Genomic DNA, 43,416 nt, shown 5'->3' on the forward strand with positions numbered 1-43,416 from the left:
GATTCATTCATCCGGCATCTATCGACCAAGCATTCTCGGCTAGTTGCATGAGGAGTCCATACACGAAATGTTAGGCCTATCGTTCGCGCTTGATGGCCGAAACAATGAACCAACACCAGTAGCGTACCCCAAAAGAAGTCGATGATACGGCGGTGCCAAATATGCCAGCCAACGGGCGCCACCCGTGAGCGGCTAGCCGATACCCAAATACGGCAAAAGTGATACTGACTATTGGGAGAAGGATGAAAAATAGTATTGCTCCGATGTACATGCCCTTCATGCAAACTTCGCCGGGCGTACAAGGAAACATGACTCTAATGAGGAACTGTTCGAGCAAGAGGCTGACTATCGCGCCGACACAAAGTCCACCCAAAGCTGCCGCGATTCTCAGCGAGACCTTGATGACGCAGAGAAGAGCTTTAGGTATTCGTTCCATGGTGGCCTAACGCTAAGTAGACCCCGAAAGTGAGGTGTTGCGCCGAGTATGCGAGCCAGCCACGAGCTTGCACAAGCGGCATGTATTTCTTTCGGATCAGTCTCTTGTGCTGCCGCACCACGCTCCAGCCAGGCAACACGATGCCGTTGTTATCCGGGACTTTTGAGGGTGTATGAGTTAGCCGGTGAAATCGCAGGTGTAACGGGAGCTTCTGCGAGGCGCGACGGAATCCGATGCCTGGCTTGCTGCTTATGCGGCAACAACGCGTCAGAAACGAAATACAGCTCACCCCGCTCGCGGCCAGTTGAGCTCCACGCTGTGCTCCACCCCATCATCGACCAGTGCAATGCAGCCATCCGCTTGCACCACACCATCCAGCCACACGGTGCTCAATGTGCCCGCCTCGCTCTGGCGCAGGTTGATCCGGTACGGCGTGTCGCGGTGGCGATAGTCCAGCGAGAAGCCGTCCCACTCGGCGGGCAGCACCGGCGCGAAGCGCAGTTTGCCGGCTTCCAGCCGCAGACCAAGCAGCGATTCGACGATCAGCCGGTACATCCAGCCGGCGGAGCCGGTGTACCAGCTCCAGCCGCCGCGGCCGATGTGGGGCTCGACGGCGTAGACGTCGGCGCTGACCACGTAGGGCTCGACCTTGTAGACGTCCATTTCGATGGCGTCGCTGCCGTGGCTGACCGGGTTGATCATGCGCAGCAGTTCCCATGCGCGGGCGCTGTCGCCGAGTTCGGCGAAGGCCATCGTGGCCCAGATCGCGGCGTGCGTGTACTGGCCGCCGTTCTCGCGCACGCCGGGCACGTAGCCCTTGATGTAGCCGGGGTCGAGCGGCGACTTGTCGAAGGGCGGATCGAGCAGTTGCACCAGGCCGGCGTCGCAACGCACCAGGTGCTGGTCGAGTGAAGTCATTGCCTGCTGCTGGCGTTCGGGCGTGGCGATGCCGGATAGCACGGACCAGCTCTGCGCGATCGAGTCGATACGGCACTCGTCGTTGCTGCTGGAGCCGAGCGGGGTGCCGTCGTCGAAATACGCGCGGCGATACCAGGCGCCGTCCCACGCATGCTGTTCCAGCGCGACGCGCAGCAAGCTGACCTCGCTTTCGCAGCGCAGCGCGAACGCTTCGTCGTCGTGCAGCCGGGCCACTTCGGCGAAGCGGGTCAGCACGTCGCAGGAGAAGAAGCCCAGCCATACGCTTTCGCCGCGACCGGCTTCGCCGACGCGGTTCATGCCGTCGTTCCAGTCGCCGCTGCCGATCAGCGGCAGGCCGTGCACGCCGCGCGGCAGGCTGTGTTCGATCGCGCGCACGCAATGCCGGTACAGCGTTTCGCGCAGGCCCGACGGTTGCGGCAGGTCGTAGTAGGACTCTTCGCCGTGATGCAGCGGGCGGCCTTCGATATAGCCGACCGGTTGATCCAGCACGCCGGTGTCGGCGCTGGCCAGCACGTAGCGGCTGGTGGCCAGCGGCAGCCACAGGTAGTCGTCGGAGCAGGCGGTGCGCACACCGCGGTCCAGCGGTGGATGCCACCAGTGCTGCACGTCGCCTTCGGGGAACTGGTGCGCGGCGCACAGCAACAGTTGCGCGCGCGACAGTTCGGGCGCCGCGTGCAGCAGCGCCATCGAATCCTGCAGCTGGTCGCGGAAGCCGAACGCGCCGCCGGACTGGTAGTAGCCGCTGCGCGCCCACATGCGGCAGGCGATGGTCTGGTACAGCAGCCAGCCGTTGGCCAGCACGTCGAGCGCCGGCTCCGGTGTCTTGATCTGCACGGCGCCGAGCGTGCGCGACCAGTGCGCGCGCACTTTCGCCAGCGCATCGGCGGCGCTGCCGGTGCCGCGGAAGCGTTGCACCAGTGCGCCGGCGTCGGCCGCGTCGCGACCGAGGCCAAGCCGGAAGATCAGCTGACGCTGCTCGCCAGCGTCCAGTGTCACGCTGACCTGCAGCGCCGCGCACGGATCGAAGCCCGCGCCGAGCCGGCCGGACAGCTGGGTGCGCCCCAGCCCGGCCGGTGCCGCGGTGCTGCCGTTGCGGCCGAGGAATTCGCCGCGGTCGCCGTCGATGCCGCGGGCGGGGTCGTCGACGTCGAAGAACGCGACCCGGTTCGGGAACTCGGTGTTGTACGCATTGCGGGCGAACAGCGCGCCGCTGGCCGGATCCGATTCGGTGACCACGTGCATCGCCGTGCGCTCGCGCAAGTCGCCGAGCAGCCATTCGACATAGCCAGTAACACTGAGCTTGCGTGGCTGGCCGGAATCGTTGCGCAGCTTCAGCACCGAGAATTTCACCGAGGCATCCAGCGCCACGTAGATCCACAGCTCGGAGTGGATGCCGTCCTCGACATGCTCGAACACGCTGTAGCCGAAGCCGTGGCGGGTGATGTAGTCGCCGTTGCCGCGTGCGGGCAATGGCGTGGGCGACCAGACCTGGCCGGTCTCCTCGTCGCGCAGGTACAGCGCTTCGCCGCTGGCGTCGCCGACCGGGTCGTTGTGCCACGGCGTGAGACGGAATTCGTGCGCGTTCTCGCCCCAGGTATACGCGCTGCCGCTCTCGGAGATCACCGTGCCGAAGTGCGGGTTGGCCAGCACGTTGGACCACGGCGCCGGGGTGGCATCGCCTGCGCCCAGCGTGATCACATACTCGCGGCCGTCCGCGCTGAAGCCGCCGTGCGGATTGGTCAGCTGCAGCGGGAGAGCAGCGGGTGCGAGTGCGCTGGACGAGATGCGTCGCGGCTTGCTCGGTTCGAAGCGCGGCGCGTGCGTTTCCGCCCGACGCCGGCTGATCTGTTCGGTCAGGCTGCCGCGGTTGTCGGCCAGGATGATCCGTGCGCTGGCCAGCATCAGCATGCGGTCCTCGCCGGACAGCTGCTGCGCCGGACGCACGAAGATGCCGCCGGGATGATCGAGCAGGCTGGCCTCGCTGCCGGAGGCGATCAGACCCATGATCAGGTCCTGCAGCTCCTGCCGGTAGCCGGCGCGATCCTCGTTCCAGATCACCAGATCCACCGCCAGTCCTTTCTGGCGCCAGTACGCATGCGCCTGCACCAGCTGGCGCACCAGTTCGATCCGCGCCGGATCGGCGATCTGCAGCAGCACGATCGGCAGGTCGCCGGAGATCGCCTGTCCCCACAGCCCGGACTGGCCGCGCCGGTTGCCACGCAGCAGCGCCGGCTCGGCGCGCAAGTTCGCGTTCGGGTAGATGATCGAGGTGGCCATGTGCTCGTACAGCTGCGCATCGGCGAGGCTGGCGTTGAGCTGGCGCAGCAGCACCTGGCTGTGCGTCCACGCCAGGTCGAACACGCGGTCGGCCAGATGGCGGTCGCGGTATTTGCCGATCAGTTGCAGGCAGCCGGCGCGCTGGTCGGCGATGCCGGTGACGAAGTCGATGGTGGCCGACTGCTCCGGCTCCAGCGTGATGCGGCAGCGGATCGCCACGATCGGATCGAGCACCGAGCCGGCACTGTTGGACAGCTGCGCCTGTTCGCGATCCAGCACCTGTGGCTGCGCCGTGCTGCGACCGCGGCCGATGAAGCGTGCGCGGTCGGTCTCGTAGGAAATCTGATCGATGTCGGCATCGTGCACGGCCAGCAGGTGGCACATCCACGGCACGTGCTCGTCGTGCGCGCGTGGTCGGCGCGTGCACACGATCGCCTGCAGCTCCGGGACCAGCTCGGTCTGCACGAACAGCTTGCTGAAGGCCGGATGCAGCGCGTCGGCGAGCGGCGGCGCCAGCACCACTTCGGCGTAGCTGGTCAGCTCGATCGTGCGCCGCGTGCGGCTGCGGTTGGTGATGCGCGTGCGGCGAAGCTCGATGTCGTCCTCGGGCGACACCACGATCTCGGTGTGCGCGTCGAACTCGCGTTCGCGCACGCGGAACTCAGCGCGCGCGTCGGAGAAGATCGCCTCGAACAGTTCGGTCTTCTTCAGCGTCGGCTGGTACGCGGTGGACCAGTACTCGCCGCTGGCGACGTCGCGCAGGTAGCAGAACATGCCCCAGTGATCGCGCGTGATGTCCTCGCGCCAGCGCGTCAGCGCCAGTTCGCCGCGCCGGCTGTAGCCGCCGCCGGCACTGCTGATCATCGCGTGGTAGTGGCCGTTCGACAGCAGCTGCACGGCCGGTCGCTGCCGGTCCGGGTCGGCGAACACGCGCAGTCGCGCTTCGGCGGCGCGCGAATTGCCGTCCTGTTCGGGGAAGCCGGAAGCATGCAGGTATTCCGCGGCCGTCCGCGGCACGCGTTCCTGCAGCAGCAGGCTGGTCGCCTGGAACTGCGGATCGGATTCGAAGCGCCGCTGCATCGGCCGCCCCAGCATCGCGTAGGCCAGCGCCAGCAGGCTCATGCCCTGGTGATGCGCCATGAACGATTGCACCAGCGCCGAGCTCTGCCCCAGCGGCAATCGGGCCGGGGTGTAGTCGATCGCCTCGTACAGGCCGAAGCGACCGGCCGCGCCGGCGTCGGCCAGTCGCTGCAGATTTCGGGTCGCCGCGGCCGGCGCCACCACCATCGCCAGCACGGTGGCATACGGCGCGATCACCACGTCATCGCCGAGCCCGCGCTTGAGGCCGAGGCCGGGCACGCCGAACGCGCGGTACTGGTAGGTGAAGTGCGCGTCCAGCGTGTTGTAGCCCGATTCGGACACGCCCCACGGCACGCCCAGCTGGTTGCCGTATTCGATCTGTCGCGCCACCGCGGCACGACAGGTCTGGTCGAGCAGGGTGCCTTCGTAGCTCGGCATTACCAGCGTCGGCATCAGGTATTCGAACATCGAGCCGGTCCACGACAGCAGCACCGGTTCGCCGCCGCTGGTGGTCAGCAGCCGGCCCAGCGAGAACCAGTTGTCCTGCGGCAGCTGGCCCTGCGCGATCGCCACGAAACTGGCCAACCGCGCTTCCGAAGCGAGCAGGTCGTAGTAGCTCGCGTCGAGCCGGCGCTCGTCGACGTTGTAACCGATCGCCAGCAGGTCGCGCGCGCTGTCGTACAGGAAGCGGTAGTCCATCAGCGCCAGCTCGCCGGCCTGCTGTGCGAGCTTCTCGATCGCGGCGATGCGTTCGCGCGCATGTTCGCGGATGGCCTCGGCATCGGCGTCGGCGGCCCAGCACAGCGGCTCGATCCGGGCGAGCTGGCGCAACGTGGGAATACCGTTGAAGCCGCCGTCGTCGTCGTGCGGCGGATCGAGCTTGAACAAGGCGGCCTCGTCGCACAGGTCGCTGGATTGTTCGAGCAGGGCCGCGAGCCAGAATTCCGCCTCGCTGCCGGGTTCGACGCGCAGCGTCTGCGCCAGCGCGTGGGCGTGATCGAGCTGCTGTTGGAGTAGTGCCGTGACTGCACTGGTGACGTTTGGCGGCGTGAGCAGCGCGGCCTGCAGTTCGCGCTGCAGCGGAGCCAGCAGGGCGGCGCCGCTGCTGTCGAGCGTGTCGTGCAAGACGTTCAACGTATCGAGCAGACCTTGCAGCACACGCGGCTGGAATACCGGTTCGTCGAGCAGTGCCAGCAGGCCCGGCCGCAGGGTCAGCAGGTGGCCGGCGAGGTTGCCGCTGTCCACCGCCGAGATGTACAGCGGCGCCAGCGGCCGCAGGCTCAGCGTGTCGTACCAGTTGTAGAAGTGGCCGCGATGGCGCGGCAGTGCCTGCATCGTGGCCAGCGTCTGGCGCGTGCGTTCGAGCAGGCGGCCGCTGCTGAGGAAACCGAAATCGAAGCCGGCCAGGTTCGCCAGCAGCGCCATGCCGATATTCGTCGGCGAGGTGCGATGGGCGATCACCGGTCCGGGCTGCTCCTGCAGGTTGTCCGGCGGCAGCCAGTGGTCGGCCGGGCCGACGTGGGTATCGAAGAACGCCCACGTGCGCCGTGCCAGCACGCGCAGGAAGCGCAGCTGCGCCGGGCTCGGCGCGAACGCGTCGGGTTTGCGCGCCTGGCTGATCCACCATGCCAGCGACGGCGACAGCAGCCACAGCAGCAGCAACGGTGCCGCCAGCAGCAGGACCATCGGCCGCTGAAGCGCCAGCGTCACGGTCAGCACCAGCGCGAGCAGCGGGCCGATCCACATCACCCGCCACAACGCCGCCGGCGCGTTGTTGCTGTGGCGTTCGACGTCGCTGGAGGTCTGCCACTGCAGCAGGTTCCGGTGGCTGATCGCCATCCGCCACAGCGTGCGCACGATCGCGTCGAGCTGGTACAGCACCTCATGCGGCAACCATGCCAGCCCCAGCGCGATCCGCGCGAAATGCTGCATGCCGGCCTGGAAACCGGCGCGCAGATGCTGGTCCAGCTGCACCTCGCGCGGCTTCTGCACCAGCTCCAGCAGGGCCGACAGCAGCGGCGGCACCAGCACCATCGCCAGCACCGCCAGCGTCCACGACAGCACCGGCGACAGCAGCAACCAGCCGGTGACCAGCAGCACCAGCAGCGAGGTCGGCACCAGGCTGCGGCGCAGGTTGTCGAGAATCTTCCAGCGTGACAGCGCGGTCAGCGCGTTGCGGCGCCAGCCGTCATGCGCGCTCGGTGCCCACGGCAACAGCCACGGCAGCAGCTGCCAGTCGCCGCGAATCCAGCGATGGCGGCGCTTCACGTCGGCGCCGTAGCGGGCCGGGTATTCCTCGAACAGTTGCACATCGCTGAGCAGGCCCGCGCGTGCGTGGCAGCCCTCGACCAGGTCGTGGCTGAGGATGCGGTTTTCCGGGAAGCGTCCTTCCAGGCTGCGCTCGAACGCATCGATCGCGTAGATGCCCTTGCCGATGAACGAGCCTTCGCGGAACACGTCCTGATAGACGTCCGAGACCATCTGCGTATACGGGTCGATGCCGGCATCGCTGCCGTACAGCTGCGCGTAGCGCGAGCGTGCGGTGCTGGGCAGGCTGATCCCCACGCGCGGCTGCAGGATCGCGTAGCCGGAGACCACGCGCCGCTGTACCGGGTCATACACCGCGCGGTTGAGTGGATGGTCGATGGTGCCGACGAAGGCCTGCGCCGCATCGCGCGGCAGTTCGGTGTCGGTGTCCAGCGTGATCACGTACTGCACCGGCGGCAGTCTCGTGATGTCGCCGACGACCAGCATGAAGCGGTCGTGCGCATTGCCGCGCAGCGGCAATGCCAGATCGGTTTGCTGGCCGCGCAGCAGCGCGTTGAGATCGGCCAGTTTGCCGCGCTTGCGCTCGTGGCCCATCCAGCAGCGCTCGGCCGCGTTCCAGCGGCGCGGTCGGTGGAACAGGAAGAAGCGATCGGCATCGCTGCCGGCGTAGTGCTCGTTGAGCGCCTCGATGCGTCGCCGCGCCAGTCGCAGCAAGGCTTCATCGCCGGGCAAGGTCTCGCTGTCCGCGTCGGCGAAATCGGTGAGCAGGGCGAAGTGCAGGTGCTCGTCGCGGTTGCCGAGGAAGCGCACTTCCAGCGCCTCGACCAGATCCTCGACGTCCTGCGCGCTGGCGAACAGGCTGGGGATCGCCACCAGTGTGCGCGCACTGGCCGGGATGCCATCCGAATAATCCATCCGCGGCAACTGCTGCGGTGCCACCGTCAGCGTGGCCATCCAGTTGAGCAGGCTCAGCCCCAGTTGGCTGGCCAGGATGGTGGCCGGCACCGCGAGCGCGATCAGCGCCCACAGCGGCAGCCGGTCGTGCGCGGCGGCAGCGACCAGCGGCTGCGCGAACGCAAACGTCAGCAAGGCCAGCAGGCCCAGGTAGATCGGCAACGGCGCACGGTCGAAAGCGCGACGCAGTGTCGTGCTCAGTCGGGGCCGGATGCCGAGGTGTTGTTCCAGCGTGCGGCGGCCGCGATCGATCAGGTAGAAGCCGACGTGCTGCGGCAGCGAGGCGGTGCTGTCGGTCGGTGCGTCGGCCTGGCACAGCGCGATCGCCGCCTCGGCCACCTCCAGTTCGGTCACCCGATGATGGCGCGCGAGCGCTTCCACCACGTGGCGATAACGGTCGCGGGTAGCGAAATCCATCGCCGCGTAGACGCCGACCGGATCCTCGCGCAGCCGTTGTTCGACCAGGCTGCTGTGCTCGACGAAGTCGCGCCAGTCGATCGCCGACAGCGCCCGCAGGCTGCCGATGCTGTTGCTGATCGAGACCTGGTTGGCCGCCTGCTGCTGCGCTTCGAGCTGCACCAGATGCTCGATGCTCTGGCCCGACGCGGACAGGCGCTGCTCGATCCAGCTCAGCGGCAGTGCCAGTGCCGGGCTCTGACCCTGCAGCCGGCGCGCCATTTCGGCGACGAACGAGCCGTTCATCGGCGGGTTCGAGCGCGCCATGTCGGCGACCACCAGCACCACCGAGTTCGGATCGCGCTCGGCGGTGGCGGTCATCGTGTCGGCCCAGCGCGCGGCCTTGCCGCGATGGCGCCAGTCCGCCATCACCCGCGCGGCGACCCGGCGCAGGTTCTCGAGCAGCGCCAGCCGCAGCATGATCGGGATCGCCCACAGCTCGCCCAGCTTCAGCGGGGTCACGCTCTGGTAGGCGTTGATGAAGCGGTGCACGCTGTTGGTGTCGACGCGGCCGTCGCCGTGCGAAATGATTTCCAGCGCGATGTCGTACACCCGCGGCAGGCCGGCCGACGGGCCGTTGTCCAGTCGCGGCAGTTCGCGGCTGTAGCCTTTCGGCAAATGCCGGCGGGCGATCCGGACCTGTTCCTCGAGCAGGTAGAAGTTGTCGAGCAGCCACTCGCCGGCCGGGGTCACGCGCCATTTGCGCCGGGTCGCGTCGGTCAGCCGCTCGCAGGTATGCGCCAGCACCGCTTCGTTGTCGGCCAGCCGGGCCAGCAGCAAGTCCGCACTCGAGCGCGTACTCAAGCGGTGCTGGCTGGCCAGCGCCGCGCCATGCCGCTCCATCTGCTCGGCGCTGAACAGTTCCGAACGCAGTGCCGGTTCCTGTTCCGGCCGGGTCCGCGCTGCCGCACGACGGCGCCGGAACGCGCGCAGGCGGCGCAGCTTGAGCAGGTCGAGGAGGTTGCCGATGTTCAAATCCGATGTTCCTTGAGGTTCATGCCAGCTCGGCTGTGCGGCGTCCGTCCGGAGGACGGTCTGGCCTGGCGACGCTCTGGCGGATATCCGCTACGGCTTGCGGCTACCGCTCGGACCCTACGCGCCGGCGTGTGAAGATGGCGCACGCTACGATGGGCGCTTGTTTCTCACCGGAGTCATGCCGTGTCGTTGTCGATTCGCGCCGCCGCCCTCACCGATCTCGCCGAACTCGTCGCCTGGAATGCGGCGATGGCGTGGGAAACCGAACACAAGCAGCTCGATCCCGCGACCCTTGAGCGCGGCATCCGCGGCGTGTTCGAGCAGCCGCGTCGCGGCTTCTACCTGATCGCCGAATGTGATGGCGTGGCGGTCGGCAGCCTGCTGGTGACGTATGAATGGAGCGACTGGCGCTGCGGCGATTTCTGGTGGATCCAGAGCGTGTATGTCACACCTGAAGCGCGGCGCGGTGGCGTGTTCCGCGCGCTGTACGCCGCGGTCGAGCAGCGTGCGGCGGCGGCCGGTGCGGTCGGCCTGCGCCTGTATGTGGAAACCGAGAACCAGCGCGCGCAGGCAACCTACGCCGACCTCGGCATGCAGCGCTGCCACTATTGGATGTACGAGGCGCTGCTGGGCGCCGCGGACGGCAAATCCGATTGAGCCGGCTCAGGCGGGTTCGATCAGCCGCTGCTGGAATTCCGCCGCGGGCATCGGCGCACCGAACAGGAAACCCTGCAGCTGCGTGCAGCCGGCGTGGCGCAGGAACGCACCCTGCTCGCGGGTTTCCACGCCTTCGGCGATCACCGTCTTGTTGAGGCTGCGCGCCATCGCGATGATCGCGCTGGTGATCGTGGCGGTGTCGCGATCGCTGATCAGGTCGTGCACGAACACGCGGTCGATCTTCAGCGCATCGATCGGGAAGTGCTTCAGGTACGACAGGCTGCAATAGCCGGTGCCGAAATCGTCCAGCGACAGCCGCACGCCGCGTTGCTTGATCCGGCGCAGCAAGCCCGTGGTGGCGTCGCCGCCGGACATCACCATGCGCTCGGTCAGTTCCAGTTCGAGCAGGTCGGCATCGAGCCCGGTTTCGTTCAGCACGTCGTCCAGCCAGCTGTAGAAGTCGGCGTGCTGGAACTGCAGCGGCGAAACATTCACCGAGACCGGAATGGAGTGGCCGCGCAACCGCCACAACTGTGCCTGCTTGCACGCCTGACGCAGCACCCAGGCGCCGATCGGCAGGATCAGTCCGCTGTCTTCGGCGACCGGGATGAACTGGTCCGGCTTGTACAGCTCGCGGCCGTTCGCATGCCAGCGCAGCAGTGCTTCGGCGCCGACGACGCGGCCACTCTGCGCGTCCACCTTGGGCTGGTAGTGCAGGCTCAGCTCGTGCTGGGGCAGCGCCTGGCGCAATGCAGCCTCGATCCGCCGGCGCGCCTGCGCGCGCTCGTTCATCGAGGCGGTGAAGAAGCGGTAACCGTGCTGGCCTTGCGCCTTCACCGCGACCAGCGCGGTTTCCGCGTGCTGCAGCAGGTCTTCCGCTTCGGTGGCGTCGTCCGGATAGACGCTGATGCCGATGCTGATGCGCAGCCCCACCTCGGCCAAGCCGTCGACATGGATCTGCTCGCACTGGTTGATCAGGATCTGGCACAGGCTGGCCGCCTCGCCCACGCTTTCCAGGTGCGGCAGCACCACCACGAATTCGTCGCCGCCATAACGGCTCAGCAATTCGTCGCCGGGCAGGCAGCGGTGCAACTGTTCGGCGAAGGCGCGCAGCACGCGGTCGCCGGTGCTGTGGCCATGCAGTTCGTTGGTCTGCTTGAAATTGTCGATGTCGATGAAGAGCAGCGCGGCGCGTTGCTGGCGACGGTTGGCGGTGGCCAGCGCCTGGGCGAGGTGTCCGTTCAGCTGGCTGCGGTTGGGCAGCCCGGTGAGCGTGTCGTGCTGGGTCAGATGGATCATCTTCAGCGCCAGCGCACGGGTCTCGCTGATGTCGTGGAACACCAGCACGCCGCCGATCACGTTGCCGGCGTGGTCGTGGATCGGCGCGGAGGAATCCTCCACCGGCGTGTCGAAACCATGCCGATGGCGCAGCAGGGTCTTGCCGGCCAGATCGACGATGGTGTTGTGCTCGATCGCCGCCCGCAGCGGGTTGGCGATGCGGTGGCCATGCTGGGCGTCGAACAGCTGGAAGATTTCCTCGATCGGCCGGCCCTGCGCCTCGTCGCTGGTCCAGCCGGTCATCGCCTCGGCGATCGGATTGAGCGAGGTGATGCACAGCTGCGGATCGGTGGTGATCACCGCGTCGCCGATCGAGCGCAGGGTCACCTCGGCCAGCTCACGTTCGCGATGCAGCGCCTCCTCGAACGCCTTGCGCTGGCTGATGTCCTGCACCTGCGAGACGAAATACAGCGGGTTACCATGCTCGTCGCGCACCAGTGACACGCTGAGCTGGATGTAGACGACGCGGCCGTCCTTGTGGAAGTTGCGCTTCTCCATCTGATACGACTCGCGCCGGCCTGCCAGCAGCTGGGCCATCAACTCCGTGTCGGCGGCCATGTCGTCCGGATAGGTGATCGCGGTGATGTCCAGCGCCAGCAACTCTTCCTCGCAATAGCCAAGCATCTGGCATACCGCCGCATTGACGCGCAGGAAGTGGCCGTCCGGATGGGTCAGCGCCATGCCGATCGCGGCATGCTGGAACGCACCGAAGAAACGTTGCTCGCTTTCGTACAGCTGCAATTGCAGCGTGTGCCGTTCGGTGATGTCGACCAGCGCGGTGAATACGCCGCGCACGTGGCCGTTGGTGTCGAAATCGGGTTGGAAATTGCCGTGCGCATAGCGCCGCTCGTTGCCGTTGTACAACTCGCCCTCGAAGCTGGCCATCTGGCCACCGTAGGCTTTCTCCAGCGCGGGCGCGGCACTCTGGTAGTTGCGCTGGCCGACCACATCGATCAGGCGCAGGCCGAGCACCGCCTGGGGGTCGAGGCCAAGCCAGCTGCGATGGGTTTCATTGGCGTAGCCAAAACGCTGGTCGGCATCGAGATAGGCCAGCAATACCGGAGCGCCGCGCAAGATTCGCTCGGGCCAGTCTGGCTCGTGAAGTAGCGATGGCAATACCTCGGCAGACTCGTGCGGCCGCATGGTCATTCCGTCAGCTGGAGCGCGCCCCCTGTCGGCGCCCCTGCATCATGCGCCGAGTTTCGGCCGCGATACAAATGCCGCGGTCGGCCACGCTGCCGGACTCAATGCGGGGCCGGACTCAATGCAGGGCAGTCACCGGCGCGCTCAGCTGGCCACGGTCGTCCAGCATGACGCGGCCCAGCGCATGCAGTTCGGCGGCGATGCCATAGCGATCGGCCAGTCGTGCCAACAAGGGCCCGAGCGCCTGCGGTTGCAGCGGATAGCCATGCGCCAGTGCCCGGGCGGTGCCGCCTTCCCCGCGTTGCGCCACGGTGATCGCGACCACGCCGAGACCGGGTGCCTCGTGCGCGAACAGTGCCGGCGGCTCGTAGCCGGGCGCAACTGCGGCCACAGTCTCCAGCAGATAGCCGGCTTCGGCCTCGGTCTGTGCCGCGGACTGCAGCCGCAACGGCAGCTGATGCGCGTCGAGCAGCGCGGCGTACTGGCGCAGCTCGAACACGATGCCGGCGAATGCATGCGCGCGCTGCGTGACATCACCCGTCTGCGCGGCCAGCCATTGTGCCGGCGATTGCGTCAGCACCTTGCCGTCGGCGTAGTGCAGGCTCAGCCCGCGCGCGCTCATGCTCGATTCGGCGCGCTGCGGGGCCAGCAGCGCCGCTTCCAGCAGGGTCCACAACGGCGCCAGGTTGACGTGCTCGTACTGCACGCAGGTCAGCGCCAGCAGGTCGTTGCGGCTGAGGTAACGCACATGCTCCAGACGGATGCCAAGCGTGCGCATCAGCCAGTCGGCGGTCAGCGTGCCGGCTTCACCGCGGCCGACCAGATGGATTTCCAGCAATTCGGACAGTTCTTCGGCCAGCGCCGCGGGCGCCAGCAGGCTCAGTGGCAGCAAGCGCATCGGGCCGTCGGCAAAGATCGGCGACGGCTCCAATGGTTGCGCCGGCATGTGGCCGTCGTGACTGCCGAACGCCACCACGTTGTCCAGCTGGCCGCGCGGCACGCGCCGGGCCAGCTCATCCAGCGTGGCCCAGACCGGAAAGCCCGGTCGCAGCAGTTCGACCTGGTCGAACAGTGCGCCGGCCAGCGCCAGCCGGGCTTCGCTGACCTGCGGCACCAGCGTGTGCAGGTCGACCGCAATCAGCTCCGCCAGCTCGGCGGCCTCGTCGCGACTGAGGGTCATGCGTGCCGGCGCCTCGCCAGCGACCGGTTCCAGGGCCAGCACGATGGGCAGGGCGAGCAGCGTCTGTGCTTCCACGTGACTGACATCCGAACGACAAAGAGAACGGATTCTACCATTCAGCGTTTTGGGCTTTCGCCGCGCGGCAGCGCGGGTTAGCCTTGGCTGACTTGAGTGGTGGACAGTTTCGAGCATGGAAAACACGCTAACGCGCGTCGGGGTGGTCGGTGGTGTACGCATCCCGTTCTGCCGCAACAACACCGCGTATGCCGACGTCGGCAACTTCGGCATGTCGGTGAAGGTGCTCGGCGCGCTGGTCGAACGGTTCGGACTGCACGGTGTGGAGTTGGGTGAAGTGGCGATGGGTGCGGTGATCAAGCATTCGTCGGACTGGAACCTGGCACGCGAGGCGCTGCTCAGTTCCGGGCTGGCGCCGACCACACCGGGCATCACCACCGCACGTGCCTGCGGCACCTCGCTGGACAACGCGATCATCATCGCCAACAAGATCGCCGTGGGGCAGATCACGGCGGGCATCGCCGGCGGCTCGGACACCACCAGCGACGTGCCGATCGTCTACGGCACACGCTTGCGCAAGCGGCTGCTGGCGATGAACCGCGCGAAGACGCCGCTGGACAAGTTGAAGGTGGCGCTGCGCGGCTTCTCCTTGCGCGAGCTGAAGCCCTCGTTCCCTGGCGTGGCCGAACCGCGCACCGGCAAGTCGATGGGCGACCACTGCGAGCAGATGGCGAAGGAATGGCAGATCACGCGCGAGGCGCAGGATCAGCTATCGGTGGACAGCCACCACAAGCTGGCCGCCGCGTATGCCGACGGCTTCTTCGACGAACTGCTGGTGCCGTTCCGCGGCCTCAAGCGCGACGGCTTCCTGCGCCCGGATTCGACGATGCAGAAGCTGGCCACGTTGAAGCCGGCGTTCGACAAGAGTTCCGGCCGCGGCACGCTGACCGCGGGCAATTCCACCGGCCTGTCCGACGGTGCGGCCGCCGTCCTGCTGGCCAGCGACGCGTGGGCCGCGCAGCGCGGTTTGAAAATCCAGGCGTATCTGCGCGACGCCGAAGTGGCCGCAGTGGACTTCGTCCACGGCGAAGGCCTGCTGATGGCACCGACCATCGCGGTGCCGCGCATGCTGGCGCGCCAGGGTCTGACTCTGCAGGACTTCGACTACTACGAGATCCACGAGGCGTTCGCGGCGCAGGTGCTGTGCACGCTGCGTGCGTGGGAGTCGGCCGAGTACTGCAAGAACCGGCTCGGTCTGGATGCTCCGCTAGGTTCGATCGATCCGGCCAAGCTCAACGTGCACGGCTCCAGCCTCGCGGTCGGTCATCCGTTTGCCGCCACCGGTGCGCGGATCATCGCCACCCTGGCGAAGATGCTGGAACAGAAAGGCTCCGGCCGTGGCCTGATCTCGATCTGCACCGCCGGTGGCATGGGCGTCACCGCGATCCTCGAGCGGCCGTAATACCGGCATGCTGCGTCTACGCACCACCACCACCCTGAGCGTACTGGCGCTGGCGATCGGCATCGCCGGTACCGGCTGGCTCAGCACGTTGACCGTCGGCTGGCGCGGGCCGGCACCACGGCTCGCGGCGACGCGGCATGCAGCGTACGTGCAGCGGCATGCCGCGCCTTCGCTGCGGCAGCGGCAACGTCCGGCCAGCGTGGTGCAGGCGTCTCGTGCAAAAGAAAATCCCGTCATCGGCGACAGCGGCGAAGCGCAGGCCGCCGTGGTTGCCCGGCCACCGGCACTGGTGCCGCTGGCGATGCCCGCTGACACCTCGCAGCCGTGGGACGAACTGCGTGGCCATCTGGACGGTCGCGTGGTCGTGCACGTCGGCATCGACGGCAACGGTCGGGTCCAGGCGGCCAGCCTGGTCGAGTCCAGCGGTGATTCGGTACTCGACGAGCATGCCTTGCGCAGCGTGCGCGGCTGGCGCTTCGCGGTGCCGGGCGATCATCCGGAGGGGATCAGCGGCGAGCTGCCGATGCGTTTCTCCGCGCAGGGTGAGCGCCTCGCGCAGTCGCCGTAGATCTCAGAGCACGCCTTTCGCGCCGACCCCGAACGCGGTGAACAGCCGCGTGATGATCAGTTTCGGCGACAGCGCCACGTCGGGGAAATCGCCGACCGGCTGATAGCAGGCGTAGAAGCCCGGATCGCTGGCGCGCATTGGCTGGCAGTCGGGGTTGAGGTCGTAACTGGTGGCATAGCGGAACGGCCACAGATCGAACAGCGGCAAGCTTTCGGAGATGCTGCCAATCGCGTCGCTGATGTCGGAGAGCACCGGTACCGTCGACTGCCGCGGTGCGATCGTCCACGCGTTTTCCGGTTGGGTGTCGCGCATGATGCTGTGGCGCAGCTGGTCGGCAAACGTGGGGTCGTAGATGATCACCCCGGCTTCGGTGTTGTAGTGGTCCGAACGCGGATCGAAGTTGTGCGAGCCGACCATCGCAAACGCATCGTCGATCACGATCGACTTCGCATGCAGGCCGAAACGGCGGCCCTCGCTGAGCAACGGCGCCGGCCGGTTGTTGCTGCCGCGGCTGCCGAGCAGGTGGAAACGCGCCTGTTTGGCACTGGCCGGGCTGGCGGTTTCCGCCGGCAGCACGGTCGTGTCCACGCCGAGATTGGCCAGCTCGTTGTCCACCGCCGGGCCTGGCGCATGCGGTTTCAATTCGTGGATCTCGAAGCCGAAGGTCTTCAGGTAACGCTTGCGGTGCTTGTACGACATCGCATACACGGCGAATGCGTCAGTCGAGGCCAGCGAGTTGGTCGAGACGATCACCCGCGGCGGCTCGGCGCGCTTGTGCAGCCGCTTGAAGATGCGCTGGGCCTTCTTGCTCATCACCAGATACGGCGTCTGCAACAGCACCTCGCGTTTGGCGTCGCCGATCATGCGCATGATGTGCTGGGTGAAATCCAGCGCGCGCTGCTTGTCCGGCTTGTCGGTCTTCGAGGGCAGGTCGCTGAAGTAGTCGACCTTGCCGGCCTGCAGCGAAGGATCGACCAGCCACGCCCGCAGCCACAACGGATCTTCGGCGGCCTGCTGCACCTGTGCGACCCGCAGCGGGCGGCGGTAGTGTGGCGCTGGCCAGGCCGACGTCGCGTTGTCGTCCAGGATGCGCTGATTGACGTCGCGCAGGTGGGTCAGCGGCACCGCGCGCTTGTGCTTCCAGAACAGCTCGAAACTGGCCGCCATCTGCTTCGCGGCGGGACCACCGACCATCACGTCGCGATCGACGTAGTCGAAGTCATCGTCCCAGTTGAAGTAGCGATCCTCGTAGTTGCGTCCACCGGTGATGCCGATGCTGTCGTCCACCAGCAGCAGTTTGTTGTGCATGCGCTGGTTGAACTGCATGAAGCAGCACAGGATGCCGGCGGCGAATTCCAGCGGCTGGGTACGGGCCTTGTGGAAGGTCGGGTTGTACAGCCGCACCTGCAGGTTCGCATTGACTCGCGCCAGCCGGTCGAGCAGATCCGGGTCGTTGAACGAGAACAGCTGGTCGGCCAGGATGCGCACCTGCACGCCGCGCCGCGCCGCCTGCACCAGTTCATCCAACACCAGCTGGCCGGTGTCATCCTGGTCCCAGATATAGGTTTGCACGTCGATCGACTGCCGTGCGGCGCGGATCAGGTTGATGCGTGCCGCCAGCGCCGGTTCGCTGTCGTCGAGCAGGGTCACCACGTGCACCGGTTGTTCCGGCGTCGATGCGGCCAGCGCCCGGGTTGCCTCGGCCAGCAGTGGCGACGGCACCGCGCAATGGTCGGCTTGCGCGCAGTTCACGCTGCGGTCGGTGGTGCTGGCGACGATCGCGTCGGCGCGACGGATCTGCGCCTGCGACAGCGTGCAGCCCTGCAACAGCAGGATCGCAAGCAAGAGCGGCAGGCTGAATCGACGCAGGAAACCAAGCATGCACGAATGATACGGAGGATGTGTGCCGCAACGGTGAGAGCGTGCCATGCGGGCGTCGTTCAACCGCGCTGAAGCGTCAGCGCGATCGGCGAACGTGGGGTGATGCGTCGCGTCAGGGCGACCAGAACGCGTCCAGTCGGGCATTGCCCGGTTCCAGCGAACCATTCAGGTGCAGCACGGCCAGCGCACCGGGCGGCATGCCGCGGAATTCGTCGGAGCGGCCTTCGACCAACAACGCCACCAGCCGCTCGATGCCGGGATTGTGACCCACCAGCATGACGGTGCGGGCGTCGCCGTGCTGGTCGAGCAAGGCCAGCAGTTCGCCGGGCGAGGCGTCGTAGATTTCGCTGGCCAGTTGCGGCACCGGCGCGGAGTCGATCGCGGCCAGCGCCAGGCGGGTGGTCTCGTCGGTGCGCCGGGTCGGCGAACACAACACGCGATCGGGTCGGATGCCGTGCGAGGCCAGCCACAATCCGGCCGCCTGCGCCTCCTTTTCGCCGCGTGCGCTGAGCGGACGCTGCTGGTCATCGCCCGCGGTTTCTATCGGGACGGCTTCGGCATGGCGCAACAAAATCAGTTCTTGCATGGAGGACTCCGGGGTGTGGTCGCGCGTGGCGCGATGGCTGCATCAAGAGGGGCTCGCTTCAATGTTGACGCTTGATCCAGCGCAGCAGCGCCTTCCAGTCCTGCTGGTGGTTGCGCACCTGCTCGGACTGGTAATCGAAGATGCCCTTGCCCAGTGCACCCAGCAGCACATAGGCTTGGCTGTCGCGCAGTTGCGCCACGATCGGAAACGGGGATTGTTCGGCGAGCTGGGCGATCGCGTCCTGGCTGGCGTGAGTCCAAGGCTTCAGGCGGTTGGCGACCAGCCCCACCGGCAGCTTGCCGCGCTTGATGCGGTTGATCGACTGCAGCTCCTCGATGAAGTGGAGGGTGGCGTGCAGGTCGAACGAGGACGGCAGCACCGGCACCAGCAGCACGTCGGCCTGTTCCAGATACGGTTCCAGTTCGCGCTCGCCGGAGCCGGCCGGCGTGTCGATCAGCAGTTGCTGGGTATCCGGCGGCAATTTCTGCAGGGATTTTCGGCCGCCTTCGAGCGCCAGCACGCCGGGAACGTTGTCCGGTCGCAGGCTGGCCCAGCGGTAGCTGGAGCCTTGCCGGTCGGCGTCGATGATGGCGGTGTGCTGCCCTGCCTGTGCCCAGTGCGAGGCCAGCTGGGTCACCAGCGTGCTCTTGCCGCATCCGCCCTTGCTGCTTGCCACCAGCGTCGTAAGCATCGACTCACCCTTGTCGCGGAAGGTGACCCAAGCCTACACGGCTGCGGATGCGGCGCAAAGCGCGCGTTGCGATGAACTCAACCCGGCTGGTGCGGCTGCCAGTCGGCGGGTGCTTCGGCCGGAATGCTGTTGTCGCGCAAGGCCGCCAGCAACAGACTCATCTCGGTGCCGCCGTTGCGCGCTAGTGCCAGCAGATGCTGGGCCAGCGCCGGTTCGTTCTGCGCCCGGGCCAGCAGCTGGCCGAAGCTCTGTACTTGCCAGATCAGGTTGCGGCGGGCGTTCTTCGCTTCTTGCTGCTGCTCCGGATCGTCCGCCAGCACTTCGCGCAGATGCAGGCCGAGCGAACGCGACAGCGGACTGGAGCCCCACTCGAGCAGCTGGCCCAGCTTCAGGCAGTCGGCCTTGGTCGAGGCATCGCCGCTGGCGTTCTCGCACAGCTTGGCGACGAGTTGCAGCCCCGGTTGCGGCTGCGTGCCGGCGATGCCGTAGACCAGCATGGTCTGCATGCCCACCGCGCCGGCCTTCGAGGCCGGATCGAAGGTATCGGCCGGTGGCGGCAGCACGCCGATCGAACTGGCCAGCGCCTTCAGGCTGGCGCCGGTGTAGTCGTCATACAGCTTGCTGGCGGCGGCCTTGCCCAGATCCTCGCGGGCAGCGTCGTGCTTCAGGTCGTGCGCGTCTGCGCCGAGCTTGAGCAGCCATACCGCGGCATTGTCCGGTGCCTGGGTCAGCAGCTGGTCCAGCGCGGCGGTATTCGGGCAGGCATCGGCCTTGGCGTCGCAATCGGCCAGCCGCGCCCAGCTGACTGCCGCATCGGCGCCTTCAGCCATGGCGGCTCGTCCGATCAGGGTGTGGAAGCTGTTGACATCCGGCTGGTTGAACAGTGGCCGGGCCAGCAAGGCCGCAGCCAGCAGCGGCAGGGCATCGGCGCGCGGCGCCAGCACGCTGACCAGATCGCGCTGGAAGGCCAGCTGGGCCTTGTCGCGAGCCGTGGCGGCCTTGCTCGGTGCATGCCGGGTTTTGTTGCTGGCGGTTGTGCCGGCGAAGACCGGCGTGGCCAGTAGTGACAAGGCGCAAGTCAGGGCGAGGTAGCGCAATCCACGCGTCATTGGGCTTGGGTCCGCAATAAAGCGTTCAGCATAGCTCGTGCAGATTAAGCGCGGCTGATCCGCCGGTCCGTGCAACGGGGTGGCCCGATCAGGTTTGCCAGGATCACCAGTTTCGGCGCAAGGGCGCGCCCTCATGCTTCGGGAGACGCGTAGTGGATCATTTGTCGACATTCGCCGGTGGCGCCCCGTGGTTCGTCGGCTGGGGCACGCTGGCGCTGATCAACGCGGCGCTGGCACAGGGCAAGAACCGCAGCGGGCTGCTGTGGTTCCTGTTGTCGTTGTTGTGCGGCCCCTTCGCCACGCTGCTGCTGGTGCTGTTGCCGAAGGTGCGCAGCAAGATGTTCTAGGCGTGCCGCGCTTACTCGCCGAGCGCTTCGCGCATGAATTCCGGCTGAGCCAGCGCGCCCTTGTGGATATCAGCGTTGTAGTAACGGGTCGGGAAGTTCTTGCCGAGCGCGCCGCGCTCGCGGAAGCCGGACAGGTCGCCGCCCTTGCGCGCCATCGTGCAGCTCCACCAGCCGGTCGGGTAGCACGGCTGCGGGAACGGCAGCGTCTTCACCGCGCTGAAGCCGGAGGTGCGCATCGCCGAGCGCATCGACTTGATCAGGTCCAGGTGCGCCAGCGGCGATTCGCTCTGCTGCACCAGCAGGCCGCCGTGACGCAGCGCCTTGTGGCAGCTGGCGTAGAACGCGGCGTTGAACAGGCCTTCGGCCGGGCCGACCGGATCGGTCGAGTCGACGATCACCAGGTCCAGCGACTCCGGCTCGCATTCGGCCATGTACTTGATGCCGTCGATGAACAGCAGTTCGGCGCGCGGATCATGGTTCGAATCGCACAGCTCGGGAAAATACTCCTCGGCCAGTCGCGTGACGCGCTCGTCGATCTCGACCTGCACCGCCGACTCCACTTCCTCGTGCTTGAGCACTTCGCGCAGCGTGCCGCAGTCGCCGCCGCCGATCACCACCACGCGCTTGGCGCGCGCATGGGTGAACAGCGCCGGGTGGGTCATCATCTCGTGATAGAAGAAGTTGTCGCGGGTGGTCAGCATCACGCAGCCATCGATCACCATCAGGTTGCCCCAGTCGGTGGTCTTGTAGATCTCGATGGTCTGGAACGGGGTCTTCTCCGCGTGCAGCAGTTGCTCGGTGCGAAAACCGATGGAGGAGCCGGAAGCTTGGTGGGCTTCGGTGAACCAGCTGATCTGCTGCGACATGGCGGGGTGTTCCTGGCGAACCGGATGGAAGGATAAAGACTGCCAATTGTAGCGATAACGGCGGTGAACGTCCCGGCACGGGGACGGGGCGTCATGCGCCAATTGTCACAGCGGACCATTACAATGGCGCCCTGGCATCGCCGGCGCAGCGCGTCTGGTGGCCGACAAGCCCGATCGACCCCGCGGCGTGCGAGGCTTCCGGTCGCTCGGGCTTCGTGCTCCTTCGTCGAGCAACACCGTCAAGGCTCGCCGCTGCGACGACATCATCCGTTGGTAAAAGGAGCTTCGCTGATGTCGAACCATTGGAATACTGACTCTGCCCGCCACACCTACGCCGTGCCGCATTGGGGTGATGGCTATGTGGACGTGAGCGCGGCCGGCGAGATCGTGATGCGCCCACGCGGCGCCAGCGGCCCCGCCCTGTCGCTGCCGCAGATCGTCGAGCGTGCCCGCGCCGATGGCCTGCGCCTGCCCTTGCTGGTGCGCTTTCCCGACATCCTGGCCGATCGCCTCGCGCGGTTGCAGGGCGCCTTTGCGCGAGCAATTGCCGACAGCGCCTATGCGGGCGGCTATACGGCGATCTACCCGATCAAGGTGAACCAGCAGCGCGGCGTCGCCGGCGAGCTGGTCGCCGCCGGCACGCATGGCTTCGGCCTCGAGGCCGGCTCGAAACCCGAGCTGATGGCGGTGCTGGCGATGGCGCGGCCCGGCTCGATCGTGATCTGCAACGGCTACAAGGATCGCGAATACATCCACCTCGCGCTGATCGGCCTGAAGCTGGGCCTGCGCGTGCATATCGTGATCGAGAAGCTGTCCGAGCTGGACCATGTGTTCAGCGAAGCGAAGGCGCTTAACGTGGAGCCGCTGCTGGGCGTGCGCGTGCGGCTTGCCTCGATCGGCGCGGGCAAGTGGCAGAACACCGGCGGCGACAAGGGCAAGTTCGGCCTGTCGCCGAATCAGGTGCTGACCTTGATCGAGCGGCTCGATGCGGCCGGCCTCAAGCACACGCTGAAGCTGCAGCACTTCCACATGGGCTCGCAGATCTCCAACGTGCGCGACATCGCCAACGGCATGCGCGAGGCGACGCGCTATTTCGTCGAGCTGAGCCGGATGGGCGTGCCGCTGGAGATCGTCGACGTCGGCGGTGGCCTCGGCGTGGATTACGAAGGCTCGCGGTCGCGCAGCCACAATTCGATCAACTACTCGATCGAGCAGTACGCCGCCACGATCGTGCAGTCGCTGGCCGAGGCGGTCGAGACCGAAGGTCTGCCCGCGCCGCACATCCTCACCGAGGCCGGTCGCGCGATGACCGCGCATCACGCGGTGATGGTGGTCAACGTGACCGAGGTGGAACCGGTGCCGGTCGGCGCGATTCCGCCCTTGCGCGTGGAAGAGCCCGCCGTGTTGCGCCGGCTGCGCGAAACCTGGGAGGAACTGGATCGCCGTCCCGCGCTGGAGCTGTTCCACGAGGCCCAGCACCATCTGCAGGAGGGCCAGACGCTGTACGCGCTGGGCCAGCTGGCGCTGGCCGATCGCGCGCGGCTGGACGAGATGTACTACGCGATCGCCGGCGCCGTGCGCACGCGCCTGTTGCCGGCCGAACGCTCGCATCGACAGGCGCTGGACGAGCTGGACGAGAAGCTGGTCGACAAGTACTTCGTCAACTTCTCGGTGTTCGAATCGATCCCCGACGTGTGGGCGATCGGCCAGATCTTTCCGATCGCGCCGATCGCGCGGCTGGACGAACAGCCGACCCGGCGCGGCGTGATCGTTGACCTCACCTGCGATTCGGACGGCCGTATCGACCACTACGTCGATGCCGAAGGTGTCGACGTGAGCCTGCCGCTGCATGCACTGAAGGACGGTGAAAGCTACCGCCTCGGTATCTTCATGGTCGGCGCCTACCAGGAAACGCTGGGCGATATCCACAACCTGTTCGGCGATACCGATGCGGTGAACGTGCGCGTGGACGGCGACAGCTACACGTTCGCGCACGTGCGCCGCGGCGACACCACCGACCTGATGCTCGATTACGTTGGCTACGACCTCGAGGCGCTGCGCCAGAGCTACCGTGAGCGCATTGCCAGCGCGGGACTGAGCGGTGCCGAGGCCGAACAGCTGTATGGCGCGCTCGACGGCGGCCTGACCGCCTACACCTATCTGGCGGAAGAAACACACTGATCCGTTAGCCGAGCTTCCCTTCCTGGCGCGGCCGGGGTTCAATGGTGCGACGCAAAAAATCCCCACACATCGATCAAGGAGTCACGCATGGCAAGTCTTGATGGCAAGGTGGCATTGATCACTGGCGCGGCCAGTGGTATCGGCAAGGCGATCGCCGAGCTGTATGCAAAAAACGGTGCCGCGGTGGGCATTGCCGATATCAACCAGCAGGCCGCCGATGCAGCTGCCGCCGAGATCAATGCGGCCGGTGGCAAGGCCATCGGCGTGGCGATGGACGTCAGCAACGAGGATGCGGTCAACGCGGGCACTGACAAAGTGGTGGCCGCGTTTGGCCGTCTGGACATCCTGATCTCCAATGCCGGCGTGCAGATCATCAACCCGATCGACCAGTTCGCGTTCGCCGACTGGAAGAAGATGCTGGCGATCCACCTCGATGGCGGTTTCCTCACCACCAAGGCCGCGCTACAGCACATGTACAAGGGCGACCAGGGCGGCATCGTGATCTACATGGGCTCGGTGCATTCGCACGAAGCGTCCAAGCTGAAGTCCGCCTATGTCGCTGCCAAGCATGGCCTGCTCGGCCTGGCGCGCACGCTGGCGAAGGAAGGCGCCGCCCACAACGTGCGCTCGCACGTGATCTGCCCCGGCTTCGTGCGCACGCCGTTGGTGGAGAAGCAGATTCCCGAGCAGGCGAAGGAGCTGGGCATCAGCGAAGCGGACGTGATCAAGAACGTGATGCTGAAGGACACCGTCGACGGCGTGTTCACCACGGTCGAGGACATCGCGCAGACCGCGCTGTACCTGGCCACCTTCCCCAGCGCCGCATTGACCGGCCAGTCGTTCGTGGTCAGCCACGGTTGGTACATGCAGTAACGACGAAGCAGCTGCACTCGTGGCGGCGTGGTCGAGGCGATCGCGCTGCCGTCGTAGCCATGCCGTGCCAGGACATGTCCCCATGAAGATTGCCGACGTGAAGGCGAATGCGTTCGCCATGCCGCTGACCAGCCCGGCGTTTCCGCCCGGGCCGTATCGCTTCATCAACCGTGAATTCCTGGTGATCACCTACCGCACCGACATCGATGCGCTGCGTGCGGTGGTGCCCGAGCCGCTGGAAGTCACCGAGCCGCTGGTCAAGTACGAATTCATCCGGATGCCGGATTCCACCGGCTTCGGTGACTACACCGAGTCGGGTCAGGTGATTCCGGTGAGTTTCCGCGGGCAACGTGGCGGCTACGTGCATTCCATGTACTTGAACGACCACCCGCCGATTGCCGGCGGCCGCGAACTCTGGGGTTTCCCCAAGAAGCTGGCCAGTCCGGTGCTGGAGACCGAGATCGACACCCTGGTCGGTACCCTCGACTACGGCAAGGTGCGCGTCGCCAAGGCCACGATGGGTTTCAAGCATCGCGAGGTGGACCATGCCGCGGTGCTGGCCGGCCTCGCGGCACCGGGTTTCCTGCTGAAGATCATCCCTCACGTGGACGGTACGCCGCGCATTTGCGAGTTGGTCCGTTACTACACCACCAACGTCACGCTGAAGGGTGCATGGAGCGGACCCGGTTCGCTCGAGTTGCACCCGCACGCACTGGCGCCGGTGGCGGATCTGCCGGTGCTGAAGGTGGAGTCGGCGCTGCACTACATCACCGACCTCACCTTGGATCTGGGCGAGGTCGTGCATGACTACCTTGCTGATTGAATCGCCTCGCCAGATGAACGGAGCCAGCGCGTGAACTCTCGCAAATCCAGTCCGCCCGCCGACAATGGCGGCAAGTCCGCTTCCGCCCGGCCGGCGCAGGAGTACCACACCACTGCTCTGGTTTTGCAGGGTGGTGGTGCGCTCGGTGCCTACCAGGCCGGCGTCTACGAAGCGATGGCCGAGGCCGGTCGCCATCCGAACTGGGTGGCCGGCATCTCGATCGGCGCGTTGAACGCGGCGATCATCGCCGGCAATCCGCCGGAGCGGCGAGTCGAGCGGTTGCGCGAATTCTGGCAGACCATCTGCCAGCCGCCGCTGCTGCCGGCGCTGGGACTGCCGGCATTGCCGGATGGCCAGGCTTGGCCGGCATCCGCGCTGGGCGCGATGAGCGGCTGGGCTGCCTGGCGCGCACTTACCGAAGGCCAGGCTGGCTTCTTCACGCCGCGGTTGCCACCGCCCTATCTGCAGGCACCGGATGGACCGGCCAGCGCCAGCTACTACGACACCGCGCCACTGCGCGGCACGTTGGAGCGGCTCGCCGATTTCGACCGGATCAACGATCCGCGCACCTTGCGCGTGTCGGTCGGCGCGGTGAACGTGCGCACCGGCAACTTCGCCTACTTCGACAGTACACAGCAGCGCCTGCGGCCCGAGCATTTCATGGCCTCCGGCGCGTTGCCGCCGGGCTTTCCCGCGGTGGAGATCGACGGTGAGTTCTACTGGGATGGCGGCATGGTCTCAAATACGCCGCTGTACCGGGTGCTGACCGAGCAGCCGCGGCGCGACACGCTGGTGTTCCAGGTCGATCTGTGGAGCGCCGCCGGCACGCTGCCGCAGGACATGCTGCAGGTCGCCGAGCGCAGCAAGGAGATCCAGTTTTCCAGCCGCACGCGACTCGTCACCGAACACATGCGCACCGTGCAGGAACAGCAGCGCCTGCTGCACGACCTGATGGCGCTGGTGCCGGCCGATCGCCGCGGCGATCCGGCGTTCCGCCGTGCCGAAGCGCGCGCCAACGGCGCGCTGGTCAACGTGGTGCACCTGATCTATCGCGACAAGCCGTACGAAGGCAACTACAAGGACTACGAGTTCAGCGCGGCGACGATGCAGGAACATTGGCGCAGTGGTGTGGATGACATGCGCAAGACGCTGGGGCATGCGCACTGGCTCGACCTGCCCGATCCCGCGCGTCCATTCGTAACGCATGACGCGCATCGCGGCGAGGCCAGCTGATCGCTCCGCGCGTGCTTGTACGGGGTTGGAGAAAGCGTGCTGCCCGCCCGCCGGGCGTATCCGCTCAGCTGTCGCGGGCAACCTGCAGCCCGGCCGCCGACTGGCTGACCGGCATCACCTCGATGCGGTTGATGTTCAGGTGTGGCGGCTGGTTGGCGACCCACCAGATCGTGTCGGCAATATCGCCGGCGGTGATCGGGTGGGCGCCGGCGTAGAGCTGCTCTGATGCGGCCTGGTCGCCACTGGTGCGCACCAGGGTGAACTCGGTTTCGGCCATGCCCGGCTCGATCGAGCTCACCCGCACGCCGGTGCCGTGCAGATCGCTGCGCAGATTCTGCGAGAACTGGGTGACGAAGGCCTTGGTGCCGCCGTATACATTGCCGCCGCGGTAGGCGTAGCTGCCCGCGATCGAGCTGATGTTGATGATGGTGCCGCGGCGCTCGATCAGTTGGGGCAGCAGCAGATGGGTCATCGTCACCAGCGCGGTGATGTTGGTGTCGATCATCTGCTTCCACTGCGCCAGATCCGCCTGTTGCGCCGGCGCGGTGCCCAGCGCCAGGCCGGCGTTGTTGACCAGCAGGTCGATGTCGGCGAACGCCGGCGGCAGGTTGGCATGCGCCGCACGCATCGCAGCCTCGTCGCGGACGTCGAACGCCGTTGCGTGCACGCGGTCAGCGCCGTGGCGTTCAACCAGTTGCTGCAACCGATCGGCGCGACGGCCGCTGGCGATCACCCGCCAGCCCCCGGCCACGAAACGTTCCACGGCGGCGGCGCCGAACCCGGAGGTGGCGCCGGTGATCCAGGCAGTCTTGGTGGTCATGCGTGAGAGTCCAGCGCGCAGGTCTGTGTCGTCGTGCGCACGATGCGCGCTATTTGCCTTCCTTCAAGGCAATCGCATTGATTCCCGCCCCAGCCAGTCGCTGCTTGGTCGATTCCAGTTCGGTGGCGGAACGGAACGGACCGAGACGCACGCGGTTGTAGGTCTGGCCGCCGATGTTGACCGATTGCACGTTGGCGATGAAACCCTGCATGGCCAGTTTCGCTTTCAGCGTTTCCGCATCACCGGCGTTCGGGAAGGCGCCGACCTGCAGCAGGTAGCCACTGCCGGTGCCGGGTTGCGGCACGGCGGTGGCCGGCGCGGCGGTGATGTTCTCGCTGACCGCGGCCGGTGCATTCGCCGGCGCGGCGGGCGTTGCCGCCTGCTGGGCCGCAGCCTGTTGCTGGGCCTGCAGTTGTGCGGCTTGCTGCTTCTGCTGCTGTTCGGCGCGCGCCTGCGCGCTGATCACGGCGTCGGGGATGCGCACTTCCTTCTCCGACAGCACCGAGTAGAAATCGAATTGCGGTTTCTTCGGTGCGCTGTCGCTGGCGGCCGGTTCGACCACGCCGGGCTCGCTGCCGCGTTCGGCGGTGGCCTGCGGATTAGCCTGCGGGCCGTTGGGTTTGTTCATGCTGGTCAGCAGACTGCCACGCATCATCACCGCCATCAGGATGGCGCCGATCAGCACGCCGATGACGGCGTAGCCCCAGCCCGGGAAACCGTTGCTGCTGTTGCGCACGGCCTGCCGACCCTTGCCCTTGCGTGCTGCCATTACATGCTCTCCGGGGCGCTCAGGCCCAACAATGCCAAGCCATTTTTCAACACTTGCCGCGTCGCCACCACCAGCGCGAGGCGCGCGTTGCGCAACGCGGCGTCCTCGACCAGGAACTGATGCGAGTTGTAGTAGGTGTGGAATGCGTTGGCCAATTCACGCAGCCATGCGGCGACCAGATGCGGCTCCAGATTTGCCGCCGCGGCGTCGACCAGCTCCGGATACTTCGACAGCTCGGTCAGCAGGATCTGCTCGTGCTCGTTGTCCAACCGGGCCAGGTGGGCGAGGCCGTCCTGCAGGTCGAACGTGAAGCCCTTCTCGCCGGCTTGGCGCAGCACGCTGCACACGCGGGCATGCGCGTACTGGATGTAGTACACCGGGTTGTCGTTCGATTGCGAACGGGCCAGGTCGATGTCGAATATCAGCTGCGAATCGGTCTTGCGCGCGATCAGGAAGTAGCGAGTGGCGTCGCAGCCGGCTTCGTCGATCAGGTCGCGCAGGGTGAGATAGCTGCCGGCACGCTTGGAAATCTTCACTTCCTCGCCGCCGCGCATCACGGTGATCATCTGGTACAGCACGTAGTTCGGCCAGCCCTTGGGGATGCCCGCATCCAGCGCCTGCAGGCCGGCTTTCACGCGGGCTAGGCTGCCGTGGTGATCGGAGCCGAGCACGGTGATGGCGCTCTCGTAGCCGCGTTGCCACTTGCTCAGGTGATAGGCCACGTCCGGCACGAAGTAGGTGTAACTGCCGTCGGACTTGCGCATCACGCGGTCTTTGTCGTCGCCGTAGTCGGTGCTGCGCAGCCACAGCGCACCACCTTCTTCGTAGGTGTGACCGTGGGCGACCAGCTCGCGCACGGTCTCTTCCACCTTGCCGTCGCTGTACAGCGAGGACTCCAGGAAATACGTGTCGAAACCGACGCCGAACGCCTTCAGGTCGAGGTCCTGCTCGCGGCGCAGGCTGGCCACGGCGAAGCGGCGGATCGCGTCGAGGTCGTCGACATCGCCGGCGCCGGTCACCGTCTCGCCGTCGGCGACCACCGATTCGCGGTCGAGGTAGGCCCGCGCCACGTCGGCGATGTAGTCGCCGCGGTAGCCGCTTTCAGGCCAGCTGCTGTCGTCCGGGGTGATCCCGCGCGCGCGTGCCTGCACCGAGATCGCCAGATTCGCGATCTGCACGCCGGCATCGTTGTAGTAGTACTCGCGCTTGACGTTGCAGCCGGTGGCGTCGAGCAACCGGCTCAGGCAGTCGCCGATGACGGCGTTGCGGCCGTGACCCACATGCAGCGGACCGGTCGGATTCGCCGAAACGAATTCCACACCGACCGTCTTGCCATGGCCGGCGCTGCTGCGGCCGTAAGCATCGCCTTCGGCCATGATGCGGCGCACTTCGGCGTGGTAGGCGCCGGCGGCGAGGAAGAAGTTGATGAAACCGGGACCGGCGATTTCGATCTTCGCCACCAGTTCGTTCACCGGCAACGCGGCCACCAGTTTGTCGGCCAGTTCACGTGGCTTCGCACGAGCCGGCTTGGCCAGCAGCATCGCCACGTTGCAGGCGAAGTCACCATGCTCGCGGCTGCGCGCGCGCTCGATCACGAACCCCGGCAGGGTCAGGTCGGCAGGCAGGGTGGCATCGGCTTGCAGGGTCTGGATCGCCTGCAGCACCAAGTCGCGCAACTGTTCTTTCACGGGTGGGATCGGTTTCGTGATGGAACCGCCAATCCTAACAGACCACCATGCCGACGAAACGCACCGGTCTTGGTGCTTGCAGCCAGCGTATGTGCGTGGCCGCGGGTCTTGATGCACCGCGACGAGCCGCCCTGTGGATAAGTCTGTGGGGAAAGCTGGAGAGGCCGGTTCGAAATCCATCTCGGGATCCCGGAAACGGGCTTGTCACAATAAATAATCAAATTAATTCAATGAATTAAAGCGTCAACTTGCAGTAAAGGGCATGATCGGGCCGGCAAGGGCTTGTATCGCTCTTTTGTGCATAAGTTTCGGCGACTTGGCGGCCCTTCATGCGAGCGGCAGGTGTCATCGGTTCGTCATGCGGCATTGCGACAATGGCCGGGCCTGGACATGACTCCCCTCCATGAAACGGCAAGTGGAGACGCCGCTCTCTCCCCTCCCCCAATCGGCCCCACGGCGTGGTTCATTCCACGCCGTTTTTTTATCGCCGCGGTTCAGGGCTCAGAGCAGGCCGCGGGCGGCCATCGATACCGGCTCACCACTGCCGATCACCAGATGATCGAGCACGCGCACGCCAACCAACTGCAATGCATCGCGCAATTCGTGGGTGATCGCACGATCGGCGGCACTGGGTTCGGCGACGCCGGAGGGATGGTTGTGCGCGAAGATCACGGCGCAGGCGTTGTGCTGCAGGCAGGCGCGCACCACTTCGCGCGGATGCACGCTGGCGCCGTCGACGGTGCCGCGGAACAATTCCTCGAACGCCAGCACGCGATGGCGGTTGTCCAGATACAGGCAGCCGAATACTTCGTACGGCAGATGGCGCAGACGCGCGCGCAGGAAATCGCCGCTGTCGCGCGGGTTGCCCAGGCTGGGTTTTTCCTGCAGCTGCTCGGCCAGGCTGCGCCGGGCCAGTTCGAGTGCGGCGGCGATGCGGGCACGCTTGGCCGGACCCAGTCCACCGGCGCGGATCTGCTGGTCGGGCCGGCCAAGCAGCGCGCCCAGACTGCCGGCCGTGCTCAGCAGTTCGCGCCCCAGCACCAACGCATCCTTGCCGCGACTGCCGCTGCCCAGCAGCACCGCCAGCAATTCGGCGTCGGACAGTGCAGTACTGCCACGGGTCAGCAGCTTTTCACGCGGGCGTTCGCCTTCGGGCCAGTCACGGATGCTCATGCGCTCAACTTGCCGGACAGCACCGCTGCCAGGCAGCGGTCATGGCGAATGAATCCGGTAAGCTAGGCATCTGCCCGATTGTCAGGCCTGTCTTACATGAGTCTTGCCCAACGCCGCATCCTGCTGGGTGTATCCGGCGGCATCGCCGCCTACAAGTCCTGCGAGCTGGTTCGCCGCCTGCGCGATCTCGATGCCGAGGTGCGTGTGGTGATGACCGAGGGTGCCACCCACTTCGTCAGCCCGACCACGTTCCAGGCACTGTCCGGCCAGAGCGTGCGGGTGAGCCTGTGGGACGCGCAGGCCGAGGCAGCGATGGGACATATCGAGCTGGCGCGCTGGGCCGAACGAATCCTGATTGCGCCAGCCAGCGCCGACATGCTGGCGCGACTGGCGCATGGCATGGCCGACGACCTGCTGACCACACTGTGCCTGGCCAGCGCCGCGCCGCTGTATCTGGCGCCGGCGATGAACCAGCAGATGTGGGCGCATCCGGCGGTGCAGGCGAATATCGGCACGTTGCGCCAGCGCGGTGTGCAACTGCTCGGCCCGGCCGCTGGCGATCAGGCTTGTGGTGACGTCGGCACAGGCCGGATGCTGGAGCCGCACGAATTGCGTGATGCGTTGCTGGCCTCGTTCGGCAACCAGTCGCTGGCTGGGTTGAAGGTGCTGGTCAGTGCTGGCCCGACCTACGAAGACATCGACCCGGTGCGTTTCATCGGCAACCGCAGTTCCGGCCGAATGGGTTTCGCGGTGGCTGCTGCTGCTGTCCAGGCGGGCGCCAGGGTGACCCTGATTGCCGGGCCGGTGAGCCTGGCGACACCGGCCGGTGTCGCGCAACGCATCGATGTGCGCAGCGCGGCGCAGATGCATGCGGCGGTGCTGAGCGCCGCGGCGCAGGCGGACATCTATATCGGCGCAGCGGCAGTCGGCGATTACCGCCCGCTGGAAGTATCCGCGCAAAAACTGAAAAAGCGCGACGGTACCGGCCTGTCGCTGCAGCTCGCCGAGAATCCGGACATTCTGGCCAGTCTGTCGGCGCAAACCGCGCACCCGTTCCTGGTCGGATTCGCCGCGGAGACGCATGATGTGGCGAGCTATGCGCAGGGCAAACTGCGGCACAAGGGGCTGGACATGATTGCGGCCAATCAGGTGGGTGACGGTCTCGGTTTCGAGGCGGCCGACAACGCGTTGACGTTGTACTGGGCCGACGGCATGGTCGAACTGCCGCGGGCGGCGAAACCCGAACTGGCGCGCCAGCTGATCGCCCAGGTGGCTGAGCGCTATCGGGCGGCGCGCGGATGACGATCGACGTCGAGCTGAAAATTCTCGATCCGCGCCTCGGCGACAGCATTCCGTTGCCACAGGCCGCTACCCCCGGCAGCGCCGGCATGGATCTGCGTGCCGCATTGGAGGCACCACTGACGCTGGCGCCGGGCGAAAGTGCGCTGGTACCCAGTGGCATCGCGATCCACATCGGTGATCCAGGCTGGTGCGCGCTGATCGTGCCGCGCTCGGGGCTGGGTCACAAACACGGCCTGGTGATGGGCAATCTGGTCGGGGTGATCGACGCCGACTATCAGGGGCCGCTGATGATTTCATGCTGGAATCGCGGCACACAGTCGTACACCATCGCGGTGGGCGATCGGATTGCCCAGTTGCTGCTGGTGCCGGTGGCGCAGGCGCGGCTGAAGGTCGTGACCGAATTTGCGCCGAGTGAACGCGGCAGCGGTGGTTTTGGTTCGACGGGTAACCAATGAGCAGACAGGTGGGTTCGGAACCTATCGGATCGGCACGCAGGCACAGCCGTGGGGGCGGGATATGGCGTTGAATATCGCGAAAGAACGGCTGCGCAACCTGCAGATCGACTGGAACGATCTGTTGCCACTGGCTGGTGGCACCCTCTTGCTGCTGCTGGGGCTGTTCTGCGCGTGGCAGACTTGGCTGATCGCGGATGAAGGAAATGCCATCGAGCGGGTGCATATCGCCCAGAACGAGGCGGTGCAGGCGATGTCCGATGAAGTCGCCAGACAACGCGGCACCGTCGAAAAGGTGTTGGCTGGGGTGGACCCGGCCACCCTGATGAGCGATCCGGCGCAGTCCGCGGCGGCGCTGCGCCAGCAGTTGCCGCAGGCGAAGAAACTAGAGCTGTACAGCGGCGATCTGAACGAGGTGCTGAAGGCCAACTACCGCGAGTTCGGTTACGCCAAGGCGGCCCAGCTGATGGCTGCGCAGAGTGCCGAAGGGGTGCCGCTGGCACAGAGTGTTTCCTATGGCGGCGACGATCGCCGGCTGAGTCTGGTGATTCCGCTGGGACCGCCGCAACAGGCGCAGGCATGGGCTTGGGTCGAGCTGCCGTTCGCTCCGCTGCGGCAACGTTTCGATGCGATCTCGCCAGCTGGTGGCCGGCTGGAGTTCCGCCAGGGCGACGAGCACGGCAACGTGCAGCTGTTTTCGCATGGCGCCGCGTCGGCCGAGGCCGAAGCGACCAGCAAGCCGGTCGCCGGCAGCGTGTTCAGTGTCGGCGCCGGTTTGCCCGGTGCCTTCATTGTGTTGCCGCGCTCGTGGTTGTTGAGTGGCTTGCTGACCTTGCTGGGCTTGGGCGGCGGAAGCTACCTGTTGTGGCTGCGCCTGCGTTGGCGCGAGGTGCCGACGGTTGAGCCCGAGGAAGTGGCGTTGCCGGAGAGAATCGAAAATGTCCCCGCACTGACCAGGGCAGCGAGGCCATCTGCGGCCCCCTCACCAGCGCCACCGGTCACCGCGACGGTCAATGTGGATCCAAGCATCTTCCGCGCGTACGACGTGCGCGGCGTGGTCGGCAAGACCTTGAACAAGGAGGTCGCGCACGCGCTCGGTCAGTCGATTGGTGCGTTGATGAACGAGAAGGGCCTGCGCGAAATCGTGGTCGGCCGTGATGGTCGCCTGTCCGGGCCGGAGCTGGCCGGCGCGCTGGCCGATGGCCTGCGTGCGGCTGGTATCGACGTGATCGATGTCGGCGCGGTACCCACGCCGGTGATCTATTACGCGGCGTATCGCTTCAATACCGGTTGCGGCGTGGCGGTGACCGGCAGCCACAATCCGCCGGACTACAACGGCTTCAAGATCGTGGTCGGCGGCCAGACCTTGTCCGAGGGTGCGATCCAGGATCTGTACCAGCGCATCGCCAGCGGCGCGCTGGCCAGCGATGGTCGGGGCAGCCTGCGCCAGGTCGACGTGGCGCCCGACTACATCGAAAAGATCGTCTCCGACGTACTTGCCGAGCGCCGCCTGAAGATCGTCGTCGATTGCGGCAACGGCATTCCCGGTGCGATCGCACCGCAGGTGCTGGAAGGGGTCGGTTGCGAGGTGATCCCGCTGTACTGCGACGTCGACGGCACGTTCCCGAATCACCATCCGGATCCGTCAGATCCCCACAATCTCGAGGATCTGATCCTGTCAGTGAAACGGACCGGTGCCGATCTGGGCATCGCGTTCGATGGCGACGGCGATCGCCTCGGCGTGGTCACCCGCTCCGGCGAGATCATCTATCCGGACCGTCTGCTGATGCTGTTCGCGCGCGATGTGCTGTCGCGCCAGCCCGGCGCCACCGTCATCTATGACGTCAAGTGCACCAGCCATTTGAAGGGCCAGATCCTGGATGCCGGCGGCAGCCCGCTGATGTGGCGCACCGGCCATTCACTGATCAAGGCGAAGATGCGCGAGACCGGTGCCGAGCTGGCCGGCGAGATGAGTGGGCACTTCTTCTTCAAGGAGCGCTGGTACGGTTTCGACGACGGCATCTACGCGGCTGCCCGCTTGCTGGAAATCCTTGCCGGCGACCTGCAGGGGCGCAGCCCGGAAGAGATCTTCACCACGCTGCCGAAGAGCGTCTCCACACCCGAGCTGAAGATCGAGTTGGCCGAGGGCGAGCACTATCGCTTCATGGACAAGTTGCGCCAGCAGGCCAACTTCGACGATGCCACCCTGATCACCATCGACGGGCTGCGTGCGGACTGGCCGGATGGCTGGGGCCTGGTCCGCGCCTCCAATACCACGCCGGTACTGGTGCTGCGTTTCGAGGCGGACGATGCCGCAGCGCTGAAGCGCATCCAGCTGATCTTCCGCAAGCAGCTGCTGGCGGTGGATTTCAAGCTGAAATTGCCGTACTGAACTGATACCGGCGGTAAGAAAAAGGCCAGCGAAAGCTGGCCTGTATTCCTCACGAAAACAGCGGCGGGTTACTCCGTGGGCTGCGCTTGCGCCGCCTTGAGCTCGCGATAGTGCGCCAGTTGCTTGGCTTGCTGTTGCACGGTCTGCACGCGCAAAGCCTGTTGGCGCTGCAACGCGCTGCGCTGGGCGGTGACGATGCCACGCTGCTGGGCGATGTTGTCGACCAGGAACTTCGGCACCGGCGTCTTGGCGTTCTCCATGTCGGCCGCGCGCGCGAGCAGGTCGGTGAGTGCCTTTTCCTGGCTGCGCAGGTTGATCTGGGTGGTGTGGATCTGTTGGTCGATGGTATCCAGCGCCTGCTGTTGCGAGATCTTGTACGACTCTTCGTCCGGATAGGCCGCCAGCATCTGCGTTTCGGCGTTGGCGATCTCCTGCGCCGCGCGCTGCTTGGCCGCCTGTTCGGCCGCCAGCTTGTTGGCGGCGGCGCGCTCTTCGGCGTTCAACTGGCGCGGCACATGCTGCACTACCAGACCATGGTCGTTGACTAGGTCATAGCCGTACTTCATCGCATCGGCGGTAAGGCTGTCGCTGAAATGCATCAGGCCTTGTCCGTCGTACCATTTGTAGCGGATGTTGCCGGTGTTCTGGGCGTGCGCCGACAGGCTCGCGACCAGCACGACAGCAGCAAAAACAAGTAGTGATTTGCGCATGGATTCTCCCTTGTTTCCCAGTATAGCCGTCGTCATCGTGCTGCCTAGCACTGTATCCGCCGCTACGGTTGCCACTGTGATCGGGTTCGCTGGAGTTTAGGGGTCCCTGGTTGAACTCAACCCTGAACCCCGTAGCGTTCGCGATAAGCCAGCAGACGAGCGTGCTCGGTGGCCAATTGAGGCTGTTCGCCGGCATACGCCAGCACGTCGTCGAGGCTGGTGATCGCGATCACCGGAATACCGTAGTCGGTAGCCACTTCCTGCGCGGCGGAGTGCTCGCCCTGGCCGCGTTCCTGCCGATCCAGTGCGATCAGCACACCGGCCGGTTCCGCGCCGTGCGCACGGATCAAGGCCAGTGATTCACGCACCGCGGTGCCGGCCGTCATCACGTCGTCGACGATCAGCACGCGGCCCTTGAGCGGCGCACCGACCAGCACGCCACCCTCGCCGTGATCCTTCGCCTCCTTGCGGTTGTACGCCCACGGCAAGTCACGCTGGTGTTGATCGGCCAGTGCGATGGCGGTAGCCGCGGCCAGTGCGATGCCCTTGTAGGCAGGGCCGAACAGCATGTCGACCTTGATTCCGGCATTGACCACGGCGGCGGCGTAGGCACGCCCGAGCTGGGCCAATGCGGCGCCCGAATCAATGCGCCCCATGTTGAAGAAGTACGGGCTTTGCCGGCCGGATTTCAGGGTGAACTCGCCGAAGCGCAGCACTTCGCGTTGCAGGGTGAGTTCGATGAAGTCGCGCTGGTAGTCGTGCACAAGTCGTCTCGCTGGCAGTCGGAATCAGGGCGGCGCTCGCAGCAGCAGATGCTGCGGGCCGGAACGGCCGCCATGGTACAGCTCGCCGCTGTCGTGGAAGCCGGCCCGCAGGTACAAGCGCAAGGCTGCATGGTTGTTGTGGTTCACCGTGAGTACTAGCAGGCTGTCGATCGCGCCCACGTCATCCCGCTGGGCCGGCAGCACGCGCAAGCGTAGCAAAGCCGGGCGCAGTTCGAGATTGACCGGGGCGACGCGAATGGCGGGACGTTCAGGCATGTTCCCTTCTGCTGGCGGTAGTGAGGCGTCGCGGTTGTTATGATCACCCATCACGAGCCGGGAGACTTCATGCGCATCATCAGCCTCAATGCCAACGGCATCCGCTCGGCCGCGACCAAGGGCGTGTTCGACTGGCTGCGCACACAAAACGCGGACGTGGTCTGCCTGCAGGAAACCAAGGCACAGGAGGATCAGTTGAGCGATCCGATGTTCCGTCCCGACGGCCATCATTGTTTCTATCGCGACGCCAGGAGCAAGAAGGGCTACAGCGGCGTGGCGATCTACGCCAAGCGCGAGCCCGACCAAGTGCTGACTGAGCTGGGCTGGGACGAGTTCGACAACGAAGGTCGTTACATCGAGGCGCGTTTCGGCAACCTCTCGGTGGTGTCGCTGTACTTCCCGTCCGGCTCTTCCGGCGATGAACGCCAGCAGTTCAAGTTCAGGGCGATGGAGTGGATCACGCCGATTTTCGACACGTGGCTGAAAAGCGGCCGCGACTACGTGATCTGCGGCGACTGGAACATCGTGCACACCAAGAACGACATCAAGAACTGGAGTTCGAACCAGAAGAACTCCGGCTGTCTGCCGGAGGAACGTGCATGGCTGGATCTGTTGTTCCAGCAGCGTGGCTGGGTCGACAGCTTCCGTGCGATCAAGCCCGAGGCGGTCGAATACACCTGGTGGTCGAACCGCGGCCAGGCGCGCGCGAACAACGTGGGGTGGCGCATCGACTACCAGGTCTGCACGCCGTCACTGCGCGAACGCCTGCGCGACTGCTCGATCTACCGCGAGCAGCGTTTCTCCGACCACGCGCCGTATACGGTCGATTATGTCGACTGAGCCCATGTTGCCGACGACAACAGTCATGCCGGGCCGCCCCTGGCGCGTGCTCAGCATCGGCCTGCTGGGTTTTGCCTCGGGCCTGCCGTTGGCGTTGTCGCTGAGTACGCTGCAAGCGTGGTTCACCACATCCGGGATGAGTCTGAAGGCGATCGGCTGGGTCACCCTGATCAGTCAGGCCTACGTGTTCAAGTTCCTGTGGGCGCCGCTGCTGGATCGCCTGCCATTGCCGTTTCTCGGTCGCCGCCGCGGCTGGATCCTGCTGATGCAACTGCTGTGCGGTGCGGCGCTGATCAGCATGAGTTTCTACACACCGCAAGGCGCGGCGACCACGATCGCGTTCCTTGGTGTGCTGCTGGCGTTCGCCTCCGCCACGCAGGACATTGCCTACGACGCGCATCGTACCGACCTGCTGCCTCCGGCCGAGCGCGGCTGGGGTACCGCGTTCTCGCAGGGTGGTTATCGGCTCGGCATGCTGGTCTCCGGAGCGTTGGCGCTGATCCTTGCCGACCATCTGGGTTGGGCATCGGTATACCGGTTAATGGGTGCGCTGATGCTGGGCTCGCTGCTGGTTACCGTGCTGTCGCCGGATGCCCCGGACGAGCGTCCCACGCGGAGCTTCGCCGAGGCGGTGGTACAGCCATTCGTGGACTTCTTTCAGCGTTACGGCAAGATAGCGTTGGCGTGGCTGGCGCTGATGGTGCTGTACAAACTGAGCGATGCGTTTGCGTTGTCGCTGTCGACCACGTTCCTGTTGCGCGTGCCGCAGTTCTCGCTGACTCAGCTGGGGGCGATCAACAAGACCTTCGGCTTGATGGCTGGCCTGCTCGGTGCGCTGGCCGGTGGCTGGGTGGTGACACGGATACGGTTGTTTCCGGCATTGCTGATACTGGGAGTGGCGCAGGCGCTGGTGAATCTGGGCTATATCTGGCTGGTGCACAGCGGGCCGGACATCTACGCGCTGGCCACGGTGGTGGGATTGGAGAACTTCTTCAGCGGATTGGGCAGCACCGCCTTCGTGGTGTTGGTGACCGGGTTGTGCAACATGCGTTTCTCCGCGACCCAGTACGCGCTGCTGTCCTCGCTGTCGGCGGTGGGGCGAGTGTTTCTCGGCCCGGTGGCGGCGTGGCTGGTGCCGCAGGTAGGCTGGTCGACGTTCTTCGTGATCACTGTCTTGTCGGCGATTCCGGGGTTGTTGCTGGTGATCGTGCTGCGTCATGCGATCCATCGCGTCGAACTGGCCCAGCCACACTGAGATTGCCAACCAGACCACGGAAGTGTCCTCCAGATCAGTCAGAATTCCAGCCAGCATGAGGGGGCCTCAAATCCCTGCGGAACACGGAGTGACGCCTGTGCCGGACATGATCCTGCAGCACGTTGACAGCTTGCTGACCGAACGCGTCAAGGCGCTGGCGCGGGATCGGCAGTGTTCAATCAATGATGTTCTGCTGCACGCCTTGCGCAATGGTCTGGGCATGTCACCCGCGCAACAGCGCAGCGAAACCCTCTGTGACCCGCAGACATTGGCCGCACTCGAAGGCGATTGGGAAGCTGCGGAACAGGGCGTATTCCAGGAGGCGCTGCACGCTTTGGCGCAGACCCACCCGACTCAATTGGCGCCGGAAAGTATCCGTTTCGACGGGTCTGCCGCGGGCGCGGAATAGATCGCACCGAGTACTCGCAGTCCACGTGCACCGGTCACCGCCGGCAGATTGCCGGGCAGGCCGAGCAAACGCTGTCGCGCCAGCCACGCAAACGCGGTGGCTTCGAGAAAATCCGGATCGATGCCGTAGCGAGCGGTACTGCACAGGACGCGTGGTACCAGCAGTTCGCCCAGTCGGCGCATCAGCGCGCCGTTATGCACGCCACCACCGCAAGCCAGCACCTCATCTGCGTCTGGTGCGTGTTGTGTGATCGCCATGGCAACGCTGCGAGCGCTGAGTTCGAGCAACGTGGCCTGCACGTCCGCCGGATTCAATCCAGCCAGTGGCGCCTGCGCGGCCAGCCAGTCCAGATGGAAATGTTCACGTCCGGTGCTCTTCGGCGGCGGCAGCGCGAAGTAAGCGTCGGCCAGCAGGGCATCAAGCAGGTCCGGGTCGAGCCGGCCGCTCGCTGCAAACGCTCCGTCGCGATCGAATGGTTCGCCGCGATGACGCAGGCACCAGGCATCGAGCAAACCGTTGGCCGGGCCGGTGTCGAAACCGCGCACGCTGCCATCGGCGCCGAGCACGGTGATATTGGCAATGCCGCCGAGATTGAGCACCACTCGCGCATGGCCCGGGCGGCCCAGCAGCATCGCGTGCAGTACCGGCAACAACGGTGCACCCTGCCCGCCAGCGGCGAGGTCGGCACGCCGGAAATCCGCCACTACATCGATGTGACAGCGCTCGGCAATCGTGGTCGGATCGCCCACCTGCAGGGTGAATGGATAGTCGCCGCCGGGGCGGTGGCGCAAGGTCTGGCCGTGCGAACCGATTGCACGCACGGCTTGCGCCGGCGTGCCGCTTTGCTCAAGCAATTGCAGGGCGGCATCGGCGAAACAGCGGCCGATTTCGACGTCCAGCCGTCCAAACGCATCCAAGTCCAGCGCGGCCTCGCCTTGCGCCAGCGCCAGCATGCGCTCGCGCAAGGCTGGCGGCCACGCATGGGTGTGGGTCGCCAGAACCTGTGGTGTGTCGCGAGCAAAGTCGACCAGAACAGCATCGATGCTGTCTGCGCTGGTGCCGGAGATCAGTCCGATATAAAGCGCCGTAGCGTCATTCACGCTCGCGTTTCGCTCAGTTGTCGTTGTTGGCAGGCGCGTTCGTACGGGCCAGCTTGATACGGGCATCCAGTTCGGTCAGTCGTGCCATCTGCGGTTTCACCACCTGGGCCTTGAACTTCGCCAACTGGACTGCCGGCAGTGGTTCGGGCTGAGGCAGCGTCACCGTCTGCGGATTGCGCTGCTCGCCGTTGACACGGAATTCGTAGTGCAGATGCGGGCCGGTAGCCAGGCCGGTCATGCCTACGAAGCCGATCACCTGGCCCTGGCTGACATGCTGGCCGACACGTTCACTGCCGAATCGCGACATATGGCCGTAGGCCGTGCTGATCGTGTTGTTGTGCTGGATGATCACGAAGTTGCCGTAGCCGCTCATCCAGCCCTTGAACTTGATCACGCCATCACCGGCGGCATGGATCGGCGTGCCCGTGGGCGCCGCGTAATCGACACCCTTGTGCGCACGCATGCGGCCAAGGATCGGATGCATGCGTGCCGCACTGAAGGTCGAGGAAATGCGGGTAAAGTCGACCGGGATGCGCAGGAACGACTTCTGGATCGGCCGGCCATCTTCGCTGAACCAGCCCTCGCTGCCGTCAGCCTTCTTGAAGCGATAGGCCGTGTAGCGTTTGCCCTGGTTGATGAATTCGGCGGCGACGATATTGCCTTCGCCGTAGCGCACACCATCGCGGTAGAGATCGTCATAGATCACCGTGAAGCTGTCACCAACGCGCAAGTCCTGCACGAAATCGACGTCGTACTTGAACAGGTCGGCCAGTTTGCCGACCATCGCTGCATTCATGCCCGCCTGGTCGCCGGCGGCATACAGGCTGCTGCGAATGACGCCGTGCGCCACCTGTTCGCGCAGGTCCATGTCGCGCTGCTGAAAGGAGACAGTGGGTTGCGTGCCGTCGAGGCGAACGATCGCGAGATTGGCCTGATCCTGGTCGAAGCGGAAGCCTTTGAGGCTGCCATCGCTGTCCAGCAGGAAATCGAATTCCTGACCGGGTCGGATGTTGTGCAGCGCGGATTTTGCACTGCCGGATGCGTCCATCACTTTCTGCAGGTCGGCCATGCCGAGGCCGCGGGCGTTGAAGATATCCGACAGGGTCTGGCCGGGCTGCACCCGCACCACCTGCCAGTCGTCCACGGTGGCAGCCGTCGTGTCGATCGGCGCGACTTTCGGCAGCGCCAACGGCAACAGCGAATGCACTTCCGGTGTCGGCGTCGGGCGCATCGCGCTGGCCCACGCGGGCATGATGAAGCCGGACAACAAGGTGATCAGCAAAGCGGTACCGGCGAGTACGAAACGTTCGCGATGCCAGTGGATCGGTTCGATTTCGGCTGAACGGTTGAACGACCAATGCGAGCAGCGCTCGTAGAAGTGGGAGTGCCGGCGTTGTGCCTTGCGGCAGATCGCCTGCTTGCGGGCATGCCGCGCCCCCTGCTTTTCTTCAGCCATGCTGTGAACGCCCCGCGGTACAAAGTAACAAACTGCGCGTACCATAACGGTCATGTGTAAATGGCGTCAACGCCTTTTCCATCAAGGGTTTGCGCGACATTCCTGGTTAACGCACAATTAACGTTGACGGCACGATCACGTTTCGTGACCGCTGTCCACTACCGTCATCCTTTAGAGAGATACACATGAGCGAGCTTGAGCAGGCGCTGGCCACGATTGCGCGTGGCGCCGACGAAATCATCAAGCGGGAGGACTTGGCCGAGCGCCTGAAAAGCGGCCGCCCGTTGCGGATCAAGGCTGGCTTCGACCCGACTGCGCCGGATCTGCATCTCGGCCATACCGTATTGCTGAACAAGATGCGCCAGTTTCAGGATCTGGGTCACCAGGTGATCTTCCTGATCGGCGACTTCACCGGCATGATCGGCGACCCCACCGGCAAGAACGTCACGCGCAAGCCGCTGACCCGCGAGGATGTGCTGGCCAACGCCGAGACCTACGCCGAGCAGGTCTACAAGGTGCTGGATCGGGAGAAGACCGAGTTGCGCTTCAATTCCGAGTGGTTTGGCCAGATGTCGGCCGCCGACATGATCAAGTTGGCTGCCCAGCACACCGTGGCGCGGATGCTCGAGCGCGATGACTTCACCAAACGCTATGCGGCGCAGCAGCCGATTGCGATCCACGAGTTCCTGTATCCGCTGGTGCAGGGCTACGACTCGGTCGCGCTGAAGGCGGATGTCGAGTTGGGTGGCACCGACCAGAAGTTCAACCTGCTGATGGGTCGCGCGTTACAGGAGCACCACGGCCAAGCACCACAGATCGTGCTGACCATGCCGTTGCTGGAAGGTCTGGATGGCGTCAACAAGATGTCCAAGTCGCTCGGCAACTACATCGGCATCAACGAGCCGGCGATCGACATCGTCACCAAGACCATGAAGATCGGCGACGAGTTGATGTGGCGCTGGTTCGAACTGCTCAGCTTCGAGGTGTCGCTGGCCGAGCTAGTACAGATGAAGAAGGACATCGCCAGCGGTGCGCTCAACCCGCGCGATGCCAAGCTGCGCCTCGCGCATGAACTGACGGCGCGCTTCCACGGAGCGGCCGCGGCCGAACTGGCGATTGCCGGCTGGCACGCGGTCGTGCGCGGCGAAGGTGATACTGCTTTGTTGCCGCAGGTTGACATCGTGGTGCCCGCTGAAGGCTTGCGCCTCGCCGCCTTGCTCAGCGCGGCCGGCCTGACGGCGAGCAACTCCGAAGCCAGCCGTAAGCTGAAGGAGCGAGCCGTACGCATCGACGCCGAAGTCGTGGAAGACGCCCAGCGCGTATTCCTTGCCGGTTTCGAAGGCGTACTGCAGGTGGGCAAGCGCAACTTTGCACGCGTGAAGCTCGTCGAGGCGTGATCGAAGCGTCGTTTGATCCCCGCAGGATGGATCGAGCGGCACTTTTCAAAAGATAAATTCACGCGTCGTCAGCTGTTTGCGGCACATCTGCAAAAGAAGTTTCAAGAAACGCTTGCTAAAAAAATCACAGATCGTATTATTCGCGGCCCGCAGTCGCCCAGACGTCGCAAGACGGACCGCCGGGACCTCGAAAAAAAGCTTCAACGAGGGTGTTGACGGTCGCGAAAAGCGATGTAGAATGGGCGGCTCACCTAGGACGAAACGTCCTCGGCGCG

The 43,416-nt window shown here is 65.7% G+C and carries 33 protein-coding genes; 15 read left to right on the forward strand and 18 right to left on the reverse strand.

Features of this window, described 5'->3' with window-relative positions; all coding sequences use genetic code 11:
* Positions 1 to 721: 721 nt before the first annotated feature.
* On the reverse strand, positions 722 to 9,385 hold the full coding sequence (locus IE071_RS15510; RefSeq protein ID WP_189442509.1) for a GH36-type glycosyl hydrolase domain-containing protein: 8,664 nt from the start codon (positions 9,383 to 9,385) through the stop codon (positions 722 to 724).
* Between the two features lie 183 nt (positions 9,386 to 9,568).
* Between IE071_RS15510 and IE071_RS15515 the strand changes: the two genes are divergently transcribed.
* Positions 9,569 to 10,042, forward strand: a complete 474-nt coding sequence (locus IE071_RS15515) for a GNAT family N-acetyltransferase (RefSeq protein WP_189442510.1) — start codon at positions 9,569 to 9,571, stop codon at positions 10,040 to 10,042.
* 6 nt (positions 10,043 to 10,048) lie between these two features.
* On the opposite strand, the gene IE071_RS15520 is transcribed toward IE071_RS15515, so the two are convergent.
* Positions 10,049 to 12,454 (reverse strand): sensor domain-containing protein, encoded by a 2,406-nt coding sequence (locus tag IE071_RS15520; RefSeq protein WP_229792942.1) that lies wholly within the window; start codon positions 12,452 to 12,454, stop codon positions 10,049 to 10,051.
* A gap of 187 nt (positions 12,455 to 12,641) precedes the next feature.
* Entirely contained in the window at positions 12,642 to 13,778 is a 1,137-nt protein-coding gene (locus IE071_RS15525) for a hypothetical protein (protein ID WP_189442512.1), read from the reverse strand.
* 115 nt (positions 13,779 to 13,893) lie between these two features.
* On the opposite strand from IE071_RS15525, the gene IE071_RS15530 reads away from it, so the two are divergent.
* Positions 13,894 to 15,180, forward strand: coding sequence for an acetyl-CoA C-acetyltransferase (locus IE071_RS15530; protein ID WP_189442513.1), 1,287 nt, complete (start codon positions 13,894 to 13,896; stop codon positions 15,178 to 15,180).
* 7 nt (positions 15,181 to 15,187) lie between these two features.
* A complete protein-coding gene (locus IE071_RS15535) occupies positions 15,188 to 15,748 on the forward strand; it encodes an energy transducer TonB (RefSeq protein ID WP_189442514.1) in 561 nt (186 codons plus the stop codon).
* Positions 15,749 to 15,751: 3 nt separating this feature from the next.
* Here the strand turns inward: IE071_RS15535 and IE071_RS15540 are convergent, their stop codons facing one another.
* The 4 genes from IE071_RS15540 to IE071_RS15555 form a co-directional block, all read right to left on the reverse strand.
* Positions 15,752 to 17,629, reverse strand: a complete 1,878-nt coding sequence (locus IE071_RS15540; RefSeq protein ID WP_189442515.1) for a phospholipase D-like domain-containing protein — start codon at positions 17,627 to 17,629, stop codon at positions 15,752 to 15,754.
* A gap of 112 nt (positions 17,630 to 17,741) precedes the next feature.
* Positions 17,742 to 18,215, reverse strand: coding sequence for a SixA phosphatase family protein (locus IE071_RS15545; RefSeq protein ID WP_189442516.1), 474 nt, complete (start codon positions 18,213 to 18,215; stop codon positions 17,742 to 17,744).
* 58 nt (positions 18,216 to 18,273) lie between these two features.
* Positions 18,274 to 18,906 carry a ParA family protein gene (locus IE071_RS15550; RefSeq protein ID WP_189442517.1) on the reverse strand — a complete coding sequence of 211 codons (633 nt, stop codon included), beginning with the start codon at positions 18,904 to 18,906 and terminating at the stop codon, positions 18,274 to 18,276.
* A gap of 77 nt (positions 18,907 to 18,983) precedes the next feature.
* Positions 18,984 to 20,015 carry a hypothetical protein gene (locus IE071_RS15555; RefSeq protein ID WP_189442518.1) on the reverse strand — a complete coding sequence of 344 codons (1,032 nt, stop codon included), beginning with the start codon at positions 20,013 to 20,015 and terminating at the stop codon, positions 18,984 to 18,986.
* A 152-nt stretch (positions 20,016 to 20,167) separates the two neighbouring features.
* Between IE071_RS15555 and IE071_RS15560 the strand changes: the two genes are divergently transcribed.
* The gene (locus IE071_RS15560) at positions 20,168 to 20,362 is read left to right on the forward strand and encodes an antitermination protein NusB (protein ID WP_189442519.1); all 195 of its coding nucleotides are present in this window, start codon (positions 20,168 to 20,170) and stop codon (positions 20,360 to 20,362) included.
* An 11-nt stretch (positions 20,363 to 20,373) separates the two neighbouring features.
* Here IE071_RS15560 and speE read toward each other — a convergent pair whose 3' ends face one another.
* Complete coding sequence (gene speE / locus IE071_RS15565; protein WP_077517226.1) at positions 20,374 to 21,228, reverse strand: polyamine aminopropyltransferase; 855 nt, start codon at positions 21,226 to 21,228, stop codon at positions 20,374 to 20,376.
* Between the two features lie 291 nt (positions 21,229 to 21,519).
* Here speE and speA point away from each other — a divergent pair, with 291 nt between their 5' ends.
* From speA to IE071_RS15585, 4 genes are all read left to right on the forward strand, one after another.
* Positions 21,520 to 23,409, forward strand: coding sequence for a biosynthetic arginine decarboxylase (speA, locus tag IE071_RS15570; RefSeq protein ID WP_189442520.1), 1,890 nt, complete (start codon positions 21,520 to 21,522; stop codon positions 23,407 to 23,409).
* 87 nt (positions 23,410 to 23,496) lie between these two features.
* On the forward strand, positions 23,497 to 24,282 hold the full coding sequence (locus IE071_RS15575) for a 3-hydroxybutyrate dehydrogenase (RefSeq protein WP_189442521.1): 786 nt from the start codon (positions 23,497 to 23,499) through the stop codon (positions 24,280 to 24,282).
* 82 nt (positions 24,283 to 24,364) lie between these two features.
* Complete coding sequence (locus tag IE071_RS15580) at positions 24,365 to 25,105, forward strand: acetoacetate decarboxylase (RefSeq protein WP_189442522.1); 741 nt, start codon at positions 24,365 to 24,367, stop codon at positions 25,103 to 25,105.
* A 30-nt stretch (positions 25,106 to 25,135) separates the two neighbouring features.
* Entirely contained in the window at positions 25,136 to 26,338 is a 1,203-nt protein-coding gene (locus IE071_RS15585; protein ID WP_229792943.1) for a DUF3734 domain-containing protein, read from the forward strand.
* 64 nt (positions 26,339 to 26,402) lie between these two features.
* On the opposite strand, the gene IE071_RS15590 is transcribed toward IE071_RS15585, so the two are convergent.
* From IE071_RS15590 to radC, 4 genes are all read right to left on the reverse strand, one after another.
* Positions 26,403 to 27,158, reverse strand: a complete 756-nt coding sequence (locus tag IE071_RS15590) for an SDR family NAD(P)-dependent oxidoreductase (RefSeq protein WP_189442523.1) — start codon at positions 27,156 to 27,158, stop codon at positions 26,403 to 26,405.
* Between the two features lie 49 nt (positions 27,159 to 27,207).
* A complete protein-coding gene (locus tag IE071_RS15595; RefSeq protein WP_189442524.1) occupies positions 27,208 to 27,927 on the reverse strand; it encodes an SPOR domain-containing protein in 720 nt (239 codons plus the stop codon).
* Positions 27,927 to 29,615 (reverse strand): arginine--tRNA ligase, encoded by a 1,689-nt coding sequence (gene argS / locus IE071_RS15600; protein ID WP_189442525.1) that lies wholly within the window; start codon positions 29,613 to 29,615, stop codon positions 27,927 to 27,929. The genes IE071_RS15595 and argS overlap by 1 nt, the downstream gene beginning before the upstream one ends.
* Positions 29,616 to 30,116: 501 nt before the next feature.
* A complete protein-coding gene (gene radC, locus IE071_RS15605) occupies positions 30,117 to 30,788 on the reverse strand; it encodes a RadC family protein (RefSeq protein ID WP_189442526.1) in 672 nt (223 codons plus the stop codon).
* A gap of 96 nt (positions 30,789 to 30,884) precedes the next feature.
* On the opposite strand from radC, the gene coaBC reads away from it, so the two are divergent.
* The 3 genes from coaBC (at position 30,885) to IE071_RS15900 (ending at position 34,934) form a co-directional block, all read left to right on the forward strand.
* Complete coding sequence (gene coaBC / locus IE071_RS15610; protein ID WP_189442527.1) at positions 30,885 to 32,090, forward strand: bifunctional phosphopantothenoylcysteine decarboxylase/phosphopantothenate--cysteine ligase CoaBC; 1,206 nt, start codon at positions 30,885 to 30,887, stop codon at positions 32,088 to 32,090.
* On the forward strand, positions 32,087 to 32,545 hold the full coding sequence (gene dut, locus IE071_RS15615) for a dUTP diphosphatase (RefSeq protein ID WP_189442528.1): 459 nt from the start codon (positions 32,087 to 32,089) through the stop codon (positions 32,543 to 32,545). Before coaBC ends, dut begins: the two co-directional genes overlap by 4 nt.
* A 61-nt stretch (positions 32,546 to 32,606) precedes the next feature.
* A complete protein-coding gene (locus tag IE071_RS15900; protein WP_189442529.1) occupies positions 32,607 to 34,934 on the forward strand; it encodes a phosphomannomutase/phosphoglucomutase in 2,328 nt (775 codons plus the stop codon).
* A gap of 68 nt (positions 34,935 to 35,002) precedes the next feature.
* Here IE071_RS15900 and IE071_RS15625 read toward each other — a convergent pair whose 3' ends face one another.
* The 3 genes from IE071_RS15625 to IE071_RS15635 all read right to left on the reverse strand — a co-directional run bounded on the left by IE071_RS15625 (position 35,003) and on the right by IE071_RS15635 (position 36,684).
* Complete coding sequence (locus IE071_RS15625) at positions 35,003 to 35,644, reverse strand: DUF4124 domain-containing protein (RefSeq protein ID WP_189442530.1); 642 nt, start codon at positions 35,642 to 35,644, stop codon at positions 35,003 to 35,005.
* A gap of 116 nt (positions 35,645 to 35,760) precedes the next feature.
* Positions 35,761 to 36,408, reverse strand: a complete 648-nt coding sequence (gene pyrE / locus IE071_RS15630) for an orotate phosphoribosyltransferase (protein ID WP_189442531.1) — start codon at positions 36,406 to 36,408, stop codon at positions 35,761 to 35,763.
* A gap of 24 nt (positions 36,409 to 36,432) precedes the next feature.
* Positions 36,433 to 36,684 carry an N-acetyltransferase gene (locus IE071_RS15635; protein WP_189442532.1) on the reverse strand — a complete coding sequence of 84 codons (252 nt, stop codon included), beginning with the start codon at positions 36,682 to 36,684 and terminating at the stop codon, positions 36,433 to 36,435.
* Between the two features lie 69 nt (positions 36,685 to 36,753).
* Here IE071_RS15635 and IE071_RS15640 point away from each other — a divergent pair, with 69 nt between their 5' ends.
* From IE071_RS15640 to IE071_RS15650, 3 genes are all read left to right on the forward strand, one after another.
* Positions 36,754 to 37,524, forward strand: a complete 771-nt coding sequence (locus IE071_RS15640; protein ID WP_189442533.1) for an exodeoxyribonuclease III — start codon at positions 36,754 to 36,756, stop codon at positions 37,522 to 37,524.
* Positions 37,525 to 37,549: 25 nt separating this feature from the next.
* A complete protein-coding gene (locus IE071_RS15645) occupies positions 37,550 to 38,779 on the forward strand; it encodes an AmpG family muropeptide MFS transporter (RefSeq protein ID WP_229792944.1) in 1,230 nt (409 codons plus the stop codon).
* 106 nt (positions 38,780 to 38,885) lie between these two features.
* Positions 38,886 to 39,188, forward strand: a complete 303-nt coding sequence (locus tag IE071_RS15650) for a hypothetical protein (protein WP_229792945.1) — start codon at positions 38,886 to 38,888, stop codon at positions 39,186 to 39,188.
* Here IE071_RS15650 and IE071_RS15655 read toward each other — a convergent pair.
* Positions 39,134 to 40,288, reverse strand: a complete 1,155-nt coding sequence (locus tag IE071_RS15655) for an anhydro-N-acetylmuramic acid kinase (RefSeq protein ID WP_189442536.1) — start codon at positions 40,286 to 40,288, stop codon at positions 39,134 to 39,136. The genes IE071_RS15650 and IE071_RS15655 overlap by 55 nt on opposite strands.
* A 13-nt stretch (positions 40,289 to 40,301) precedes the next feature.
* Positions 40,302 to 41,744 (reverse strand): OapA family protein, encoded by a 1,443-nt coding sequence (locus tag IE071_RS15660; RefSeq protein ID WP_189442537.1) that lies wholly within the window; start codon positions 41,742 to 41,744, stop codon positions 40,302 to 40,304.
* Positions 41,745 to 41,929: 185 nt separating this feature from the next.
* On the opposite strand from IE071_RS15660, the gene tyrS reads away from it, so the two are divergent.
* The gene (gene tyrS, locus IE071_RS15665) at positions 41,930 to 43,141 is read left to right on the forward strand and encodes a tyrosine--tRNA ligase (RefSeq protein ID WP_189442538.1); all 1,212 of its coding nucleotides are present in this window, start codon (positions 41,930 to 41,932) and stop codon (positions 43,139 to 43,141) included.
* Between the two features lie 45 nt (positions 43,142 to 43,186).
* Here the strand turns inward: tyrS and IE071_RS15905 are convergent.
* On the reverse strand, positions 43,187 to 43,416 hold a 230-nt coding region (locus IE071_RS15905; protein WP_229792946.1), incomplete at its 5' end, for a hypothetical protein.

It is taken from the genome of Rhodanobacter panaciterrae (assembly GCF_014651895.1).
Taxonomy (GTDB): domain Bacteria; phylum Pseudomonadota; class Gammaproteobacteria; order Xanthomonadales; family Rhodanobacteraceae; genus Rhodanobacter; species Rhodanobacter panaciterrae.

Bases quoted from the DNA above. Each gene is read 5' to 3' on its own strand.
- tyrS (WP_189442538.1), top strand. From the start codon at position 41,930: ATGAGCGAGCTTGAGCAGGCGCTGGCCACGATTGCGCGTGGCGCCGAC.
- IE071_RS15635 (WP_189442532.1), bottom strand. From the start codon at position 36,684: ATGCCTGAACGTCCCGCCATTCGCGTCGCCCCGGTCAATCTCGAACTG.
- IE071_RS15625 (WP_189442530.1), bottom strand. From the start codon at position 35,644: ATGCGCAAATCACTACTTGTTTTTGCTGCTGTCGTGCTGGTCGCGAGC.
- IE071_RS15580 (WP_189442522.1), top strand. From the start codon at position 24,365: ATGAAGATTGCCGACGTGAAGGCGAATGCGTTCGCCATGCCGCTGACC.
- IE071_RS15540 (WP_189442515.1), bottom strand. From the start codon at position 17,629: ATGCTTGGTTTCCTGCGTCGATTCAGCCTGCCGCTCTTGCTTGCGATC.
- IE071_RS15575 (WP_189442521.1), top strand. From the start codon at position 23,497: ATGGCAAGTCTTGATGGCAAGGTGGCATTGATCACTGGCGCGGCCAGT.
- dut (WP_189442528.1), top strand. From the start codon at position 32,087: ATGACGATCGACGTCGAGCTGAAAATTCTCGATCCGCGCCTCGGCGAC.
- IE071_RS15545 (WP_189442516.1), bottom strand. From the start codon at position 18,215: ATGCAAGAACTGATTTTGTTGCGCCATGCCGAAGCCGTCCCGATAGAA.
- coaBC (WP_189442527.1), top strand. From the start codon at position 30,885: ATGAGTCTTGCCCAACGCCGCATCCTGCTGGGTGTATCCGGCGGCATC.
- IE071_RS15900 (WP_189442529.1), top strand. From the start codon at position 32,607: ATGGCGTTGAATATCGCGAAAGAACGGCTGCGCAACCTGCAGATCGAC.
- IE071_RS15550 (WP_189442517.1), bottom strand. From the start codon at position 18,906: ATGCTTACGACGCTGGTGGCAAGCAGCAAGGGCGGATGCGGCAAGAGC.
- IE071_RS15595 (WP_189442524.1), bottom strand. From the start codon at position 27,927: ATGGCAGCACGCAAGGGCAAGGGTCGGCAGGCCGTGCGCAACAGCAGC.
- IE071_RS15660 (WP_189442537.1), bottom strand. From the start codon at position 41,744: ATGGCTGAAGAAAAGCAGGGGGCGCGGCATGCCCGCAAGCAGGCGATC.
- IE071_RS15645 (WP_229792944.1), top strand. From the start codon at position 37,550: ATGCCGGGCCGCCCCTGGCGCGTGCTCAGCATCGGCCTGCTGGGTTTT.
- speE (WP_077517226.1), bottom strand. From the start codon at position 21,228: ATGTCGCAGCAGATCAGCTGGTTCACCGAAGCCCACCAAGCTTCCGGC.
- IE071_RS15535 (WP_189442514.1), top strand. From the start codon at position 15,188: ATGCTGCGTCTACGCACCACCACCACCCTGAGCGTACTGGCGCTGGCG.
- radC (WP_189442526.1), bottom strand. From the start codon at position 30,788: ATGAGCATCCGTGACTGGCCCGAAGGCGAACGCCCGCGTGAAAAGCTG.
- IE071_RS15555 (WP_189442518.1), bottom strand. From the start codon at position 20,015: ATGACGCGTGGATTGCGCTACCTCGCCCTGACTTGCGCCTTGTCACTA.
- IE071_RS15590 (WP_189442523.1), bottom strand. From the start codon at position 27,158: ATGACCACCAAGACTGCCTGGATCACCGGCGCCACCTCCGGGTTCGGC.
- IE071_RS15640 (WP_189442533.1), top strand. From the start codon at position 36,754: ATGCGCATCATCAGCCTCAATGCCAACGGCATCCGCTCGGCCGCGACC.
- IE071_RS15650 (WP_229792945.1), top strand. From the start codon at position 38,886: ATGATCCTGCAGCACGTTGACAGCTTGCTGACCGAACGCGTCAAGGCG.
- speA (WP_189442520.1), top strand. From the start codon at position 21,520: ATGTCGAACCATTGGAATACTGACTCTGCCCGCCACACCTACGCCGTG.
- IE071_RS15530 (WP_189442513.1), top strand. From the start codon at position 13,894: ATGGAAAACACGCTAACGCGCGTCGGGGTGGTCGGTGGTGTACGCATC.